47 protein-coding genes and 6 pseudogenes (2 of these 53 running past the window's edge) are annotated in these 57671 nt (G+C 45.2%); 26 read left to right on the top strand and 27 right to left on the bottom strand.

Features of this window, described 5'->3' with window-relative positions; translation table 11 throughout:
• From fahA to GYK50_RS07100, 3 genes are all read right to left on the bottom strand, one after another.
• Positions 1-1112 carry the 5' portion of a fumarylacetoacetase gene (fahA, locus tag GYK50_RS07110; protein WP_071001499.1) on the bottom strand. Its footprint begins 178 nt before the window's first position, so the window shows 1112 of its 1290 coding nt (coding positions 1-1112); the start codon lies at positions 1110-1112; the stop codon falls past the left edge of the window.
• A 200-nt stretch (positions 1113-1312) separates the two neighbouring features.
• Positions 1313-2509, bottom strand: coding sequence for an amino acid aminotransferase (locus GYK50_RS07105; RefSeq protein ID WP_071001500.1), 1197 nt, complete (start codon positions 2507-2509; stop codon positions 1313-1315).
• A 157-nt stretch (positions 2510-2666) separates the two neighbouring features.
• On the bottom strand, positions 2667-3614 hold the full coding sequence (locus tag GYK50_RS07100; protein ID WP_071003594.1) for a LysR family transcriptional regulator: 948 nt from the start codon (positions 3612-3614) through the stop codon (positions 2667-2669).
• A 161-nt stretch (positions 3615-3775) separates the two neighbouring features.
• Here GYK50_RS07100 and hppD point away from each other — a divergent pair, with 161 nt between their 5' ends.
• The 4 genes from hppD to GYK50_RS07080 all read left to right on the top strand — a co-directional run bounded on the left by hppD (position 3776) and on the right by GYK50_RS07080 (position 7940).
• Entirely contained in the window at positions 3776-4891 is a 1116-nt protein-coding gene (gene hppD / locus GYK50_RS07095) for a 4-hydroxyphenylpyruvate dioxygenase (protein WP_071001501.1), read from the top strand.
• Positions 4892-5032: 141 nt separating this feature from the next.
• Complete coding sequence (phhA, locus tag GYK50_RS07090; protein ID WP_083328803.1) at positions 5033-5974, top strand: phenylalanine 4-monooxygenase; 942 nt, start codon at positions 5033-5035, stop codon at positions 5972-5974.
• A gap of 115 nt (positions 5975-6089) precedes the next feature.
• Positions 6090-6431, top strand: coding sequence for a 4a-hydroxytetrahydrobiopterin dehydratase (locus GYK50_RS07085; RefSeq protein WP_058024261.1), 342 nt, complete (start codon positions 6090-6092; stop codon positions 6429-6431).
• A gap of 102 nt (positions 6432-6533) precedes the next feature.
• Positions 6534-7940 (top strand): Na+/H+ antiporter NhaC family protein, encoded by a 1407-nt coding sequence (locus tag GYK50_RS07080; RefSeq protein WP_071001502.1) that lies wholly within the window; start codon positions 6534-6536, stop codon positions 7938-7940.
• Between the two features lie 75 nt (positions 7941-8015).
• Here the strand turns inward: GYK50_RS07080 and GYK50_RS07075 are convergent, their stop codons facing one another.
• The 4 genes from GYK50_RS07075 to GYK50_RS07060 form a co-directional block, all read right to left on the bottom strand.
• Positions 8016-8762, bottom strand: a complete 747-nt coding sequence (locus tag GYK50_RS07075) for a siderophore-interacting protein (RefSeq protein WP_071001503.1) — start codon at positions 8760-8762, stop codon at positions 8016-8018.
• Positions 8763-8946: 184 nt separating this feature from the next.
• Positions 8947-11205, bottom strand: a complete 2259-nt coding sequence (locus tag GYK50_RS07070) for a TonB-dependent siderophore receptor (protein WP_212563574.1) — start codon at positions 11203-11205, stop codon at positions 8947-8949.
• A gap of 124 nt (positions 11206-11329) precedes the next feature.
• The gene (locus tag GYK50_RS07065; RefSeq protein WP_212563573.1) at positions 11330-13117 is read right to left on the bottom strand and encodes a cyclic peptide export ABC transporter; all 1788 of its coding nucleotides are present in this window, start codon (positions 13115-13117) and stop codon (positions 11330-11332) included.
• A gap of 211 nt (positions 13118-13328) precedes the next feature.
• Positions 13329-15644 (bottom strand): TonB-dependent receptor, encoded by a 2316-nt coding sequence (locus tag GYK50_RS07060; RefSeq protein ID WP_212563572.1) that lies wholly within the window; start codon positions 15642-15644, stop codon positions 13329-13331.
• A 374-nt stretch (positions 15645-16018) separates the two neighbouring features.
• Here GYK50_RS07060 and GYK50_RS07055 point away from each other — a divergent pair, with 374 nt between their 5' ends.
• The 4 genes from GYK50_RS07055 to GYK50_RS07040 all read left to right on the top strand — a co-directional run bounded on the left by GYK50_RS07055 (position 16019) and on the right by GYK50_RS07040 (position 19651).
• Entirely contained in the window at positions 16019-16621 is a 603-nt protein-coding gene (locus GYK50_RS07055; protein ID WP_212563571.1) for a cytochrome b/b6 domain-containing protein, read from the top strand.
• A 36-nt stretch (positions 16622-16657) separates the two neighbouring features.
• The gene (locus tag GYK50_RS07050) at positions 16658-17329 is read left to right on the top strand and encodes a response regulator (RefSeq protein WP_071001505.1); all 672 of its coding nucleotides are present in this window, start codon (positions 16658-16660) and stop codon (positions 17327-17329) included.
• Positions 17330-17389: 60 nt separating this feature from the next.
• Entirely contained in the window at positions 17390-18874 is a 1485-nt protein-coding gene (locus tag GYK50_RS07045; protein WP_071001506.1) for an ATP-binding protein, read from the top strand.
• Positions 18875-18952: 78 nt separating this feature from the next.
• Positions 18953-19651, top strand: coding sequence for a VIT1/CCC1 transporter family protein (locus tag GYK50_RS07040; RefSeq protein WP_071001507.1), 699 nt, complete (start codon positions 18953-18955; stop codon positions 19649-19651).
• 38 nt (positions 19652-19689) lie between these two features.
• On the opposite strand, the gene GYK50_RS07035 is transcribed toward GYK50_RS07040, so the two are convergent.
• The 4 genes from GYK50_RS07035 to GYK50_RS07020 form a co-directional block, all read right to left on the bottom strand.
• On the bottom strand, positions 19690-20541 hold the full coding sequence (locus tag GYK50_RS07035; RefSeq protein WP_071001508.1) for an SDR family oxidoreductase: 852 nt from the start codon (positions 20539-20541) through the stop codon (positions 19690-19692).
• Between the two features lie 77 nt (positions 20542-20618).
• On the bottom strand, positions 20619-21602 hold the full coding sequence (locus tag GYK50_RS07030) for a TauD/TfdA family dioxygenase (protein ID WP_284719343.1): 984 nt from the start codon (positions 21600-21602) through the stop codon (positions 20619-20621).
• Positions 21603-21641: 39 nt separating this feature from the next.
• Positions 21642-23267 carry an AMP-binding protein gene (locus GYK50_RS07025; protein WP_212563570.1) on the bottom strand — a complete coding sequence of 542 codons (1626 nt, stop codon included), beginning with the start codon at positions 23265-23267 and terminating at the stop codon, positions 21642-21644.
• A 55-nt stretch (positions 23268-23322) separates the two neighbouring features.
• Entirely contained in the window at positions 23323-24174 is an 852-nt protein-coding gene (locus GYK50_RS07020; RefSeq protein WP_083328807.1) for a thermostable hemolysin, read from the bottom strand.
• 581 nt (positions 24175-24755) lie between these two features.
• Here GYK50_RS07020 and GYK50_RS07015 point away from each other — a divergent pair.
• On the top strand, positions 24756-25403 hold the full coding sequence (locus tag GYK50_RS07015; RefSeq protein WP_201606695.1) for a glutathione S-transferase: 648 nt from the start codon (positions 24756-24758) through the stop codon (positions 25401-25403).
• A 115-nt stretch (positions 25404-25518) separates the two neighbouring features.
• Here GYK50_RS07015 and GYK50_RS07010 read toward each other — a convergent pair.
• The 5 genes and pseudogenes from GYK50_RS07010 to GYK50_RS06990 all read right to left on the bottom strand — a co-directional run.
• Positions 25519-25713: pseudogene (locus tag GYK50_RS07010) on the bottom strand (integrase core domain-containing protein); the annotation flags it as partial.
• 162 nt (positions 25714-25875) lie between these two features.
• On the bottom strand, positions 25876-26970 hold the full coding sequence (locus GYK50_RS07005; RefSeq protein WP_212563568.1) for an NADH:flavin oxidoreductase/NADH oxidase: 1095 nt from the start codon (positions 26968-26970) through the stop codon (positions 25876-25878).
• A 139-nt stretch (positions 26971-27109) separates the two neighbouring features.
• Positions 27110-27955 carry an IclR family transcriptional regulator gene (locus GYK50_RS07000; RefSeq protein WP_071001513.1) on the bottom strand — a complete coding sequence of 282 codons (846 nt, stop codon included), beginning with the start codon at positions 27953-27955 and terminating at the stop codon, positions 27110-27112.
• A 281-nt stretch (positions 27956-28236) separates the two neighbouring features.
• The gene (locus tag GYK50_RS06995; protein ID WP_071001514.1) at positions 28237-29505 is read right to left on the bottom strand and encodes an MFS transporter; all 1269 of its coding nucleotides are present in this window, start codon (positions 29503-29505) and stop codon (positions 28237-28239) included.
• Between the two features lie 115 nt (positions 29506-29620).
• Positions 29621-30775 (bottom strand): acyl-CoA dehydrogenase family protein, encoded by a 1155-nt coding sequence (locus tag GYK50_RS06990; protein WP_058025401.1) that lies wholly within the window; start codon positions 30773-30775, stop codon positions 29621-29623.
• A gap of 366 nt (positions 30776-31141) precedes the next feature.
• Here GYK50_RS06990 and GYK50_RS06985 point away from each other — a divergent pair, with 366 nt between their 5' ends.
• The 6 genes from GYK50_RS06985 to GYK50_RS06960 all read left to right on the top strand — a co-directional run bounded on the left by GYK50_RS06985 (position 31142) and on the right by GYK50_RS06960 (position 38427).
• Positions 31142-31918: an enoyl-CoA hydratase gene (locus GYK50_RS06985; RefSeq protein ID WP_212563567.1), complete on the top strand. Its 777-nt coding sequence runs from the start codon at positions 31142-31144 to the stop codon at positions 31916-31918.
• A gap of 70 nt (positions 31919-31988) precedes the next feature.
• Entirely contained in the window at positions 31989-33569 is a 1581-nt protein-coding gene (locus tag GYK50_RS06980) for a 3-hydroxyacyl-CoA dehydrogenase (RefSeq protein ID WP_212563566.1), read from the top strand.
• Between the two features lie 66 nt (positions 33570-33635).
• Complete coding sequence (locus GYK50_RS06975) at positions 33636-34838, top strand: 3-oxoadipyl-CoA thiolase (protein WP_212563565.1); 1203 nt, start codon at positions 33636-33638, stop codon at positions 34836-34838.
• Positions 34839-34899: 61 nt separating this feature from the next.
• On the top strand, positions 34900-36588 hold the full coding sequence (locus tag GYK50_RS06970) for a fatty acid--CoA ligase (RefSeq protein WP_212563564.1): 1689 nt from the start codon (positions 34900-34902) through the stop codon (positions 36586-36588).
• 165 nt (positions 36589-36753) lie between these two features.
• Positions 36754-37233: an acyl-CoA thioesterase gene (locus GYK50_RS06965; protein ID WP_071001519.1), complete on the top strand. Its 480-nt coding sequence runs from the start codon at positions 36754-36756 to the stop codon at positions 37231-37233.
• A 198-nt stretch (positions 37234-37431) separates the two neighbouring features.
• Positions 37432-38427: a hypothetical protein gene (locus tag GYK50_RS06960; RefSeq protein WP_227517170.1), complete on the top strand. Its 996-nt coding sequence runs from the start codon at positions 37432-37434 to the stop codon at positions 38425-38427.
• Positions 38428-38572: 145 nt separating this feature from the next.
• Here the strand turns inward: GYK50_RS06960 and GYK50_RS06955 are convergent, their stop codons facing one another.
• Positions 38573-39487 carry a LysR family transcriptional regulator gene (locus GYK50_RS06955; RefSeq protein ID WP_212563563.1) on the bottom strand — a complete coding sequence of 305 codons (915 nt, stop codon included), beginning with the start codon at positions 39485-39487 and terminating at the stop codon, positions 38573-38575.
• 190 nt (positions 39488-39677) lie between these two features.
• On the opposite strand from GYK50_RS06955, the pseudogene GYK50_RS06950 reads away from it, so the two are divergent.
• A pseudogene (locus GYK50_RS06950) lies at positions 39678-40274 on the top strand (IS1595 family transposase).
• Between the two features lie 813 nt (positions 40275-41087).
• Here GYK50_RS06950 and GYK50_RS06945 read toward each other — a convergent pair.
• On the bottom strand, positions 41088-42083 hold the full coding sequence (locus GYK50_RS06945) for a phosphatase PAP2 family protein (protein ID WP_071001521.1): 996 nt from the start codon (positions 42081-42083) through the stop codon (positions 41088-41090).
• A 386-nt stretch (positions 42084-42469) separates the two neighbouring features.
• On the opposite strand from GYK50_RS06945, the gene GYK50_RS06940 reads away from it, so the two are divergent.
• The 5 genes and pseudogenes from GYK50_RS06940 (at position 42470) to GYK50_RS06920 (ending at position 47101) form a co-directional block, all read left to right on the top strand.
• Complete coding sequence (locus tag GYK50_RS06940) at positions 42470-42922, top strand: DoxX family protein (protein ID WP_071001522.1); 453 nt, start codon at positions 42470-42472, stop codon at positions 42920-42922.
• 136 nt (positions 42923-43058) lie between these two features.
• Positions 43059-43883 carry a DODA-type extradiol aromatic ring-opening family dioxygenase gene (locus GYK50_RS06935; protein WP_071001523.1) on the top strand — a complete coding sequence of 275 codons (825 nt, stop codon included), beginning with the start codon at positions 43059-43061 and terminating at the stop codon, positions 43881-43883.
• Between the two features lie 323 nt (positions 43884-44206).
• Positions 44207-45334: a M14 family metallopeptidase gene (locus GYK50_RS06930; protein ID WP_071001524.1), complete on the top strand. Its 1128-nt coding sequence runs from the start codon at positions 44207-44209 to the stop codon at positions 45332-45334.
• A gap of 286 nt (positions 45335-45620) precedes the next feature.
• On the top strand, positions 45621-46475 hold the full coding sequence (locus tag GYK50_RS06925; protein WP_156770949.1) for an SDR family NAD(P)-dependent oxidoreductase: 855 nt from the start codon (positions 45621-45623) through the stop codon (positions 46473-46475).
• A gap of 45 nt (positions 46476-46520) precedes the next feature.
• A pseudogene (locus tag GYK50_RS06920) lies at positions 46521-47101 on the top strand (IS1595 family transposase).
• 478 nt (positions 47102-47579) lie between these two features.
• Here GYK50_RS06920 and GYK50_RS06915 read toward each other — a convergent pair.
• From GYK50_RS06915 to pqqA, 6 genes are all read right to left on the bottom strand, one after another.
• Entirely contained in the window at positions 47580-48641 is a 1062-nt protein-coding gene (locus tag GYK50_RS06915; protein WP_420070444.1) for a dipeptidase, read from the bottom strand.
• A complete protein-coding gene (pqqE, locus tag GYK50_RS06910) occupies positions 48638-49789 on the bottom strand; it encodes a pyrroloquinoline quinone biosynthesis protein PqqE (protein ID WP_212563562.1) in 1152 nt (383 codons plus the stop codon). The genes GYK50_RS06915 and pqqE overlap by 4 nt, the downstream gene beginning before the upstream one ends.
• Positions 49786-50082 carry a pyrroloquinoline quinone biosynthesis peptide chaperone PqqD gene (pqqD, locus tag GYK50_RS06905; protein WP_058025981.1) on the bottom strand — a complete coding sequence of 99 codons (297 nt, stop codon included), beginning with the start codon at positions 50080-50082 and terminating at the stop codon, positions 49786-49788. The genes pqqE and pqqD overlap by 4 nt, the downstream gene beginning before the upstream one ends.
• Positions 50079-50846 (bottom strand): pyrroloquinoline-quinone synthase PqqC, encoded by a 768-nt coding sequence (pqqC, locus tag GYK50_RS06900; protein ID WP_420070443.1) that lies wholly within the window; start codon positions 50844-50846, stop codon positions 50079-50081. Before pqqC ends, pqqD begins: the two co-directional genes overlap by 4 nt.
• A gap of 21 nt (positions 50847-50867) precedes the next feature.
• Positions 50868-51779, bottom strand: a complete 912-nt coding sequence (gene pqqB / locus GYK50_RS06895; protein ID WP_071001528.1) for a pyrroloquinoline quinone biosynthesis protein PqqB — start codon at positions 51777-51779, stop codon at positions 50868-50870.
• 79 nt (positions 51780-51858) lie between these two features.
• Entirely contained in the window at positions 51859-51933 is a 75-nt protein-coding gene (gene pqqA, locus GYK50_RS06890) for a pyrroloquinoline quinone precursor peptide PqqA (RefSeq protein ID WP_075107140.1), read from the bottom strand.
• Between the two features lie 246 nt (positions 51934-52179).
• On the opposite strand from pqqA, the pseudogene GYK50_RS06885 reads away from it, so the two are divergent.
• Positions 52180-52809, top strand: a pseudogene (locus GYK50_RS06885) (IS3 family transposase); the annotation flags it as partial.
• Between the two features lie 39 nt (positions 52810-52848).
• Here the strand turns inward: GYK50_RS06885 and GYK50_RS06880 are convergent.
• The 3 genes and pseudogenes from GYK50_RS06880 to GYK50_RS06870 all read right to left on the bottom strand — a co-directional run.
• Positions 52849-53037 (bottom strand): annotated as a pseudogene (locus GYK50_RS06880) (IS3 family transposase); the annotation flags it as partial.
• A gap of 155 nt (positions 53038-53192) precedes the next feature.
• Positions 53193-54662: an ATP-binding protein gene (locus tag GYK50_RS06875; protein WP_212563561.1), complete on the bottom strand. Its 1470-nt coding sequence runs from the start codon at positions 54660-54662 to the stop codon at positions 53193-53195.
• 1 nt (position 54663) lies between these two features.
• Positions 54664-55386 (bottom strand): heavy metal response regulator transcription factor, encoded by a 723-nt coding sequence (locus tag GYK50_RS06870; protein WP_071001530.1) that lies wholly within the window; start codon positions 55384-55386, stop codon positions 54664-54666.
• Positions 55387-55575: 189 nt separating this feature from the next.
• Here GYK50_RS06870 and GYK50_RS06865 point away from each other — a divergent pair, with 189 nt between their 5' ends.
• The 4 genes and pseudogenes from GYK50_RS06865 to GYK50_RS06850 all read left to right on the top strand — a co-directional run.
• Positions 55576-55854: a hypothetical protein gene (locus tag GYK50_RS06865; RefSeq protein WP_071001531.1), complete on the top strand. Its 279-nt coding sequence runs from the start codon at positions 55576-55578 to the stop codon at positions 55852-55854.
• Positions 55855-55940: 86 nt separating this feature from the next.
• Complete coding sequence (locus GYK50_RS06860; RefSeq protein WP_071001532.1) at positions 55941-56534, top strand: c-type cytochrome; 594 nt, start codon at positions 55941-55943, stop codon at positions 56532-56534.
• 135 nt (positions 56535-56669) lie between these two features.
• Positions 56670-57311, top strand: a pseudogene (locus tag GYK50_RS06855) (DUF411 domain-containing protein).
• Between the two features lie 117 nt (positions 57312-57428).
• A protein-coding gene (locus GYK50_RS06850; RefSeq protein WP_071001534.1) for a copper resistance system multicopper oxidase crosses the window boundary here: on the top strand, positions 57429-57671 show its 5' portion. The gene runs 1458 nt beyond the window's last position; the window shows 243 of its 1701 coding nt (coding positions 1-243); it begins with the start codon at positions 57429-57431; the stop codon falls past the right edge of the window.

Below are 57671 nucleotides of genomic sequence, written 5' to 3'. Positions count from 1 at the left end.
TCTAGCATCGAGCCATAAGAATCAGGCGTTGGCCCTGAGATTGTGCCCGAGCCCATCATGTCACCGACTTCAACTTTGCAGCCAGTGATGGTGTGATGCGTCAATTGCTGCGCCATTGACCAATACATGTATTTAAAATTGGTCTCGCAAATAACCGTAGCCGTTTTTGCATTTTCAGGCAGTAGCTCGACCGACAGATTGATATCAAAGCTGCTCTCTTTGTCTTTTTCATTGAGATAAGCCAGTGGTTCAGGCTCTTGAATTGGGCAAGCGGTGCTAAATGGTGCCAATGCATCCATCGTGACTATCCACGGAGAAACTTGCGAGGCGAACGTCTTGGCATTAAATGGGCCTAAAGGGACATATTCCCACTTTTGGATATCTCGAGCCGACCAGTCGTTGAGCAGTACCATACCAAAGATATGATCAGCGGCATCGTCTACGGCGATTGGTTGACCGATATGGTTGCCTTTACCAACGACAAACGCCGTTTCGAGCTCAAAATCTAGGCGCTGACAGGCGGAGAAAACAGGACGCTCATCAGGGTTAGGCTTTAGCTGTCCTGAGGGACGTACGATATCAGTTCCACTAGCGATGACGGTGCTGGCGCGTCCGTTATAACCGACAGGCATTTCCGTCCAGTTGGGTAGCAGGGCATTGTTTGGATCGCGGAACATCGTACCGACATTGGTCGCGTGTTCTTTCGATGAATAAAAATCGGTAAAGCCCGGTACTTGAACAGGTAGATGCATGGTAACGTCTGCTTGCTTGAACAGCGCCTTTTTTTGCAGATCGGCATTGTCACGTAAGTCGCTGTTGTCACTAGACAGTAGCGACTGAATGGTCGTGCGCGCCTGCGTCCAGTTGTCTCGACCAGAATCAATAAAAGCGTTTAGCGTCGACTGATCAAAATAAGGCCCGCCATTTAGGCTCAGTAATCCTTCTGACTCTAGCACAGACAAGTCTAGTACCTGATCGCCAATGGCAACGCCTGCACGGCGCGCACTATCTTTAGTGTCGCTAAAAATACCATACGGCAGATTGTGGATGGAGAAGTCAGAGTCCGCTTTGATGTCGATAAAAGAGGTGAGAGTACTGTCAATCGTTGACATGATTTGCTCCTTGCTAAAAGTATTATTTAATTACGTTATAGTTAATTATTTACTTATAATGTAATTTATTGATATGTTGATTGCAAGTTTTTTTGTGCCATGTCTTTTGCTTACTGATTGATAAGACAAATCCTAAGCACAAAAAAAGGCCAAGCAATCGCTCAGCCTTTTTTATTTTTTAGTCTATATGTCTGATTAATTTAGTCTTTTAAAACGTCTGCCATCGCATTGGCGACATAGTCGATGTTGCTGGTATTTAGACCTGCGACACACATACGAGAGTTGGATACCATGTAAATACCAAACTCACTTTGTAGGCGCTCGACCTGCTCAGGCGTCAATCCAGTAAAGCTAAACATACCGTTTTGACGCGTGATGTAGTCAAAGTTACGGTTGGGAATTTTGGCTTCTAGTACCGATTTTAGCTTTAGGCGCATGGCTTTGATACGATCACGCATCGCATAAACCTCGCCAACCCACTGCTCATGTAGGGCGTCATCGTTCATGACGATATCAACCACATGACCACCATGTGATGGCGGGCTTGAATAGATACGGCGTACCATCGCATTTAGCTGACCGAAGACGCGCTCAGCTTCGTCTGCGGTAGGGCATACGACCGACAGACCGCCAACGCGCTCGCCATATAGCGATAAATTTTTAGAGAATGAGTTGCTGACAAATAAAGGCAAGCCCATCTCAACGGCTTTACGAATGGCGTAAGCATCGCTGTCCATGTCCTCGCCAAATCCTTGATAAGCGATATCCATGAATGGAATCAATTCATGCGCTTTGATGACGTTGAGCACGGTATCCCATTGTGCTTGGGTCAAATCCATACCTGTTGGATTGTGGCAACAAGGATGTAGCAAGATGACATCGTGTTTGTTCAATGTTTCAAAAAACGCAATCATCTCATCAAATTTGATGCTGCTATTGGCTTTGTCGTAGTACGGGTATTTACCCACTTCAACGTCAGAGCCTTCAAAGATAGCGATATGATTGCCCCATGTTGGATCGCTCACATAGCACTTGGACTGTGGGAACCATTGGTGAATAAATTCAGCACCGACTTTCAGGGCGCCAGAACCGCCGATAGTGGCGGTGGTCGCAACCAAACCGTCTTTTAAGATTTGTGCGCCTTTGCCAAACAATAACTCCTGACAGCCTTTGCGGTGTCCAGGCAAGCCTGCCATTGGTAGATAGGGGCGCGGGGCAATAGGATCAGCAATACGCGCTTCGGCAGTTTTGACACAGTCGAGTACAGGCAGTACGCCACTTTCATCGTAATAAATACCAATGCCTAAATTAACTTTATTGGGATTATTGTCCGCTGAGTATTTTTCCATCAGCCCTAAGATTGGATCGCCAGCGTAATAATCGATACGTTCAAACATGCCATTTCCTTATAAGAATATAAACCAAGCAGCCGAAAATCATAGAGCAAATTGCTGATGAACTCAACACGCGAGTGCGTTATCTTGCGCAATTAATAAAATAAATCACCAAATATCTTGTCTCTTTATCTGGCAGATGAGTTTGTGGCGTGATGCATCACTTAATCGACAGTGTTTCAGGCTGATGTAAGTCGTGATAATGGGTGGCAAAGTAAGTCTGCAAAAACTGCTTAAAGGCGATGGTTGCAGGAGACAGCGCCCGTGAGGCACGCTGATAGATAAAGAACTGGCGCATTTTTATAGGCTGCGTCAATGGGCGCATTTGCAAGCCATTGGCGCTGACCCAATCAATGACCTCAGGCATATAGGGAAGGCATAAGGTAATGCCGAACCCTTGGCGGGTCATCTCAAGCGCGGTGGACATAAAGTTGACTTTGTAGCGCGCTTGCTGAATCTGAGCGGCGATAGCGTCATCCAGCTCGACTGTCACCTGCTCAAGAAACGGGCCTTGTAGAGTGATAAGTGGAATATCAAGCAACTCCTGCCAAGTGATTTCGTCTTTTTGCGCCAGTGCATAATCGTTTGGCATAACCACGCAAAACGGCAGCTTGTATAACAGATCAGCACCGATATCATCTTCAGTTTCTATAAAACCAAGTTCAGTACCAACCCCCAAATCGACCTCGATGTCTTGAACATGCTTGAGCAAATTTTCTGCTGAGCAATCCAATAGCGACACCCCGATATTTGGATATTCCTTAGCAAATTGCGCGATGACGGCGGGCAGGGAGGATGCTGCAAACTGCGACACCGCTAATCGCACTTGACCTTGCGCCAAGCTGGTCAAGCTACTTGCTTCATTTTCGAACAGCTGCATCTCATTCAAGATACGCCGCGCTTGTGGCAGCAGATGGCGTCCGACAGCGGATAGCGACAACTGGCGGGTAGTACGGTCAAACAACACGATGCCAAGGCCAGTCTCCAGCTCTTTGATCAGTCCGCTAACAGCAGATTGGGTCAGATACATCTGTTCGCTGGCACGAGTGAAGCTGCCGTTGTCAGCGACTTTGATAAAAGCGGTCAGTTGACGAATGCTGATATTCATAAGTAAACCTGATAAATAAATCATAAAAAACAATTAGTCTTATAAATAAAGCTAATCTAATATAAATACAACGTCAACAATAAAGATTGATTATCAATCGTTTTATCGCATTTTATTACTAATCGACTTTTTACCACCAATTGACATTAAGGATGATTGCAATGGCAGATTTATTTGACAACCCAATGGGACTAAACGGGTTTGACTTCGTCGAGTTTGCTTCTCCGCAGCCTGATGCGGTCGATGCATTGTTTAAACAGCTTGGGTTTGCACATATCGCCAATCATAGATCAAAAGATGTGGCGCTATATCGCCAAGGTGACATCAACCTAATCTTAAACCGTGAGCCAAAGAGCCCAGCCAGTTACTTCGTCGAAGAGCATGGCGCTGGTGCTTGCAGTATGGGTTTTCGGGTAAAAGATGCCAAAAAAGCCTACGAGCGTGCGGTGGAGATGGGTGCGCAGCCAGTAGAGGTGCCAACAGGCGTGATGGAGCTGAGACTGCCAGCAATTAAAGGGATCGGCGGCTCACTGATCTATTTGATTGACCGTTATAAAGACGGTGAATCTATCTATGATGTTGACTTTGAGTTTTTTGCAGACATCGATAGAAACCCTGTCGGATATGGTTTCAAAGTCATCGATCACCTCACGCACAACGTCTATCGCGGCCGCATGGCGTACTGGGCAAAATTCTATGAGCGTATCTTTAATTTCCGCGAGATTCGCTATTTTGATATCAAAGGCGAGTACACGGGGCTGACCAGTAAGGCCATGACTGCCCCTGATGGCAAAATCCGTATTCCGCTCAACGAAGAAGCCAAGCAGGGCGGTGGTCAGATCGAAGAGTACTTAATGCACTTCAATGGCGAGGGGATTCAGCACATTGCGCTCGCCAGTGATGATCTGTTTGCCAGTATCGATATGCTAAAAGCCGCCGGTATTCCGCTTATGACTGCACCAAATGCAGCCTACTACGAGATGCTGAGCGAGCGCTTACCAAACCATGGTGAAAACGTTGCTGACTTGCAAACGCGCGGTATCTTGTTAGATGGTACGACAGAGGGCGGCGCACCGCGTCTGCTACTACAGATTTTCTCTGAAACCATCTTGGGTAGCCCAGTGTTTTTTGAATTTATCCAGCGTAAAGGGGATTATGCAGACGGTTTTGGTGAAGGTAACTTTAAAGCCTTGTTTGAATCCATAGAGCGCGACCAAGTGCGTCGTGGCACGGTCGGTCAGCAAGAGACCAATCAATCAGAAACAGAAACGCCGTAGATCACACTACATTTAAAAAAAATTTAAAAAACAAACGGACAAGGCAAAAGGATTTTGGCTTGTCCTGCATGAGTGACTGATATTAGCCACTGACTAATCAGTATGAGTGCAAATATTCACTGCGATAAAAGGAACACAGGCATGGAACGCCTCTCACAGATAGATTCTCCTAATACAGCCATCGGTGCCAATAGTTCTGTAGCCAAGCAGCAAGGCGGTGATGCATCTGCTCATCATAATGCGACCGATAAAAAGCAGCCCTATATCTCACATCAGTCAGATAGCCATGGTCATATTCATTATAGTGATGATGAAAATGCAATGTGGCAGGCGTTGCTTACGCGTCAAGCTGAGCAAATCCCTAACCGCGCTTGTCCTGCCTATCTAGAAGGTTTGACGAAGCTAAACTTGCCAACGACGCATATCCCGCAGTTGCATGATATCGATGAGGTATTGCAAGCGACCACCGGTTGGCAAACCGCAGCGGTGCCTGCATTAATCAGCTTTGGCAAATTCTTCAAACTATTAGCCAATAAATCCTTTCCTGTGGCAACGTTTATTCGCCGATTTGAGGATATGGACTATATCGAAGAGCCTGATATTTTTCACGAAATCGTTGGACACTGCCCGCTATTGACTCATCCAGCCTTTGCCGCATTTAATGAGACGTATGGCAAGCTGGGTCTGAGTGCAACGAAAGAGGAAAGATGGTTTTTGGCACGGCTCTATTGGTTTACCATTGAGTTTGGCTTGGTCGGTAGTCAGCCTAAAGACCGTAGAATCTACGGCGGCGGTATATTAAGCTCGCCTTCTGAAACCATCTATGCTCTTGATCAGACATCGTATGCCCAGCCAGAAACCCAAATACAACCCAAGCCTACACAGCAGCCTGAACACCGCGCATTTGATTTGCTTGATGTGTTGCGTACGCCTTATCGTATCGATCAAATACAGCCGATTTACTATGTGATTGACGAATTAGATACGCTATTTGATATCGTTGATAGCGACATCATGGGGACGGTCAAGCAGGCGATGTCACTTGGGTTATTTGAGCCGACCTATCCAGAAAAATCCCATTAAAATTTTATAAACATCCGCTCTACTACATAAGGACATAGCAGTGGAGTGGCGTCAACAAACCTCAGTATCACAAATCAGCATCACAAAACAATAAACTCGATAAAAGGACATTATCATGACAGTATTATCACAAAGCAGTTGCGAAGCTTGCCGTATTGGCGCACCAAAAGTCGACGAGGCCGAGGCACGCGAGCTATTGACACAAATTCCTGATTGGTCATTGATTGAGGTGGAGGGTATTCAGCAGTTGCAGCGTCAGTACAAATTTAAAAACTTCGTCGCAGCGATGGATTTTGCCAATCAATTGGCAGACATTGCTGAAGCAGAAGGGCATCATCCCGGCATATTGGTAGAGTGGGGCAAAGCGACCGTCACATGGTGGTCACATAGTATCAAAGGGTTGCATCGTAATGACTTCGTCATGGCGGCTAAAACCGATGCGTTACTTGATAAGTAACGCATCAGTCATTCGGTTATTCACTAGCAAACCAGTTCTCTAACTCTTCCAAACTCAAACCCAATCTAATGCCAGCTTGAGCTGGCATTTTAAGGATGTGTCATGCCACCAAAACCGCTCACCCAGATCAGCGCCAAGCTTGCCTTTATTATCTCAGCCATCGTCATCGCCATCATGGGTATTACCATGATTGGCTTTGGTTGGGTGCCGCACCTGTCTCTTATCCTTGCCATTTGTGTATTGCTGGCTATCGGTATGTATAAAGGACTCAGCTTTAACGACATGCAAGCACAAATGGCCTCAGGCGTCATGCGCGGTATCGGCGCCATCTATCTATTCTTCTTTATTGGCCTCATGGTCGCCGCCCTCATGATGTCAGGGGCCATACCCACCTTGATGTACTTTGGTTTTCAGCTCATCTCTCCTGAGTATTACTATATCTCCGCCTTTATCCTCACCTCTATTATCGGTATCGCCCTGGGCAGTAGCTTGACCACTGCAGCTACCTTGGGTGTAGCCTTTATCGGCATGAGTAATGCCTTTGATGCCAATGTGGCGATAGCGGCTGGGGCGGTGGTATCAGGTGCGTTCTTTGGTGATAAGATGTCGCCCTTGTCGGATACCTGTACCATTGCGTCCTCTGTGGTCGGTATTGATCTGTTTGAGCACATTCGCAATATGATGTATACGACAGTACCTGCGTGGATACTGACAGTAATTTTGTTCTGGATATTCTCAGGTCAGACCGTCAGTGCTGATCTGAGTCAAGTGACCATACTACAAGGACAGCTGATTGACAGTGGCTTGGTGCATGGGTATTCGGTACAGCCCTTTGTGATATTGGTTGGATTGGCATTGTTTCGGGTCAATGCGATTTATACGATTATCTGTACGATTGCCGCGGCGCTGATCATTACTTATATGCACAGCTCACCCAGCTTTGGTCAATTAGGTGGTTATCTGTTTGCCGGCTATGCCCCTGCTGAGTCGTTAGAGCTGGGTGAGGTGGGTGGTATGCTGTCGCGCGGCGGTGTACAGAGTATGTTCTTTACCCAAGCGATTGTGATATTGGCATTAAGCTTAGGTGGTTTGCTGACGGCACTAGGGATTCTACCTGCACTACTGTCTGGTATTAAAGATACACTGACGACATCAGGACGGGCGATCTTTGCGGCGGCCATGTCGGCGCTCAGTATCAATGTGCTGATCGGGGAGCAGTATTTGAGTATTTTATTATCCGGTACGGCATTTCGGTCAACGTTTGAGCGTCTGCACTTACATCCGAAGAATTTGTCTCGGACGATTGAGGATGCAGGGACGGTGATTAATCCGCTGGTGCCATGGAGTGTGTGCGGGGTGTTTATCAGTCAGGCGTTAGGGGTGCCAGTGCTGGATTACTTGCCCTATGCGTTTTTCTGTTATTTGTCATTGCTATTAACATTGCTGTTTGGCTTTACGGGGCTGACGATTAGCCGAGTGGATAAAGAAGCAAAAGTCGTCGAAGCATAATAGGTGATGATTTATAAAAAAACGCGGCTTATATAAGCCGCGTCTTTTGCATTTAAATATTCATTAAATAAGCTTTTATAGATCTGCCGTTAGGGCATCCCGACTTTTCACCACTTTATGCTGATCCTCTGTGCTATCGACTTTCCAATAACTAGACACATATAGATGCGTCTTTGGTACGTCGCGCTCAACTTTGAAGTATTGGCGCAATACTCGCATACTATGAAACTCGCAAGCCGCCCAAACCGCGGGCTGTCCCTCAAGCCAAGTCAGTGATTTGACGCAGTCAAGTAACGGGCTGCTGTCTGCATTTGGATGAGGGTTGACCACCCATTGAATCTCGACGTTATCTGGTTTTTTGAGTGTTTGCTGGTCTGCTGTAGTCGTCACTTCAAGCACGGCATAGCCGCGAGAATCGGCAGGCAATTGTGCCAAATTGACCGTGATCGCTGGCAATGCTGTCATATCACCGACCAATAAAAACCAATCGGCGTCATTGTTGATGAGTTTTTTTGGGCCAGGGCCGCCCACCAATATTTGATCGCCAGCTTTAGTGTTGCGTGCCCATATCGACGCAGGGCCTTCAGCCTCATGTAATGCAAAATCAACGTCTATCTCATCATCACGCTGAGCGATGATGGTATAGGTACGCATCAATGGCTTGATGTCGTCGCCTTGAGGAAATATCAGTTTGATATAAGCGCTTTCTTGATCTGTCGGGAAGTCTATTAAACCTGCACCGCCAAGAGTAATGCGGCACATATTTGGGGTGAGGTATTTGCTACCGATCACATCGAGTAATCTAGGGGTAGGTTTTGCCATTTGCTATGTCCTTCTTTTTTAGCATGTAACGATAGTGCGCAAAGCATGGTTTGTTATCATCTGATAGCTTGTAAGGCTAGCATATTACTTTGATGATCGACTGTCTTAAAAATGTATGGGTAAAAATGATTGTAGAAAGTGGATGATTTTATTAGGGCGTGTTGCTAAGTTCAAAAAATCAGGTTTAAAAACTGGCTTTTAGGCTGACCGACATTTCACGCTCAGGCCCCATCCAGCAATTGTTAATATCATAACAAGCACCGACATAGGTTTTGTCAAAAAGGTTGTTGATACTCGCACCCACAGTCAGCATGGGATTGATCCGATAACTACCGCCGACATCGACTAACGTCACACTTGGTAGCTCATCTGAATTTTGTTTGTCTAACTGCATCCCACCTTCATAGCGAACACCTGCATTCAAAGTTAGCTTGTCTGTAGCGTAATAGTCTGCCCACAGCGTCGCTTTATGCTTAGCAATTTGCGCCGGCATATTACCTACAGTCTCAGGATTAACTTCTTCTTCCGTGATCTCAGCATCGGTATAGCTGTAGCTTGCTGCGAGATCTACCCAATCATTGAGCATACGACTGGCTGAAACTTCAAAGCCTTTTGACTCAATTTCACCAGTTTGTGTTTGATTTGTATAGTTGACGTAATCTGACACCAAGACATTTTTTTGCGCAATATCAAATACCGCAAACGTTCCTTTAGTCGCACGGTCCGGAGACAGATATTTGATACCAGCTTCTAATTGATCGGCCGTGGTTGGTTCAAATGGTTCATTGGTAATAAAGTTGCTACCAACCACAGGCTGAAACGACTGTGAGTAGCTCAAAAACGGTGATAGACCATTATCAAAGTTATAAATAGCAGCAAGACGTCCACTGGTTTCTGACGCGTCATTGTTGATCATTTTTTCACTAGGGGTTTTACCTTTCGATGTATCGGTTCGATCAAGGGTACTTTTGAATTTATCATGTCGTAAGCCTGCCACCACTGTCCAGTCTTGCCACGTCATTTCATCTTGCACATAGAGTCCAAGCTGGCTTTGTTCGATATCATCGTATCGACTAAAGGTATCTAAGGGTAGAATATCGGTGCTGATTTGTGAAAAATCTGGATTCGATAAGTCAAGGTTTGGTGTACCATCTGCGAAAGCGTCATAATAAGTTGCCGTGCTGTCTGTCTCTTGATACTCAACACCAAACAATAGATTATGTGAGGTATTGGCCGTATCAAACTTATAGGCCAGTTGGTTGTCTGTGGTCCAGTTTTTCATGCGCTCATCAGTGGTATACGCCACGCGGTTTAAGATCTTATCGCTACCCTCTACAAATCCTTCATCATTATACATATTGCGCTGCTGAGCTTCGGCATCGGTATAGCGCGTGATATGTTTAAACGTTAACTTATCATTGATATCCCAGTTTATCGTAATGCCTGGCATCAGTACTTCTTTACTAAAATGATTCCATTGATCTCCTGCATAAGCATCACTACCCAATTTGCCGTAGCTTGCCTTGTAGACAGTGCCGACAGCAGGTAATGGGGTAGAGGGCACCATTTCTGGATCGTCTTGATAAAACAGATTGGCAAGTATTGAGACATCATCAGTTGCTTGCCATTCAAGCGATGGATTAATCAACAATCGCTCTTCTTCAGTGGTTTGCATTTGACCGTCTTTTTGGCGTTTTAGCGCGACTAAGCGATAGTTCAAGGTGTCTGTAATAGGACCTGTGCTATCGACGGCCACTTCTTTTAGGTTTTGATTACCAAGTCGCAGCTGTACTTCATTTTCTTGCGTGCTTTTAGGGGTCTTGGCGATTTGGTTCACCATACCGCCAGGTGCTGCATAACCATATAATGAAGATGCCGAACCTTTCACCACCTCGACCGCTTCAGTCGCATAGATATCTACTTGTGGCATGAGGTTCCAAGCGCCATCGTAGGGCAGTCTGAGTCCATCATAAAAGTTTGAGTAGGTTTTAAATCCGCGAATGTTGTACTCATCAAAGATAGAGACTGTACCGCGGCTCTCAGAGCTCACGCCTGGCTCATAACGCAAAGCAGCGTTGACGCTATCCGCTTGGCGCTTTTGTAACAGCTCCTGATCGATGCGGGTATAGCTCATGGGCGCATCTTCAGGGTCTAAGGCGGTCTTGGTACCGGTGCTGCGATAGCCATCTGAATAAACGGTAATTGTATCCAAGGTAGCTGATGGTGCTGCCGTCGTATCATTACCCACTTTATTAGTATCAAGAGAATTTTCTACGCTTGTCTCAATCACGTTATTTTCAATATTGTCGACCGTATTGTTTCCGATACTAGTTGGGCTGTTCTCAGCATAGACTGAATGACTTAGACTCATTGCCAAGCCCAGTTGGACGGCTAAAGTTAAACGTTTTTGGCGAATGGATTTGGACGTTGAGACAAAGCGCATTATATTTCCTTGTGAGTTGTGATTAGATGTCGAAAACAAAAGAAAATAAATAATAACATTAATGATAATAATTATCATTAATGTTTGAAAATAAATCTTCTCTCAAATGATGTGAAATTCGTTCTTACGCCAACATAGCAATGGCATCTTTACTCGCCCGCTGTCGCTCTTCAGCATTTAATTCAATGAGGCGGCCTTCTTTCATCAACAGCAATCGATCTGCATGCTCAAAGTAACCATCATCGTGACTAATAATAAACAGCGTTTTACCGAGTGCTTTTAACTCAGGGATTAGGGTTTGATAGAACACGCGGCGAAACGCAGGATCTTGGTCAGCGGCCCATTCATCAAGTAGCAAGATGTCTTTTTGTTCAGCGACAGCAATAAGCATGGCCAAGCGTTTGCGTTGTCCCTGCGAGAGCTTGTCGGTAGACAGCTGGTTGTCAGCCACACTTATTTTATCTTGCAAGTCCAATTTATGCAGCCACGCATTGACCAGTGCTTCGTCTGGCTGCCGTCCTTGTCTGCCAATCAATTGCTTAAAAATATGCTGATCGCTAAAAATGGCAGAATACAGCTGTCTATAATCGGCATTATTCTGTGAATCAACGGGCTGTTTGTCGATGGTTACCGCACCTGTGGTAGGGGTGAAAATGCCTGTAATAATCTTGGCAAGTGTCGATTTGCCGCTACCATTCGCCCCGATCAGAAACACCACATCGCCTCGTTGTAGCGTTAGATTAACGTCTTTTAAAATATTACCAGAGTGATCGCTGTCTTTAGTTATTAATGCCTGAGCATCAGTATCATTGCTATTACTGACACTGCTATTATTGGCATTATCATTGGCATTCGAAACACTGTTATTGGAAACACTGTTATTGGAAACATTGTAGCGATAGTTAACATCAGTTAGCGAGATGGTTTGCCAGTGTTGGCTGGTGTTGTCCGTTCTAAATAAAGGTTGGTACTCAGCCAGTTCTAGCGACTGTATTTTGTCTAGGGCGACTTGAGCCGTCTGTAGTGTTGGATATGCACCGACGGCGTGAAGCAGCGGCGACTGCATAAATAGAATCGTTAAAGAAAAAGTGGTGGCGATGCCCATCGAGATGCCGAGATAATTTGATATGGCAAATATCACCCCAATCGATGCAAACATCATAATATTTGACCAGTTCACCGCTGATAAATGAAAAGTATCAGACTTGGTGACAGTCTTTTCATAGGATTTAGCATGGGCCAAAAAATCATCTGTATACAGTTTTTCTGCTCGGTGTTGGTTAAGTGACAGCTCTTTACGACCTTCTATAATCGATTGATAATCCTGATATAAGACGTCATTAATCTCTCTCAACTTTGTCAAATGTGTATAGACATGCTTGACCAATAGGTTGCTTATCCAAATCGTCATCGCAATCCAAAACATGACAATCAGTAGTAATGGTAGCGACAGCCAGCCCAGATATAACCCCACACCAACAGAGAGGATAACGCCTTGCACCAACTCCGGCATCCGAACAAAGGCGACGGTAATAGACTGAATATCTGTGGATAGACTGGCAAGTAACCGCGCACTACCCAAATGATCTATCTGAGGAACGGTGGTATCGATGATTTGTTTGACCAGCTTGGTTCTGAGCTCATAGACAAACTTGTGTCCCAAACAGGTGAGTGCATATTGCGATACAAAGGTAGTCACCAGCAACAGCAGCACGAGCAGAGCAAACTGCCCTAAGCTCGACCACGATAAAGTACTGAACACAGGCTGACTGATAAAGGTTTGGTTGATATAAGCAATGATACCCACACTGACGGCAGCATTGATTAAGTTGAGTAAAATGACTTTTAGAAAGGGCAGACGATACTGTGCCCAAATCATATGATGTAGAGAAACGCTGGCACGAGAGGACATAGTGACTCAGTAATAGTATGGATGTTTGATGGCATAAAAGGGAATAGGTCACACCTAATCCCTTTTACTGAAGTTCGTTAGATAAGTACGTTTTATAGTCAATTCTCTATAAAAGAATTACAGCGTTAACCTCGCTTCAAGTATCACATATACATCTGCACTGGGCTGCCTTGTACTACTTTTAAATTGAATCAACTATAGCTGATATATGTTAAAAATTGAATGTGGCTGACACTTTTAAGGCCGTTGGCTCACCTGCATTTAGATAGCCTGAATCTGCATAACCGCCTACTGACTGCCAATAATCTTCACCCGTAACATTGGTTACCACACCTTTTAGAGTAACGTCTTGTCCTGCTAGCATAGTGCGATAGCGTGCACCAAGGTCTAAGGTCGTATAACCATCAACCTTTAAGGTATTGGCATTATCCGAATAACGAGAGCCTGTGTGGATAATATCGCCCGTTAATGTCAATCCTTCAACTGCGGCTAAATCATATTCTAGGTTGACATTGCTCTGCAAGGTAGGCACACCAATCACTCGATTGCCATCTAATGCACTATCACCGGTGTCTTTTTGTTTGGCACTTAAATAACTGACGCCCGCATTGAGGCGCATGTTTTCGCTAGGGCTACCAAAGACAGTCAACTCCACACCTTGATGGCGGTTTTCTCCAGCCGCAGTAAACGTATTTGAGTTGTTGATATAAGCACGTGGTTCATCAGTTCGGAAGACAGCGAGACTACTGCCAATCATGCCATTGTCGTATTTCACACCCAGTTCAGTTTGCTCACTCACGTACGGATCTAGATTTTGACCACCATTAGTGACAGCGTCATTATCGTTAGTTAGAGGCGCTCTTTTACCTGGTGCTAGACTTTCGATATAATTACCGTACACAGACCAGTCCATATTCGGTTGATAGACAATACCGATACTTGGGGTCCACTCACTCTTATCGTAATGAGCCGTTTCTGCCTGCGTGTTGAAATCATAGCTGGTGGTTTTTATATTTTGATGACGCACGCCTAAAGTGGTTTTTAGCTTATCGTCGAACAGTGATATGGTGTCTGCTAGCGCAAAGCTTTGGAGTTGCTTTTCGTTGGTTAATTTTGGATCGTCTAAGTTGCCGCCAAAACCTGCCTTATTCGACCAGGTATTATCTCGATACTTAGTGGGACTATATAAGTTAGTAGGGCGTGCGCTATCAAAAGCATAAGCGCCTTTTTCTTCTTGATCGTATATATCAGCTGCTAACACCCAATCATGACCAATTTTACCCGTTTGCCATTTACCACGTAGACCGAGCTCGGCGCTTTGGACTTTATCTTCTCGAATATTATCAAATCGAGAGGTAGTGCTACTGCCATCATTATTAGTTACTGTGAGGTCTGATAAAGAATTGTCTTCATCACCACGTCGTATGCCGTAAGCACCATAAGCGGTAATATTGTCATTAAAGTCATATTCTCCTCGAATCGTACCAAAGACATCCTTTTCATCTGAGTAGGTCCAAGGCTGCGCCCAATTTTTTGAGCCGTCTGGCGCATTTGGTACACTAGACACCCCACCAAGATTGACACTAGGACGAGTCTCTGACAGCTTATTGTCTTGCCAGCCTAAATCTGCTGATAGGCGATACTGATCCCCTCTATAGTCCAAACCAAGGGCAGCCAGACCCAAGGTCGACGACTCATCATCGATAGCACTGTCACCATCTTGATAAGCAGCATTAAAACGAACACCAATAGCATCATCGCTACCAAAGCGATCACTGACATCTACCGCGATCTTACCTTGGTCACCTTGACCATAACCAAGCGTCACTTCACGTAGCGGGTCATTGCCAGCACGTTTTGGTAATAGGTTAATCGTACCACCAGCATTGCCGCCACTAGGTGCGGCACCATTTAGCATGGCAGAAGCGCCGCGCTGGACTTCAACACGCTCAAATAATTCGGTGGCGATATACTGTCGGGGCAAAATACCGTATAAGCCATTAAACATCGTATCATCTGATGTGGTGATGAAACCGCGCATAAAGTAGGCTTCTTGAAAGTTACCAAAACCCCTTGCCACGCGAACAGTAGGATCCTTTTTGAGTAGATCGCCTACACTTTGGGCTTGCTGATTGGTGATATATTCATTGGTGTATGAGGTGGTAGAGAACGGCGTATCCATGATGTCTTGGTTACCCAAGATTCCGACGCGGCTACCGGTCGCAACTTGGCCACCTTCATAAGCATCTGGCAATCCATCCGCTGAAGCATCAGCGCTACTAGTGACGACGATAGTATCAAGTACCACATTAGGAGTGGTTTGAGCATCTACATCATCTGCCTGTGCCCATGCCGATTGACTCGTTGTTAATACGATGACAAAAGTAGATAGACAGGTTGAGCATAGGGTCTTTAAAGAGAGGGGTTTAGTCGATACCAATCTCGAAGGTATAGATACTAATCGTAGAGAAGAACCAGATGCATTCGAAAGATTAAATAACGCAGCAGATAAGCGAGACAGTTGCATGAATATTTCCAGCATGTAATTTAAATCGTTATTATATTGATAATAATTTTCATTATCAATATTATTGCGGAACTAATGCTAAATATATTTTCAGGTTAAAATTCTAAATGTATTATTTATATTGCCAATAGTGGTCTTGCCTGCTCAATTTCTTGTTTTGAAATGTACTTTTAATTATCTATGAATGTCAGGTAGATTATTCACTACTTTAAAGTTCGAATTCTTAGTTTCCTAAGCTCCTCTTAAGGTTTGTTTGTTGTAATAGCGGTAGAGCAGACGATGTGATGGCGAGTCTACTAGCGGTATCTCGCCTAGATTCGATGTTTAGCAATCACGTCGTCAAAAACAAACGAACCATTAAAGGAGTGACGGTCATGACCCAACATAGCACAAGCAATCCGGCGCACGAGCCTGATATGTCTTTATCAAATACTCCTAAAACTCGACAAGTACGAGTTTGGGATATGTGGGTCAGAGTGACTCACTGGGCCGTCGCGGCTGGTATCACTGCCAATTTGCTGTTTACCGAAGAAGGCAGTGAGCTACATCAATATGTCGGTTATATCGTGGTGGGGCTAGTGGTTGTCCGTCTACTTTGGGGATTTGTGGGCACGCGTTATGCACGTTTCAGTGACTTTTTCCCCACGCCGTCTCGTATCAAACGCCACCTATCTGATTTGAGTATTCGCCACACAGACGAGCAGCATTTGGGTCATAATCCATTAGCTGCCCTGATGATGTTTGCGTTATGGGCGGTGATTATCGGCTTGGGTATTAGTGGCTATCTGATGGAAGCCAACATTTTTGCCAGTAAAGATGTCCTTGAAGAAGTTCATGAGATACTGGCCAATAGTTTATACTTACTGGTGCCGGTGCATATTATCTCTGCGATTGCCATGAGCTATTGGGAGCGGCAAAACCTGATCAAGTCGATGATAACGGGTTATAAAACGGTGACGCCGCGTCGCTCACAATAAAAAAGACAATAAAGTACATAACGTAATAGGACAATCATGGCACGCATACTATTAATAGAAGACGATAGCAATATCGCTGAAGGTCTCGTTGTTGGACTCAAAAGTCATGGTATGATGGTCGATTGGTTTAGTGATGCCAAGCAAGGTGAGATGGCACTGCAAGAGGGTATGTTTGACGCGGTGCTACTTGATTTGACCTTGCCAAGAGGGGATGGCATGACGGTGCTACAAAATTGGCGCTACAAACAGCTAGATACGCCGGTATTGATCATTACGGCTCGTGACGCGATTGCCAACCGCGTGGCTGGACTCAATGCGGGCGCCGATGATTATCTGGTCAAGCCATTTGCACTAGATGAAGTGGTTGCCCGCCTGCAGGCGTTGATACGGCGCAGTCAAGGACGTAGCCAGCCTGAGATTCGTTATGGTGACGTCGCTTATTGGCCGCACAATCACCGAGTCTCTTATCAAGGCCAAGTCGTTGAGCTCACCATCAAAGAAGTGGCGATACTCGAGCAAATGCTGACCCATCCCAAACAGATTCACAGCCGCGCAAGCTTAGAGGACAAGCTCTACGGCTGGCAACAGGATATTGAGAGCAATGCCATTGAAGTACATATCCATCATTTACGCAAAAAGCTGGGCAATGACTTTATTTTAACCAAACGTGGCATCGGCTACTATCTCAATCCAGCCCATAATCATTAATATGTTTATATTCAATTTGGCTTTCAATATACAAACCATATATGAGCAACCTATGAGCTTATGAAAAGTATCCAGCAGCGACTGTTCATCTCCTTACTCATTGGTCTGCCTTTGCTGTGGCTTATCACATCGAGCTTTATTGCTTGGCGGTTGTGGCACGAAATCAATGAGATGAATGACACACAAATCACCCAAGTGGTTCGTTACTTGATGGGCATATCCGCCAATGACGATGAGCAAAGTGACCGCGACAATAATAACGAGACAGAGCACAATGGAAAACCCGTCGCCAAAATATATAATTTAAAAAGTAAGGCGCTGTCAGGTGATCTGGGTGATGCAGAAGACGATTACATGGGTTTTGCTATTTGGGATAAAGAGGGGAATCTCTTAGCGGCTGACGAGAACGGACAGTCGTTTTCTTTTTTGCCCAATCAGCGCGGTTTTGTAGAAGAGGACAACGCTATTTATCAGCGTCTAAACCCTTTTAGTAAACGCTGGCGGTTGTTTTATGCGCATGATGACTATCGTAGCGATGATATGGGTGAGGAGCGTGTGATTGCCATTGGTCAAAGCCTTGCCTCTCGCCGAGAAATGATTGTTGAAGCGATGTCTGTGCAAGTACTGCCGATGTTAATTGGGCTGCTTTCCTTAATGATCTTGACTATCGGATTGATACGACACGGACTGATGCCATTAAGTCAGATTAGTTCTGAGGTAGAACAGCGCAAGCCGCAAGACGATCGTCCGATTACAGCGGACGTCCCACAAGAGATTCAGCCTTTAGTGACCGCGTTAAACGTGTTGTTTGTGAAAGTGGCAGACACTCTAGCACGGGAGCAGCGCTTTACCGCTGATGCCTCTCATGAGCTGCGTAGCCCACTGGCTGCGCTCAAACTACAAGCCGATCTTTTGCAGCAGCAGCTATTACAGCTGTCTGGTATAGAAAACGACAGTCAACTGTTTTATCACACGCAAAAAATCAGCGATGGTATTGAGCGCGCCACCCATTTGGTCGATCAGTTATTGGTGTTAGCCAAAATAGAGCCGCAACAGCAGTTGCCTTTTGAGCAATTAGAACGTCCAGACTGGCTGATGCTCACCGATACTGTGCTGAGCGACGTCAACCGCTTAGCGCGTGAAAAACACATCCAATTAAAACGTACCGTACACTGTGACAATTCTGCCGATATTTTACCCATTCTTATTAATCCAGTGTTGTTTAAACTATTAATCCGTAACCTATTAGACAATGCCATTCGTTATTGCCCAGAGGGCTGCCAGATTGAACTGCAGTTGGATACTGATAGTATCAAAGTGGTGGATAATGGCTTGGGCGTCGACCCAGAGCAGCTAGCGCGGCTAAGCGAGCGCTTCTATCGTCCAGCCGGTCAAACCCAAATAGGTAGTGGGCTGGGGCTATCAATTGCCAATCGAATTGCCGATCTGCACAATCTTACCTTAGCATTTGCCAACCGCCCTCAACCAGAAACAGGCTTTATCGTAACGGTCAGCAGTAAGAACGCACTCTCAAAACCGTTATAAGACATAAAGCATACTGTATTAGTCTGTATCAGTTACACTAGGGCATACCCATTCGCGTTTCTACCTTTTGAGGATTTTATGCATCATTCTATTCATGACGAAGCACATTTGAGCAATCGCAATCATTGGTTGAGGGCAGCAGTGCTGGGGGCGAACGATGGGTTGATTTCGACCGCCAGTCTATTGGTTGGGGTGGCTGCTGCCAGTACAAGCAGTCAGACATTGCTGCTGACAGGTATGGCGGCGCTGACCGCAGGTGCATTATCAATGGCGGCTGGCGAGTATATCTCGGTCTCATCACAGGCGGATACCGAAAAGGCGGATCTCGATAAAGAGCGACATGAGCTGAGGCACAATGCTGAGCGTGAGCTGCTTGAGCTCACCAAAATTTATGAGGCGCGTGGACTTGAGCATGATTTGGCGCATCAAGTGGCCGTGAGCTTGACTGAGCACAATGCGTTAGAAGCCCATGCCCGTGATGAGATTGGCCTGACGGATATTAGTGAAGCAAAGCCCATTCATGCCTCAGTGGCTTCAGGACTATCATTTATAGCGGGGGCGATACTACCCATTATTGGGATATTACTGTTACCAGCGGAAACACTGGTTTGGTCATTGTCATCTTTGACAATATTGGGTTTGATGCTACTTGGGATCATCTCTGCTCGTCTAGGCGGTGCACCTGTGATCCCTGCGACTACCAGAATCGTGGTTTGGGGCGTGCTTGCCATGGTGGCAACCTCGTTAATTGGTCGCTTATTTGGTGTGGCAATTTAAAGGCAAACTCACTCACTCCACGATTGCCTAACTGATTATCATGATTTTCTAGCATACTGTTTGATGGTGGGCAGGTCTTTGACAATGGCGTTGCCAACGATGTTGGGAAACAATCGATTGAGCCATGCAAAAAACCGTTCGGGAAACCCCAAATGCTGATGCGCTTGTTTGGTTGATATAAAGTGAATCAGTGCCTTTGCGACGGTCTCAGGCGAGTCCATTTTTACTTTCAATGCCTCATTCATGGCGACGACTGCGTCTTTATTCATGGTGGTTTTGGTGGCTCTGGGCGCAAAATAGCGAAACCTCACTGAGGTGTCGGCATACTCGCGGCCTAACGCTTCACTTGCACCGCGTAAGGCAAACTTGCTCGCGCCATAAGCACTAAAACCTGGGTAGCCAATACTTCCAAAGGTTGAGCCAATGCTGATAATTTGGCTCGGGCTAGGCTGCGCTATCAAGATAGGTAGCAGTCTTTTTATAAGCTGTAGTGGATACGCCACATTGACGAGCATTATCTGTTCAATCGTGTCATCATTTTGATCCGTGAGCAAAGCAAAATCATTGATACCTGCGTTGAGTATGACCGTATCAATGACGTTTCTATGGCCTTGTGTCATTTCCCCCAGTCCCTCTACCAGTAGCGATTGCGATGTCTGCGAGCTTAAATCACACGTATGAGACACAAGTGGGATATCAGGATAGTCTTTGGTCAACTCATCTACCAAATGAGTCAAGGTCTGGTTGTTACGCCCGACCAAAATGACAGGCTGATTATTGGCACATAATTGCCGTGCGATCTCCTGCCCGATACCACCCGTGGCACCGATTAGTATGGTGTAATTGAGCGTAGCTTGTACTAGGTCTGATTGGCCATTAGCTGGTGTCATGATGTCGCATCCTTGTTGAACATTGATTGTTAGAGCACGGACTATTGAAGCACGGATTGTGGTGAGATGTGCTGTTGCTAATCGTTTGAGTGATTCATGCCATGCCTAATGCCAAGCCCCATCGCAATATACAGCTTACGCTCTGTTAAAGGCACATCAATTTGTCGACGACCATGCATGATGCGTTTGTTGTCGAGTATCACCACATCGCCATTTTGCCACGCAATGTCTTGAGTGTATTTTTCACAAAGCTGAGTCAGCTCATCTAGGAGCGCATCATCAACGTGTTGACCGTTTGCTAGGGTGAACTCAGGTTTTTCATAGTTAAATGAGGGCCCAAGTAAAGTATTTGCAAAGGCCAGTTGACCGCTTACGTTGTCTTCTCGAATTGCAGGTATCTGTAATACGTACCGAACGCCGCCGTCTGTCTGAGGTTCTACGTGATGCGTTAACGTCTTGCTCGTCGTCGCCGTGATAAATGTCTCTAAATCATCCAAGCTTATTTGATCGGCGTCTGCTCTGCCGGTCGCAGTCGCCACATAATTTTGCCAAATGGCCTGAGGTAAATAGCGACTGATACGCATCGGCTGACTAAAGGTGGCTTTTAGCTCAGGTGATAGCGCTTGATACACTGCATGCCCATCACATATCGTTGTTTGTGAGCCTTTTTTGGCGCTCAATTCACTAAAAAAAGCAATGACGTCAGGCGGCATCGGCGTATTGCCATTTTCGATATGTAGTCCAATAGCATGCGTGCCTGCATCCACTTTTTGCGCTTCAGAAGTGATGTTTTGGCGGGCGGGATCGTAGGTCAAGGTTTGACAAAGTTGACTCATCAATTGGCTAAACGTCTCTACATCGTAGTGATAGCCTCGAAGTAACGTCCAACCATGGGTTTGCAACTCCATTAAAATATCAGCGGTTTTAGGCAAGGATACGCTAGCAGACGCGTGGGAGGTTGGTGCCTTAAAAGTGTCAAGTTCGATAACGTCGCTTTTTATCAAGTTGCTTTGTATCAGGTCGTTTTCTATCAAATCATTTGGCATCAGAGTGGTTTGCATAATATGGTCCTATTGTTGTACTGCTGGTAAAAGCGTCCGTTATAAGCCGAGTGCCGATTGATAAGCGGTAAAAATGTGCGCGCGTCGCAGTTTGCCGTTATCAGTCAATAATTCATTGTCCGTACTAAAAGGGTGCTCGGCGAGATGCCACTGTTGGATACGCGCATAGTCGGGCAAGGTTTGGTTAACGACATCTATCGCTTGCGCAATCGCAGATTGTGGATCATTGCTCGTTGCGACCATGTTGGGGTTGGCGACTATCACCGCAGACAAATGCGGCTCATTATCTCCGAGTACCGCGACCTGATAAATAATGGGCTGCGTTGAGAGCTGCGCTTCTACCCATTCAGGCGAGATATTACGGCCAAAACTACTGATGAGCACGTTTTTGCGTCGACCCGTGATGTATAAATAGCCGTCGTCATCTAAATGACCGATATCCCCTGTGGCAATGATGCCATTGTCATCCTTACTATTGTCATGGTTTAAGTAGCCTTGCATCGCATTGCCCTTTACCATTACTTCGCCACTATCTGCGATGCTGACCGAGGCGTGAGGCATAGGTTTGCCCACACTGCCTTCGCGCTTTGCTTTTGGCGTATTGAGACTGACTACCGAGCCGCATTCAGATAGGCCATAGCCTTCATAAACAGGCAAGCTTAAGGCACTGGCGTCTTGTAGTAATTGAGGGGAGACTTTGCCGCCGCCGACTGCCATAAACTTTAATGATGGCACAGCAGCATTGGCGCTGGATTTGGTTGCTCCTTTGTCTGCCATGTGCTCGCAAATGGCTTTTAGCAGTTGCGGTAATAAAATAACGCTGGCGATGTCGTATGTTTGTACCGTTGTCATCAAGCGCTTGGCATCAAATGCTTGATTGGATAACAAACCAAATTGATCAATACGCCCCGTCACTAAGGTGCGCCCCATATATAGACTCACGTAGACGCCTGCCACGTTTTCTAATAAAGTGGCAAAAGGCAACACGCTTAAATGACTAAAATTGCTTGTGGCATTGCTCACTTTTGGCGCGTGAGTAGCATCATCTGTCAAGGTATCAGCGAGCGCACCCGATAACGACTCGACAATACGCATCAATGTCTCTTGACCCAAACACACGCCTTTTGGCATGCCCGTACTGCCTGAGGTGTAAGTCACTTTGCAAAAATCGCTGGCAGTAGAGGAATTTTGAGCGGTGAAGGTATGGTCAGTGATGGTGCCAGCAAGTTGATAAAAACCACCTGTGATATGAGTCGCCTGCTCAGACTTGATGGTTTTTGTCTCTGGTGTATCAGCAATTATCCAATTATCCGTATTGTCTATGGTTGGCAGTTGTAAACCAGCGCCAACGTATACCATCTCTATCTGCGCATCTTGTAGTAAGTGCGCAATTTGCGCGGCACTAAAAAATAAGGGGATGGGCACAACAACCGCGCCGACGGTACTCAATGCCAAATCGAGTATGATCCAATCTATATCGTTATGCGCATATAAGGCGACACGCTTGCCTTGCCATGTTTCTAATGTTTGATGAAGCGCTGATAATGTACGTTGCAGCTGACCATAAGTTAGGCTGGTCGTATTATGGTTAGCTATCGTTTGTATCGCTACCTGCTTGGGAGTTTGGCGGGCATGCTGACATATCACGGTATAAATGGGGGTCATGTTATTCTCACTGTCTTGTGGTGGTGCAGTGTTATTGGTTGTTAATGCATGCGTATTAAACGGCTATCTTATTTAGCGTCAAACGCGTGGTAGCATTCATCTCTAACGTTTCGGTATAGCGATAATGTGGGGCGCATATCCGCTTAGCATCGGCCACATTGATAGCGACGACCAAGGGATTGTGCTGATAGTAATGGCCCCATGAGGATACTTGCTCAGGGTCTTCTAGCGCTTCTGCCGTGGCCTTGGCAATGACATGACTGCGAATGCCCATATGTGCCAATATATGCCGTACCGCATCGGTGCCAGTACACACGACCCAGTCTGCTTTGGTTTGGTATTCATGAGTCGTAGAATTCAGGGTGGGGGTGGATAAATAAAACACCAAAAATGCTATCATAAGCCGCGCGCTACCCGCACAACCTGATGCCAAATTGCCAATCTCAAAAATGCGCTGGCGACTGACTGGCTCGCCTGCCACTCTGCTGATCTCATGTTGTATCGGCGTGTTCAGATACTGCTCTAAAAATATCTTATCTTCACAGATAGGCTTTAGACCGATAGCAACGCTCGTCCCTTTAAATGCAGGTAACGCATTATCATCAGTGGATAACCAATCGCCATAGGATGACATATCGGCAAAACCTGAAAACAAAATGGGCATAAAGTAGCTTAATCGGGCGTGATGGATATACGCATATATGCGTTTGATAAATGCCTGGGCATCTTGGTTTTGGGCATAGGAAGCAGGCGATGTCGCTATTGGCATTTGTGTACTGGCACGAATATAGAGGGAGGAGGGTATGCCTTGCACTTCCAATATTGACATTGGCTTAACCGCTTCAATATAAAAGGTCGTATTTAGAACATTCTGTAAGGTATGAGTGCTATCAATAGATAATGACATCAGCTGTCTCCAAATGGTTAAAAGCTTTTAGCACGATTAACATCATGAAAGCATCATAAAGGAGCAACCTTAACTGAACCTTAAGATAGTATCGTCTTTAACAGGCGATATAGTTAGTTAGCAGTCGATATAGTTAGAAACGAGTATTTAGCCCAGTATTTAACCTCCATTCATGTGCAGTAATTACGGACATGATTCGCCCTAAAGCCGTAAACCGACTCAACTGCTGACTTATCATCCTCAAAAACTGCATGTATCAGTCCTTATACTATAGAAAATAGTCCAGTATAAATTCAAAAAAATGATATTTACAATAGGTGTCAGCGGTTTTTAGCCAACAATAAGTTGCCATTATAATAACTTTGACTGTGATTATATTTTGAGTTTTTTGGTGTTTATTTATCAGTCAAACAAGAATTTAGGTGCTGCAAACGCCATCAACATCGAGAGTGAAATCGGTGTGATCTCATCGCGCCTAATAATATTTACCTACTCCCTAATAAAATCCATATCAGTGTGTTTGAGCCTACTGGTTCTTATTGATATGCTATTTGGTTTTTATTCAATTGTGGAAGACAACTATGACTTTACCGCGCCATCGATTGTATTCTTTTCGCCGCTGTCCCTACGCCATGCGTGCCCGTCTCGGTCTTTTATTTGCCGAGCAGTCTGTAGCGCTGTGGGAGGTTACGCTGAAGAATAAACCCGAGCAAATGCTAGCGATTAGCCCAAAAGGGACAGTACCCGTTTTACAGTTGGCGGATGGGACCGTCATTGAAGAAAGTGACGAGATTATGATGTGGGCACTTGCGCAGAATGACCCACACGGCTTACTTGATAAAAATACATTACCGCAAGCAAATGCCTTGATTGTACAAAATGACAATGAGTTTAAATATTGGCTAGATCGATACAAATATGCAGATCGGTATCCTGAGATGACGCAGAGCGAGTATCGACAGCGGGGCGAGGTGTTTTTGCAGGTATTGGAGACGCTATTGACAAAAAATGTCTATCTATTAGGAGACAGTGTGACCACAGCGGATATTGGTATCATGCCGTTTGTTCGTCAATTTGCGCATGTTGATCGTGAGGTGTTTTATGGTTTGCCATACCCTAAATTGCAGCAGTGGTTACAAGATTGGCTTGCGCATCCGTTATTTTTGCAAGTCATGACTAAGTTTGAACCATGGCAAGAAGGCGATGAGGTGGTGATTTTTCCTTGTTAATATCTGGTATTTGAAGTTATTTATATGATCACATGAGTGGTGAGTGGTAGGTAAAGTATAGATTTGAAAGAACGTAGGAGAATACACATTGTATACTTGTAGTGGTCAAATATTTTTAGACAGTACTTAAGAGGTTTTTGTTGAAATAAAGTCTCTTTTTCTCGCTCGGTGTTAAATACTCATTAAAGCTGTGTGGTCTTACACTTTGATAATAGCCCCAAATATAATCATTTACTGCCTGCCGAGCCTCATCAATATTGTCATAGCCGTTTTTTGGCATCCACTCTGTCTTAAAGCTTCTAAAGAACCTCACCTGTTTTTCAAGCTCTTGTATACGCCGTAATTCAGGCGTTAGGTCTTTGCCTTCTGATGGCATGACACCTTAACTACTTTAGTTTGAATTAAAGTGAGTGAATGCATAGACTGAAGCAAGTAATGTTATCTTCAGTCTATGTTCGTAGTTCGATTACACTTATTCTATCGGAGACGGCTTACCGTGCGGGCTTGAGCGCAGATATTGTTTGGGCGCTTTGACGGTTGCGCCAAGCTCGGCCGCCGCGTGCCACGGCCAGTGCGGGTCATAGAGGATGCCGCGTGCCAAGGCAACTGCGTCCGCTTGCTGCTCGGTGATGATGCTTTCTGCCTGCTCGGCCTCGGTGATTAGGCCCACGGCAATGACGGGTATATTGACCGCTTCTTTTATGGCTGCGGCAAAAGGCACTTGATAGCTCGCCTTTACAGGGATTTGCTGCTCTGGGCTCAGTCCTGCGGTGCTCACATGGATATAATCACAGCCTAATGCTTCTAAGGCTTTAGCCAGCTCGATCGTTTGGGTAAGGTCCCAGCCGCCTTCGACCCAATCGGTTGCAGAAACCCGCACGCCCACTGGCTTGTCACTTGAAAACTCAGCCCGAACCGCTGTAAACACGTCAAGTAACAAGCGCATTCTGTTTTCAAGACTACCGCCGTATTGATCATCACGCTTGTTAGAAAGCGGCGATAAGAACTGATGTAATAGATAGCCGTGCGCCCCATGCAGCTCAATCAGGTCAAGGCCTAGCGTATCTGCGCGTTTTGCCGCATCGACAAAATCGCTGATGAGTGTATCAATGTCATTTTGATCCATGGCTGTGGGTACAGTAGAGTTTTCGTCATACGCAAGCGCTGATGGTGCCACCGTTTGCCAGCCATTTACCTCATCAGGGGCAATCGAGCCGTCGCCGTCCCATGGTTTTTTGGTTGACGCTTTACGCCCAGCATGGGCCAACTGGATGCCTATCGGCATTGGGCTGTACTGTCTGACAGCAGTGAGCGTTTTATCCAGTGCCGCTTGTGTCCTGTCATCCCATAATCCCAAATCAGCATAGCTGATACGCCCTTGCGGATTGACCGCCGTCGCTTCTAAAATAAGTAGCCCTGCACCGCTCAAACTCATCTGACCGATATGCATCGTATGCCAATCACTTGCCGCGCCGTCATTGGCAGAGTACTGGCACATGGGGGCGATGATAATACGGTTATCTAGGGTGAGTTGCCCAAGTGTCAAAGGCGAAAAAAGCTGGCTCATGGTAAATCCTTAAAAAAACGCGCCTCGCTTAAAGGCATGGAAAATAACAGGAAAAATCGATATAAATGGTTTATATAATTAGCGCTTGAATACATGATGGGGATGAATGGTTGTTTTTATAGGTTACATTTAAGTGAGGCTAGCTGATATATAGATTACTCTCAATCATGTTTTTCATATGTAGCAGGCGAGGGGCGATGTCTTCTTCTAGCTTGGTGCGACTCAGGATAAAACTTGGCGCACCGCAGTTAAAAGTGAGCAAACCTTCCGTCGGGTGCATCAGCGCAATGGCAACCGCATTGACATCCTTTTGCCATTCACTGATAGAAAAACAATAGCCGTAATCTTCATAATCTTGAAAGGCTTTGTCCAGCCCTCGTCTGATCTTTAGCCAATCATCCTTGTACTTATTGCGAATCGCATTTAGGATAAATTCTTGCTCAGCAGGCGGCATGCTGGCGAGGCAAGCTCGTCCCATTGAGCTTAAATGAATGGGGAGGTATGAGCCGATATTGCGCTGCATGGTCGTGCTACCAGCGCCCTGTACCACATTGAGATAGACCATCATCAACCGATCGCGCGTCGCCATAGCCACCGCACTATTGGCATAATCTGCAAGCTCTTCCATATAAGGGGTCGCGAGGTTATTGATAGAGATGTTGGTCATCATGGTATAGCCAAACCCAAGCACGCCGGTTGAGAGCTGATACTTACTGCTTGTAGTAGACTGTTTGAGATAGCCTAATTTGACCAAGGTATAGGTGAGGCGAGTGATGGTACCCTTAGGAATCCCTGTCAGTTGACTCAGCTCTTGATTGCCCAGATAAGGTCGCTTCGGGGTAAAACAGCGCAGTAGCTCAAGACCACGAGCCAACGCGGTGACAAACTGTCTGTCGTTTTTGCCCTGCATCTCTGCAATGGGTTCTAGAAGCTCCATATGCATCTCATTATTAGGGTCGTCATTGGCAAGGGTGTCGTTCGTCATAGGCGGTCTATTATCCCCAATTCAGTCCATACAAGCATAGTAAAATTATCACTACCTAGCGTCACCGTGAGCCAGTATTGCTCTATAGAACAAGTATTTAGCAAATACTCATTATAGGCTTTATCACTGACTCACGGTCACATACCAAAGGCAGTTTATCTTGTTCATTATACTATATTACCGTACATTTATATTCTCAGCATAGCATGATATGGGGAGATTGTTTCGCTATGCGGTATGAACGGTCGTAATATAGGGAGTCAACGGCATTATAAAAGATTTTATGAGGCCTCTTGTGGATCATACTGCTTTTCTTTGATAAACAAAGTTGGGATCAGACCACATAAGAAGTAAGCACCTGCCATCAGCAGCAGACCTGCACCGATGGAGTTATGCATGGCCATATAGCCAATAGCGACAGGGGCAATCACAGAACCAAGTCGTCCGATATTAAAGGCGCCGCCAATGGCTGTCCCTCGAATAGCTGTTGGGAAGCTCTCGGTCAGATAAGTAGCATTGATGGCATAAGGAATCCCATATAAGAAGCCAAAAGTAATCATTAACCAGCCAATGTTCTCCGGGGTGTGCGTGTATACCAAAATAGGGATAAACAGTGCAGTACCCATGGTACCAAAGGCAAAGACGATCTTGCGGCCGATTTTATCCGCCATAAATCCTGCCACTACTTTGGCAAACATCATGGTCAAGTAAGTGCCCGCCATATATAGCGCCATCTCTTTAAACTTAATTCCAAGCTCGGTCTCTAAATAAGACGGCAACCAGTTGCTTACCCCAAAATAGCCAAACAGTAACAACCCTGAGCTCATCGACCACAATATAAACATAATGCGATGCTTGGGGTTTTCAAAGATAGCCTTGTAAGGGTTTTCCGCTTTTTTGGTTGTATCTTTTTCGCCGCTTAATTTGCGCGCACGCGCCTCTTTCCAGGATTGTGGCTCAGGTACTAAGAAGTACATGGAGATGGCTAGCAGCAGTGGCAAAAACGTCAATAGATATAAAGTGCGCCAGCCATAGCTAGGGATGATCCATGCTGAAACGCTGGTAATCACCAAAGATCCGAGCGTAAACCCTGTCATGAGTGCGGCAAGTACCGTGGTTCGATGCTTCGTCGGCACCATCTCAGACATCAACGTGTTGGTGGCGATATATAAGCTGCCAAGCCCTAAGCAAGCAATAAATCGTAGTGCCACAAACTGCTCATAGCTCTGCACAAGCCCACTAAAACCAGATAGGATAGAAAACATCCCAGTCGCCAGAACGATCACGCGTACCCGTCCAAAGCGGTCACAGGCCCAGCCGCCAAAAACCCCGCCAATAGCCATGCCAAACAATGACCAGCTGCCCAGCGCGCCAGCTTGTACATTGGTCAATCCAAATTCTTGCTTGAGACTAGAGAGGGTAAAAGCAAGAATACCGATGTCAGCGCCATCACATAGCAATACCAAAAAACAAAAAACAAAGGCCAGCTTCCAAGGCTGTTTTTGGACCGCGCTTGCGCTTGGGTCTGACGTTATAGCGACACTTTTCACAATGTATATCCTTATCGTTGTGAGAATCAAAGTCTGAGTTATAAAGAGAAGGGAACGGCATCAGCATCCTAGCAAATACCGCCTTGTGTTTTGGTGAGCACGCCTGCGAGATAGATTACTCGCTGGCTTCTTTGATCATATTGCGGGCAATGATGACTTGCTGAATTTGGGTCGTACCTTCATACAGACGATAGAGACGCACATCACGATAAAAACGCTCAATACCATAATCTGCGATATAGCCTGCGCCGCCATGGATTTGTACGGCTCTATCCGCCACGCGGCCACACATCTCGGTGGCAAACATTTTGGCGCATGAGGATTCGGTCACGACATCTTTGCCCTCATCACGTAGACGCGCCGCATCTAGTACCATGGATTTGGCGGCATAAATCTCTGCTTTTGAGTCAGCGAGCATGCCTTGAATGAGCTGAAAACTGGCAATAGGCTGCCCAAATTGCTTACGCTCGACGGCATAATGTAATGCATCATTTAGCATGCGAGTGGCGGCGCCAGTACTGGCGGCTGCAATGTGCAATCGTCCTTTATCAAGAACTTTCATCGCGGTTTTGAAGCCCACACCTTCGACACCGCCGATGAGCGCATCGGCTGGCACGACGCAGTTATCAAAGATCACATCACAGGTATGCGCGCCTTTTTGGCCCATTTTTTTGTCAATTTTGCCCAAAGTAATACCCGGTGTGTCGCTCTCCACAATAAATGCCGAAATGCCGCCAGCGCGTTTGTTTTGTGGGTCAGTACGTGCCATGACAGTGAAGATGCCCGCTTGCGGGGCGTTGGTGATATAGCGTTTGGTACCGTTGATGATATAAGTATCACCATCTCTAACAGCGGTTGTCTTTAATGAGGCCGCATCTGAGCCTGAGTCAGGCTCGGTCAAGCAAAATGAACCAATGATCTCTCCACTGGCAAGGCGAGGTAGATATTTCTGCTTTTGCGCTTCTGTCCCATCAATCACAAGACCAGAGGAGCCAATACCATTATTGGTGCCAATCAGTGATCGAAAGGCAGGAGAGGTACGTCCCAGCTCAAATGCCAAGGTCACTTCTTCTTCCATCGTGACACCAAGACCACCGTACTCTTCAGGAATGGTCAGCCCAAATAGCCCAAGCTCGCGCATCTGCTCGATGATCTCTTCTGGTAGGCGATCGTTTTCTGCCACCCAGTGCTCCAGAGGAACGAGTTGGTCATTAACGAAGTTGCGGATGGTATGAGTGATATGGTCGAGGGTTTCTTTATCTCTAATCATATGAGTCTTCCTTGTTGGATAAATGCCTGTTTGATTGATGACTGATAGTCATAATGGTTTTTAACCTGATAGTCATAACGGCTTTTTGACGATGTTAGTCATGTGACGTCCTTGGATAATTAGCATAATCGATGAATAAGTAAATTACAATAGTTTTGGTTTAAAAAACCGCATTGCGGTATTTTTATTATAAATATGATAATTATTCTCTATAATTTTTCTCATTTAACCAATTTTTTCCCTTCACAAACCAAAATAAACAGTATATATTGATATTAAATACCGCATAGCGATATTTTTATTTCAAAATAATCGTTTTAATATGTATTTGTACTTTATATCAGAATGAGGTTTAAGGAGTGGATCATGGAAGAGCAACTCATTATTTGTGAAAAACCAAAAGAGGGCGTGAGTGTCATCACGCTCAATCGCCCCAAAGTGCGCAATGCACTAAACAGTGAGCTACGCCAACAAATGGCAGATTTGTTCATTCAGTTAAATGATGATCCACAAACCAAGGCGATCGTGCTGACGGGTGGTGACAAGGTGTTTGCCGCTGGTGCCGACATCAATGATTTTTTGACGATCAGTACGGCTGATATGTATTTGCGTCGTAGCGAGCGCTATTGGGATGCCATCACTCATTGCCGCAAGCCCATCATCGCGGCTGTCAATGGCTATGCGCTTGGCGGCGGCTGTGAGCTGGCCATGCATGCTGACATCATCATCGCTGGCAAATCTGCCAAATTTGGGCAGCCCGAGATCAAAATAGGACTCATGCCAGGAGCAGGAGGCACGCAGCGTTTGTTTCGTGCCCTTGGCAAACACAAGGCCATGAAGATGGTACTGACTGGCGATATGATCAGTGCTGATGAGGCGGACACAATGGGGCTGGTCTCTGAAGTCGTCGACGATGAGGCTACCATCACTCGCGCCATCGAGATTGCCGAGCAGCTATCAAACTATTCTCCTATTGCCTTAGCGCAAATCAAGGAGGTGGCAACGCTGGGTGCTGATATGCCTTTAGAAGGCGCGTTAGCACTGGAGCGTAAAGCCTTTCAGATTCTGTTTGATACGCATGACCAAAAAGAAGGCGCCAAAGCTTTTTTGGAAAAGCGCTCAGCCGACTATAAAGGCTATTAAGGGGCAGATGCCGCTTATCTCTTTTGTCCACGCCGACCAACTCCTATCGCAAACTATGTAGAGAATCATTATGACCGTGAATACACTTGCCATTGTTGGCACTGGTATTATGGGTATGGGTATTGCCCAAATTGCTGCCCAAGCTGATATCCAAGTTCTTTTATATGACGCCAAAGCAGGCGCAGCTGAGCAAGGGCGACACTCCTTGCAAGCCATGCTCGAAAAGCTCACCGCTAAAGGCAAATTCAGCGATGATGAGCTACAAGCTATGCTAAACCGTTTAACCGTCGTCCAAGAGTTAAGCCAAATCGCGACCGCTGAGATCGTGGTTGAAGCCATTATCGAAAATCTAGACATCAAAAAACAGCTTTTTGCCCAGTTAGAAGAGGTCGTCACCGCCGATACTATTTTGGCGACCAATACTTCCTCATTATCAGTTACCGCCATCGCTGCTGACTGCGATCATCCAGAGCGCGTGGCAGGGTTTCACTTTTTTAACCCCGTACCACTGATGAAAATTGTAGAAATCATTCCGGGCCTTTCTACTCAGCAATCAGTTATTGATGCGCTCACTGATTTGGCCAAGCGGATGGGTCATCTGGGTGTGGTCGCAAAAGACACACCGGGTTTCATCGTCAACCATGGTGGCAGAGCCTATGGCACCGAAGCGTTAAAAATACTGGGTGAGGGCGTCGCAAGTTTTGAGCAAATCGACCGTATTTTACGTGAGGGCGCCGGCTTTCGCATGGGGCCGTTTGAGCTGTTAGATCTGACGGGCATTGATGTGTCACACCCCGTGATGGAGTCAATTTACGACCAGTTTTATCATGAAGCGCGCTATCGCCCGCATCCATTAACCCGTCAAATGCTGGTAGGCAAAAAGCTCGGCCGTAAAGTTGGCGGCGGTTTTTATCAATACGAAAAAGGTCAAAAGATTTCTGTAGATAGCGCTCAAAATCAATCGTCCGAAGTGCTTGTATCTGATGCCACTATTAGCTCAGTTTGGATTGGCGCTGATTTGGCAGAAGATAAAACGCAGCTAATTGATTACTTAAATGCTCATGACGTCACTATCGATGACAACGACACACCACACCCTGATAGTTTGGTGCTACTCGCCATCTATGGCGAAGATACGACCAATGCCGCGATTCGTTATCAGGTTGATCCCAAGCAAGCCGTTGCCATTGATATGCTTACCGAGCTTACAAAGCATCGTACGTTGATGCCAAGCATCGTCACGCAAGAACGATTCGTGGCGCAAGCTTATGCATTATTTGGCAGTAGCACGGGTAATAAAGGCTCAGATAGTCGTGAAGCAGATGCGCAGGAGGCGGGTAGTGCCACGCTGATTGCCGAAAGTACAGGTTTTGTGGCACAGCGGGTGGTCGCCATGGTAATCAATCTCGGCTGTGATATCGCCATGCAAAAAATTGCCACGCCAGAGGATATCGATAATGCCGTCAAGCTTGGGCTGGGGTATCCGTATGGTCCGATCTCTTGGGGCGATCATCTTGGTGCCTCGCGTGTGCTGCTCATTTTAGAGCGTATTTACGCGCTCACAGGCGACCCACGCTATCGCCCAAGCCCTTGGTTACAGCGCCGCGCCAAGCTGGCTGTGTCATTGTTCACTCAGCAGGCCATTTATTAGCACAAACAACAAAATATCGTTATAAAACTATTTATTCAAAGTGAAAAAATACAACAAGGACACGTTATGTTAGATGCCTATATTTATGATGGATTAAGAAGCCCTTTTGGTCGCTATGTCGGTGCATTGGCAACGGTGCGTCCTGATGATCTGGTTGCCACCGTGATAAAAGCGCTGGTCGAAAAACATCAATTGCCGAGCGATGTGTTTGATGAAGTGCTGCTAGGCAGTGCCAACCAAGCGGGTGAGGATTCTCGCAATATCGCGCGCAATGCCGCTCTGTTAGCAGGATTGGATGTCACCACGCCGGGTCAGACCGTCAACCGCTTATGTGCGTCAGGTCTGTCTACCGTGGTCGATGCTGCGCACAGTATTACGTGTCATGAAGGGGATATTATTTTGGCGGGTGGGGTCGAGTCGATGACGCGTGCGCCTTTTGTCTTTGCCAAGACAGAAAAGCCGTTTAGCCGTGACTTTAAAGTATTTGATACGACCATCGGTAGCCGTTTTCCTAACCCAAAGATTATTGAGCAGTTCGGTAGCGATACCATGCCGCAGACGGGTGACAATGTTGCTCATAAATATGGCATCACGCGCGAGGAAGCCGATAAGTTTGCCGCCGCATCGCAATCCAAATATCAAGCTGCCAAGCAAGCAGGATTCTTTGACGATGAGATAACGCCTATCACCGTCCCACAAGGTAAAAAGTTGCCCGAAAAAGTCGTTACCGATGATGAGCATCCTCGTGCCAGCTCCGATATTGCAGCGCTACAAAAGCTTAAACCTTTAAATGAAAATGGCATAGTTACGGCAGGTAATGCCTCCGGTATCAATGATGGTGCTGCTGCGCTTATCATCGGCTCAAAACAAGCAGAAGAGAAGCTAGGCTTTAAGCCCATTGCCAAAATCTTATCATCAGGTGCGATGGGGGTTGAGCCTAACATCATGGGCGTGGGTCCTGTTGAAGCGATTAAGCTGGCATTAAAGCGTGCAAATTTAACGCTAGATGACATGTCTGTCATTGAGATTAATGAAGCTTTTGCCTCACAGGTACTGGGTTGTCTAAAAGGGTTGGATATTGATTTTGATGATAAGCGCGTCAATCCTAATGGCGGCGCCATCGCGGTCGGGCATCCGCTGGGCGCATCTGGTGCACGAATCGCTTTGAGTACCGCTCGAGAATTACAACGTACGGGCGGCAAATATGCAGTGGTTAGCCTATGCATTGGCATCGGGCAAGGGCTTGCCATGGTGATAGAGCGCGTCTGATATTAAAAGCACGCGCCACATTACTGATTATCAAGAACAGTTTATTATCAAGGATGACACTATGACTACCATACTCAATCAACATGACAACTACCATCAGGCCGAAGAAGCGTATGGGTTTCCGTTAATTATTAAGCAGCTACTCAACCGTGCCAAAATCGCTTCCACCAACCAAACCATTAGCTATGCGGACAAAGTGACTTATACTTATGCTGAGTTTTTTAAGCGTATCAATCGCTTGGCCAATGTCTTAAAAAACATGGGTTTGCAGGCAGGTGATGTGGTCGCGGTCATGGATTGGGACAGTCATCGTTACCTTGAGGCATACTTTGCCGTGCCGATGTCGGGCATGATTTTACAAACGGTCAATGTGCGCTTATCTGAAGATAAAGTGCTGTACACCGTCAACCATGCTGCACCCAAAGCACTGCTGTTAAATGCTGAATTTGCGCCGATGATCAAAGATTATCGTGACGATGCACCGTCTATTGAGCATGTCATCTGGGCAGACGATGCAGAGGATGACAATGCAAGTAGTGAGAAAGCTGAGCTGCCTGACTATGTTGACGGTGAATATGAGGCGCTATTAGCAGCTGCTAGTGACGAGTTTGACTTCCCAGATTTTGATGAAAACACCATCGCGACCACCTTTTATACCAGTGGGACGACAGGCGATCCAAAAGGAGTTTTCTTTACCCATCGCCAGATCGTACTACAGACGATGGCAAGCACTTTGGCATCAGCGCTCAATGCCGAAGGTCAAGGCGCGCGCTACGACGATGTCTATATGCCAATGACGCCTTTATTCCATGTTCATGCGTGGTGCTGGCCATATGGCGCAACAATGATAGGGCTAAACCAAGTATATCCGGGGCGCTATCTAGCTCCAAAGCTTGTCGATTTGATTGAGCAGCATAAAGTCACGCTATCGCATGGCGTCCCCGCCATATTGCAGATGCTCCTCAAAGAAATGGCCGCGCGCGGTCGTAAGTTTGAGAATCTCAAACTACTGCTAGGGGGCTCAAAGCTCAATGAGGGCTTAGCTAAAGCCGCTATCGAGTGCGGTATTGAGTTTATGTCAGGGTTTGGGATGTCAGAGTCCTGCCCTGTGCTGTCTCGAGCGGTATTCGATGACAAAACCGAGTCAATGACCCTAGAGGACAATCTCAATTATCGCTGTCTGTCAGGCTCGCCCATCATGCTGGTATCGATGGAAATTTGGGACGAAAATGGTCAACCCCAACCGATGGATGGTGAGTCGACAGGCGAGCTTGTGATACGAGCGCCGTGGCTAACGCAAAGCTACTTTAAAAATCCCGATGCAGGCAATGCGTTATGGAAAGGCGGCTGGATGCATACGCAAGACATTGCCTGCATAAGCGCCGATGGTACGCTGAGCATCACCGATAGACTAAAAGACGTTATCAAGTCTGGTGGCGAATGGGTGTCCTCGCTTGAGGTTGAGACGATTCTATCCTTTCACCCAAGCGTTGCTGATATCGCGGTAATTGGTGTCCCAGATACGCGCTGGGGCGAGCGCCCTCTTGCATTGGTCGTGCTAAAACCAGACTATGCCGATACAACGTCGACAGATATTTTGGCACTGGGTCATCAAGCGGTTGAGAGAGGTCATTTGCCAAAATATGGCGTCCCAAGTGAAGTGAGGTTCTTATCCGAGATGCCAAAAACCAGCGTCGGTAAACTCGATAAAAAACGCATGCGCTCGATGTATTCAGAAAACCTCATCTAGCCAAATAGACCTGTCACCATCACAGCGAGTTTACTAACAGAAAAGACGTATATAAACCCTAGTATCTGCATAAATGCTAGGGATGGAGGAGGTGTGTGTCATGAGTACCCTGAGTCACACGCATCATCTATATAACAAAACCTACCTAATAAAAAGAGACAAGCTATGGAAGCGGTTCCTACATTTCCAGAAATACAAGAAGCTGTCACCAGTGATGACAGTCATCCATTACACGACTTTACGGTGATCTACCCTCAACAAGTGGAATGGGGTGATATGGATACCTTTGGTCATGTCAACAATGTGGTCTATTACGAATACTCTCAAAATGCTCGTATTTACTACAACAGGCGGCTTGGTTTATTTAATGAAAAAACGTTTTCGGTGATGGCGGCCTCGTCATGTCGATACCTTACTCCAGTTGCTTATCCTGATACGTTGTGGATCGGCGTCAAGGTCAAAAAAATCGGCAACTCAAGTCTGGTGCACGAATACACCTATTATAGTACCGCACTAAAAAAAGTCGTTGCAATCGGTGAGTCGGTTTTGGTCTATCTCGATAAATTGAGCGGACAAAAAAAGCCAATCGATGAGACGCAAAAAGAAGCCATTGCAGCATTAGAGAGTATCGACCAAGAAGCATAACACCCAATAGAACATCAATTCGTTACTGACTCTTTGATGAGACAGCAGGTAATAGGTAGGAGGCAATTTATAAAAAACGCATTCATGGTTATGAAGTAAAGAGCGCGTAATCGCCATTGGCATTGATAAGGATATCAACATATAACAGGGAAGAGAGGAATGATGCTTTATACAAAAAGGCTATCTATAGGATTGGCTATGGTAGCAACCTGCGCATCTGCGCAAGCGATCGATATTGTGACAACGGGCGATACAACATTGAGTATCGGGGGTTATATCAAAGCAGAAGGGGCATTTAATTCGCCTGATGAGGGAGATTCAGAATTTAAAGGAAACTTACGCCAGTCACGTATTAATATGAAGACGACCAAGTCTGTGGAGGATAAAAAGCTCACAGGTTTTATTGAAGGCGATTTTTATGGGGATTATGCCAAGGGCGGATCCAACCTGCGCTTGCGCCATGCTTATGTGCAAGTGGATGATCTGACAGTGGGTAAAACGTGGAACGGTCAATTTTTGGCCGTTGCACCCCTCTCCACCGAGCAGCTTGATTTTTGGGGAACAGGTATCGGCACAGCCTCCGGTGGCGGCTCATACATTCGTCCAGATTTGACGGTGCATTACACTTACAAGGGGCTGCGTTTTACCGCTCAAGACCCCGTGTATGACGATGCCAGCCTGCCTGACATGGTGGTCAGCTACAAAGATAAGATAGCCAATCTCGACTATAATGTCGCTGTCACGGCGCGTGAGGCTGAGAACGGAGAGGACTCGGATGTGGGCGTCGGCGTGTCTTTAGCAGGCAAGCTGGCTTTGGGAGAGCATTCGCTCCATGGTAGTGTGTTCAATGGTAAAGGCATGGGTGCTTATTCTGCCATATGTGTGGGCGGGCCGCTTATTATGAATGGCGGTGCCGATTGTGACGCTGAAGATGGCAAACTGATCTCTCAGACAGGTTATAGTGTTGGTTATAAGCATCAGTTCTCTCAAAAACTGCGTGGCAACTTGCGTTATGGTGAGGTCAATGTCGATGACGCGGCAAATACCTCTGCCAATGTCAAAAGCGCCAACCTTATCTATGAGTATCTGCCAGATTTAGACTTGGGGATTGAGTGGCGAGAGCAAAGTGCGACGACCTTTCCATGGATGCCAGCAGGTCAGCAAATTGAAATAATGGCCAAATACGAGTTTTGAGAGTGATGAATTGAGAGGGGTGCTATTTTTAATGATATTTATAATATAGCTCACGATAGACTTGTCATGCTACCAAGCGCATTAAACAACACCCTAGACATTTATCAATGCATGGGGTGTTTTGGTGAGGGTCGCTAATAGTTATCTACAAGTGTTGTATCGATTCATCCCAATAGGGCGGTGAACCGTAATACCCTTCGATAAAATCGATAAAACATCTGATTTTGTGCGGCAACAGCTTTCGATGGGCGTACACCGCATACAACCCCAATGTCTCGGGTTCATAATCAGGTAACACCATCATAAGCTTCCCTTTACTCAGTGCTTCGCTTGCAATAAACGTGGGCTGTAATGCTATTCCAGCGCCAGCCACTGCCGCATTGACAAGCAAATCTCCGTTATTACTGCTCAGCTCTGGGCTTAGCTGATTGGTCGCATCTAGCCACTGATAAATATCTTCTTTGCCGTATTTTTCCATATAACTGTAATGCAAATACCGATGGTTTTCTAGGTCTTCAGGTTTGCTGGGCACGCCATATTTCTCTAGATAGGCAGGGGAAGCACACAAGATGACGCGGACAGGCGCAACTTGCTTAGCAATCAGTGACGAGCTTTTGAGCTGACCGATGCGCAGCGCCACATCAAATCCTTCTTCAACGATATCTACTTTGCGGTCGTTGAGCTGCAAATCGACATTGACCGAAGGATAACGTGTCTGAAAATCCGTCACCAATTTTGCCATATGTTTGAGGGCAAAGGACACAGGCGCGCTTATTCTCAATGTGCCTTTTGGGTTCTGCTGAAACCCACCTAATTTGGACTCCATATCATCGATACTGAGTAACACTTGCTGTGCATGCTCGAAATAGTGAGTACCTGCCTCCGTCAGACTGACTTTACGGGTCGTGCGGTTCAGTAAGCGTATATCCAGTCGCTCTTCTAGCTTTGACACATATTTGCTCACCAACTGCGGCGACAGTTGCATGGCTGTAGCGGCATTGCTAAAACTGCCCTCAATCACCACTGATACAAACGCCCGCATCGCATCAATTCTATCCATTATTCAGGTTTTCCTTCCAGCGGTTATCAATATTCTCTCGTCAGTCATCTTACGCTGTTGCTTCACCGATAGTAAAGTCGTGCGTTCTATTGACCTTGGATAGCAGCGTTGATTTTTCATCTAAAATGTTTCTATTTAATATAAATGATAATGGGGCTGTAGTAGATAAGCACTATGCTAGACTACTTTTATGAAGATAACCCGTTGTAAACTAAGTAAAAAAGTACAGCGAAGGCTGTTAGGGTTTTTCACAGCTGAAGTGACTGCTAGAACAGCCGCAGATTTGCTTGATATTCAGCCTAATACTGCTTCACTTTTTTATCATAAAATAAGACTTGTGATAGATGACCATCTCTCATTAGAAGCTGATGAGCTTTTTGATGGTGAGGTCGAATTAGATGAAAGTTACTTTGGCGGTGTACACAAAGGTAAAAGAGGTCGCGGGGTCGTAGCAGACACCAAGCAGACCACGCTAATGCCTGCCATTAAGCGTAACATCAAGCCTGACAGCTTTGTTTATACGGATAGCTATCGAAGTTACAATGCACTGGATGTGAGCGAGTTTAAACATTTCAGAGTCAATCACTCTATAGAGTTTATTTGCGGTAAAAACAATCACATCAATGGCATTGAGAACTTTTGGAATCAGTCTAAATGAACACTCAGAAAGTATAATGGAATCGATAAGAAGCACTTCCATTTATTTTTAAAAGAGTGTGAGTTTAGATTCAACTATGGTTCACCATCTAATCAGCTGAAAACCTTGAGAAAATGGTGTGATATTTAATCCTTGAAGAAATTCAATCTGCAATCGTCTTTGCTTATACTGCTTTAGAAGCACTTGCTAATCTTAGTATTCCTCATGGGCACATTTACCAAGCTAAGAAAAACTCAAAAGGTATTATAGAGTCATACGATAAAGTAGCCATTAAGCGGTGGCTTAGTTTAAAAACTAAGATTAAATACATTCTTCCTGAGTTGTACGAAACTAAGGCTGTAGAAAAGCAAAAATGGTGGGGACATTTTGTTACTCTTGAAGAGTACAGAAATGAGATAATCCACCAGAAATCTATCGATGCAACTGAGTTTTATAAAGCATATTTCAAAGACTCTATTTTTAATATTATCAACTGCATATAGTCGAACCACTATTAAAGTGTTACAGCGTTAGACTCGTTTAGCCTACTACTGTAGTACCTGCACTCGTCTGCCTTGTACCACTTTTAATATTGATTGACTATAGAGCCCGTAATATCATTTTTCTACGTAGCTCATCAGGCTAATGGTAAAACTAATGAAGTGTGGCCTTGGTTAAAAGACCATATTGATATTCCATCGGTAGAGTTTCAGCAAAATCAATTTGAAGTTACTGGGAGTGTTCATCAAGGCTTCAACTAATCGTTATAATAAGCCATTAAAATATACAAAAAATGGCTGTTTTTTTAACTTTTTATTTCAGGAGCTATTTGATTTTCTTAATGATCCGTGGGTATAACTCTGATCATTGCCTAACTTATTTCATGATGACATCAAAGAGTACATTTAGCCAGTTATAAGCGCTGAGCGTTTTATACCTTCCAAGCCAATTTAGTTTCCACCACTACCCAAGCAGTGGAAACTGATACATATTGGCATAAATCAGTGTGGCCACAAACACCATGATGACGCCCAGCCATACCAGTGAGATTTGTCCTTTTGACCATGACATGTGCCAATTAATCTTACCCCTTGCGGTCAGCCACTCCGTCACACTGATCGCAATGATCAGCCACAGCGACCCCACCAAAAACCCGCCTAGCACATCGCTCAGATAGTGCTCGTTTAACACGATTCTACTCAGTCCAATCAGCACACACAGCAAAACAGCCAGTGAGAGCAGCCGGACTTGACGAACAAAGCGACTGCTAAAACGAATCGCCATATAACCCAAAAACCCATAGAGCGCGATGCTGACCGTCGCATGACCACTTGGGAATGAGTAGGTATGCTCATGCAACAAAATATCGACAGGGCGTGCGCGTTGAAACACCATTTTATTCACAAAGGTAAAGGCTGTGCTGCCGATGGTCGAGACCAGTAGTCCTATAATGACGTAAGGCCGGCGCACCACCATACACAAAATGGCAGTCAGTACGACAATCAGGCAAGTGACGGGCGTAGAGCCCAAACTGGTGATCAACACAAAGATATCTATGATGCCAGACTCGCGCAGTACGCTCATATGCTGCGATACAAACAAATCAGTGGTCACGATAGAGTCGGCCTCCACCACATCCTCAACCAAACCTGCAAACACTGCCAAAATATATACATTGAGCAGCGTTAAAACCGTGAGTATCAGACCAGAAAAATGACCGCGGGCAAAGCGCTTGGCGATAAAGCCAAACAATACAGGGTATTTGTCCTGTAAACGTGTGATCAAGGGTAGGCGGGCGATATGTCCACGCAGCCACAGCTCACCGCGTGAGATCAGACTGAGCGCGGGCTTGCCATAATGAATCAATACATATTGTAGCACCCACAAGAAAACAACGATGCACAATAGCGCCATCGCCAAACTGAATAACTGCTGGTTTTCTTGTATAAATGCGATCATGAACAGAGAAGCCTTTGTGTCGTGCGTCATAAAAATGGGACAGATGGAGGTGGCTTGGCAACGCGCCAAATAATAAATGCCGAATATCAAATACCAGATACTAAATCAGAAGCGGCTGCTACTGTAGCAGACCTATTGATGATTGCTGTCTGCTTTTGTTTAAGGTGTGTCAATGCAGAAAAACCCCATTGATGAGATGACTGACCAGACTCTTTTCTTCAGACCCTTACTATGTTTGATAGTCTTGGTGTCCAACCAATTAACAACACTACGTTGATAATTATTCAATATAACTTGGCTTACTCTTCCATAACGATGATAGTAAAGTATGTTTATACCAATATCTAAACACTTTATCTTACTATTACGTTATGGAGTACTCATCAATGCAATCCTCATTATTCAATAGAGTTTTAACATCGAAAGCTGGCACAGCTGCCTTAATCCTTCGTGTACCTGTGGGCCTAATTTTGATGGCACATGGCGCGCAAAAGCTATTTGGCTGGTTTGGCGGCAATGGGCTGGCAGGTACGGCAGGCTGGTTGAGCAGTATGGGTATGGAGCCCGGCTACCTGATGGCTATCTTAGCAGGCGGTGCTGAGTTTTTTGGTGGTCTTGCGTTAGTATTAGGATTATTAACGAGACCTGCAGCATTGATCGCCGCTTTTACGATGTTAGTTGCTATTTTTTCTGTCCATATCGGTAGTGGCTTATTCATTGCCAATGGCGGCTACGAATATGCATTGACCTTGATGGTGGCGCTGCTGGCACTGGTGGTACAAGGTGGCGGTGCGATAAGTATGGATAAGGTATTATCAAAAAATCTAGGGCGAGCTTAAGCGGATTGTGTAATAGTTACCTTTAATGGCTATCAGTAACACTAAAAAAGTGTCACCTTCAAGATCGTCATGACTCACGTTAACCGCTTTATATCAACCAATAAAACCATCTTATAAAAGTGACAAGGAGAAAGTGATGAGCATATACACATCTAACGAGGCAGTAAGCCTGCCTGTATTCTTTATACCGCATGGCGCAGGACCTTGTTTTTTTATGGATTGGCAACCTGCGGATACATGGGACGGTATGGCAAGTTTTTTAGCGAGCATTACCACTCGATTACCTGAGCGACCAAAAGCTATCTTGATCATTAGCGGCCATTGGCAGACGCCTGAATTTCGTATCACCTCTGGCGCAAAACCTGATCTGATTTACGATTATTATGGCTTTCCTGAGCATACTTATGATTTGGCTTACCCGGCATCAGGTGCGCCCGCGTTGTCTGAGCGAGTCAGTAATCTGCTGACAGCGGCAGGCATTCCAAATGAGCAAGATGCGGCGCGTGGATTTGATCACGGCGTCTTTATACCGTTAAAGGTAATGTTCCCTGAGGCAGATATTCCCGTGGTACAGATGTCACTACGTAATGATCTCGACCCAGAAGCGCATCTGGCAGCAGGTCAAGCCCTGCAATCATTACGCCAAGAAGGGGTGTTGATCATCGGTAGCGGTATGAGTTTTCATAATATGCGCGGCTATGGTGATGCAAACTTCACCGCACCGTCTGAAGTTTTTGACGACTGGCTGACCGATACTGTCGCAGCGGATTGGGAGACGCGATGGTCAGCACTGGCTAACTGGTCAAAAGCCCCTTATGCAACAGCCTCACATCCATTAGGCGCAGAGGAGCATTTGCTACCGCTGATGGTGGCAGCAGGTGCAGCAGGCAATGATAAAGGGGATAAAATTTACTCTGAGCAAGTGCTAAAAACGCAGCTATCTGCTTTTCAGTTTGGATAAAGTCCAAGTAGAGAGCGCCATTCAGCTGATCACTTGAAAAAGAGGGCGTGATGACCAATAAAATAATACGCTACTGTATAGTGAAACCATTATAAAAATGGTATAGCAAGATTAAACGCTATTTTTCGCAGCCTCTGGAGACGCAGTCACAGCAAGCAAGAAAAGTAGCGTTTAATCGAGCGCGTTTCCTATGCTGTATCAATTTTATTGAGGTTCTACTGTATTAGATTGGCCCATATCTAGCATAAAACAGACTATCATATGTCTTTATGCCTCAATTGAGCTTATCAAATCCACTCATCACAACCCATCAAGGAGCGATCATGCGTATCACTGCCAATTTTGACGCAGGTAATATTGACGTACTTAATATAGAAGATAAAAATAATATTCAGCTCGCCATTCGTCCAGACGTTGGCGAAGAATTTTTTCAATGGTTTAACTTCCGTCTCTCTGGCGAGGTTGGAGGGAAGTACGTTCTCAATATTATGAATGCAGGTGAGGCTTCCTATCTCGAAGGGTGGGAGAATTATCAAGCAGTCGCTTCCTACGATCGTCAGCATTGGTTTCGTTTGCCTACTTCTTACCAAGATGGCAAATTAACCATCGTGGCAGAGCTGGCGTGCGAGACCATTCAAATTGCTTATTTTGCCCCTTATAGCTATGAGCGTCATCAAGATTTATTAGCCGCTGTACAGACACATCCGCTAGTGACGCTAGAGCATTTGGGTGACACGCTGGATAAGCGTGATTTGACTTTGGTCAAAATTGGTGATGGCGATACTAATAAACGCAATATTTGGATCACTGCGCGTCAGCATCCGGGTGAAACGATGGCGGAATGGCTGGTCGAAGGTTTGCTCTATAGCTTGTTAGACAGCGACAATGCCAATAGCAGGCTGTTATTAGATAAAGCCAATTTCTATATTGTGCCCAATATGAATCCTGATGGCAGTGTACGCGGGCATCTACGTACGAACGCCGCAGGTACGAATCTAAACCGTGAGTGGGCAAGTCCAAGCTTGGACAAAAGCCCTGAAGTGTTTTATGTGATTAAGAAGATGGAAGAGACGGGCGTTGATCTGTTTTATGATGTGCATGGCGATGAAGCATTGCCGTATGCATTCCTTGCGGGCTCTCAAGGCACGCCGAGTTATAATGAGCGCCTCGCACATCTACGTGATCGGTTTTCAGACGCATTGAAATTAGCCAATGCCGATTTTCAGACCGAGGTCGGCTATGAGATTGATGCGCCAGGTGAGGCGAACATGACGCTTGCAACCCATTGGGTCGCTGAGCGTTTTGATTGTCTTGCCAATACGTTAGAGATGCCATTTAAAGACAACGATAATCTACCTGATACAGAGATGGGCTGGTCACCAGAGCGTTCTATTCAGTTAGGGGAAGCATCGCTTATCGCTATGCTAGCCGTCGTTGACGATTTACGTTAATTGACGCTAACTGAAGATTTAGATAGACAGTCGTTGTTCAAACGCTAGTAAGTACTCACTTACTAGCGTTTTTTATTTATCAGATATTTATGTGTATAGTTATGATTTTCCTATAGTAAACAATTATATAAAGCGTTCGCCACTTTTAAAATAATACTGAAAAATGATCAATAGTGGCTGTATGAAGTACAACACTTTCATAACAATGGATACCATGACGGCGGATAAAATGTAGCGTGTACCTAATAATATAACCATAAGTTAAATAATCAGGATGGTTGCAATCATGAGTAAAACTAAAACAATTTTAATTACCGGTAGCACAGATGGCATTGGTAAGTTGGCTGCTTTAAAGCTAGCAGAGGCTGGGCATCAAGTGTACCTGCATGGCCGCGATGCTGACAAACTTGCCAGCGTCATTGCAGAAGTTCAAGCAGTGGCAACAGGCGACGCGGTAGATCATATTGATGGATTTGTCGCTGATTTCTCTGACTTAACGGCTGTACTCAAGATGGCCACAGACGTCAATAAAAAGCTACCAAAGCTGGATGTATTGATAAACAACGCAGGGATTTATACCACGGCATCAGCGATGACTAAAGATGGTTTGGACGTACGCTTTGTGGTCAATTACCTAGCGCCTTATGAGCTGACCAATGCTTTATTACCTTTACTCAAGCAATCTAGTAAAGCGCGTATTGTGAATCTGAGCTCGGCTGCTCAAGCACCAATATCATATAAGGCATTTGTAGGACAAGAGCGTCTCGATGACAAAGCTGCCTATGCGCAAAGTAAGCTGGCGCTCACGATGTGGAGTATGGATTTGGCAGACAGAGTCGCTAGCGATGGTATCAATGTGATCGCTGTTAACCCAGGCTCACTGCTGAACACCAAGATGGTTGATGAAGCCTACGGTCATCACTGGTCATCAGCAGATAAAGGCGCAAATATCTTAACGGCATTGGCGGTCTCGGACGAGTTCGCGGACGACACGGGTAAATACTTTGACAACGATATCAAAGATGGTACACATGGCGATGCTAGGGGCGAATTTGGTCAACCGCATGCCGATGCGTTAGACAAAGAAGCCATTGCAGAGCTAGAAAGCCAAACACAGCAGGTGTTACAGTCGTTATATTAAAAATAGGGGCTGTCCTAGATAAGTAAAATTATTTAGGATAGTACTATGAGAAAGAGTAAACTAAGTTGGTATAAACAAAACAGACTCATCGAGCTATTTGTTGCCGGTTCTACCGCGAGAACAGCAGCAAGCCTAATTGGTGTTAATAAAACCACAGCCAGTTATTACTTTCATAGGCTACGAGTGCTTATTTACGAGAATAGTCAAGACCCTGGTCTATTTGAAGGCGAAATCGAAGTAGATGAATCATACTTTGGTGGCACTCGTAAAGGCAAGCGAGGGCGAGGTGCTGGTAGCAAAGTGCCCGTGTTTGGCCTATTAAAGCGTAAGTGAAGCCTGATAGCATTGTTTATACTGACTCATTTAAAAGCTATAACGCATTAGATGTCAGTGAGTTTACTCATTATCTCATCAACCACTCCAAAACCTTTGTTAATGACAAGAATCATATTAATGGTATAGAGAACTTCTGGAACCAAGCTAAACGGCATCTACGCAAGTTTAACGGGGTTCCAAAAGAGCATTTTCACCTCTATTTAAAGGAATGTGAGTGGCGTTTTAATCACAGTGACCCAAAGTCGCAATTACTACAATTAAAACAATGGATTAAACAGGGTTTGAACTAGTTATCTAGGACAGCCCCTTACATTTTATTTAGTACAGGCGAAGGTGAAGGGGGATATCTGTACAATATAGAAGATGACAGTGTATGGGATTTTCAGATGGGACAGCTACAGCAACTAGCGGACGGTACATTACCGCATTGGGATAGCTTCTATGAGTTTATGGAGTGGTACTTGACCGATGAAAATGAGGCTTAACGCTCGATGATTTTTATCATAGAGCCTAAGGTAATCAGTTAGGCTTTATATTTTTAATAGTAAATAGTATGAAAAAGCACCTTGGGAGTCAGGAAAAATTCATACCCGTTATAGTCAACCAATATTAAAAGTGGTACAAGGCAGACGAGTGCAAGTACTACAGTAGTAGGCTAAACGAGTCTAACGCTGTAACACTTTAATAGTGGTTCGACTATATCCAACTCTTAGAGCAATACGCATCGATATAGATATTTTATTTCGTGGTATCCAAAGATATAAACCATCACTCCCATATCTCATCCAACACCCTAAACCAATTCTTTGACGTGATCTTTTCAATAAGCGCATCAGAGAAGTGACGTTGTTGCATCCGCTCAATCAGCTTAGAGATTTGACTGATATCAGACAATTCATCAGGTAATAGACAACCATCGAAATCAGAGCCAAAGCCAACGTGATCTTCGCCCAAATGGTCAATCAGATAAGCAAGATGATCGACGATCACATCAAGTGAGGTATGCGTATCTCGCTGCCCATCCGCACGTAGAAACGCCACGTCGAAGTTCACCCCAACCAGACCACCATTTTGTTTAATGGCAGCCAGTTGTCGATCAGTCAGGTTTCTTGCTTGCGCGCATAAGGCGTGCGCATTGGAATGCGTTGCGACAATCGGCTGATCGGCAATCTCTAACGTATCCCAAAACGCCCGCTCATTCATATGCGACACATCAATCAGCATATGCTTATCACGGCACGCTAAAATAAGGTCTTTACCTGCCTCGGTGAGTCCAGAGCCTGTGTCTGGCGAATGCGGAAAAGACGCATTTAAGCCATCACCGAACAGGCTTTTTCTATTCCACAGTGGGCCAATACTTCTGAGTCCTGATTCATAAAACACATCCAGCAAGTCAGGCTCAATAGCTAAAAACTCAGCGCCTTCAAGATGCAAAACGATGGCCAGTTGCTGGTTCTGCTGACAGGCTTTTATTTGTGCAACAGACGTACAGATCTGAATCTGACCGTCTGATCGCGCCTGCAATTGCTGGGCAAGTTCTAGTTGCGCACAGCAAATATCAACGATTTCTTGCGCGGTGAAGTCTGAGTTTGACGGGTTGGATAACTTATCAGGATGGTTGTTTTTTACATAAGCGTAGGGCGGTAAGAAAATAGAAAACAAGCCGCCCATCCATCTTGCTCGTCGGCAACGCTTTAAATCTAAATGTCCCGGTAGTGTGCCATAAATAAAATCATGCACAGGGTCAGCCGCTGAGCTGAGCCAAAGGCGGGTTAATAAATCATTGTGTCCATCAAAGACTATAGGCTGGGTCATGGTCGCTTTATTCATTCTGTCACCGTCTGCGTTGGGATGCGCGCCTCTTTGCTGAGTAGCTTAGAGTTTTTGGGGTTCCTAAAGCGTAAGTCTTCAAAGGCGACGGGCGTTTCACTATTGATGCGCGCCTCTTCAATTAAATAATGATAAGGTGATTTGCCGCACACAGGATCGGCGTTTTTGGCATCGCCCGTCAGCATAAACGCTTGGCAACGGCAGCCGCCATAATCGCGTTCTTTATCGGGGCAGCTTTGGCACATGTCAGGCATCCATTCATCACCGCGATACTGATTAAAGCTCGCCGAGTCATACCAGATGTCTTTTAGCGGTGTTTGCTTGACGTTCGGAAATGCTATCGGCAGCTGTCTTGCCGCATGACAGGGAAGCGCGGTGCCATCGGGCGCGACGGTCAAGAAAATCTTGCCCCAACCATCCATACACGCTTTTGGGCGCTCTTCGTAATAATCAGGGACGACAAAAATCAATTTGCACTTAATGCCCAGCTCGGCGATTTTTTTGCGGTATTCGTTGGTAATGCGTTCGGCGCGCACGACTTGTTCTTTAGTCGGTAGTAGGCCTTCGATATTTGCAAACGCCCAACCATAAAACTGGCAGATAGCCAATTCAACCGTATCCGCTTCCAGCTCTAAACACAGATCAATAATCTGGTCAATCTGATCAATGTTTTGCCGATGAATCACAAAGTTAAGCACCATCGGATAGTCGTATTGTTTGACCAGACGTGACATCTCATACTTTTGCTCAAAAGCATGTTTGGAGCCTGCCAATGCATTGTTCACCGATGGATCACTGGCCTGGAAGCTGATCTGAATATGCTGTAGGCCTGCTTCTTTTAGACTGGCAATGCGTGCTTCAGTCAGTCCCATACCTGAGGTGATGAGATTGGTATAGAAGCCTTTTTGATGCGCATAAGCGACCAGCTCTTCTAGGTCTTGACGCACCAGTGGTTCACCGCCAGAAAACCCCAGCTGCACCGCTCCCATTTGCCGCGCTTGATCAAACACATCAAACCATTCCTGTGTCGTCAGCTCGTCTTTATACTGAGCATAGTCAATGGGGTTTGAGCAATACGGGCATTGTAAGGGGCAGCGATAGGTCAACTCAGCGAGTAACCATAGCGGTAGTCCGACGGGTGCAGTCATACTAAATCAATCCAATGTTCACGCTGGGCGACCAGCATATATTCGATAATGTCTTGCTCGATTTCAGGCACGTCGCCAAACATGGCTTGCACCTTTTGGATAATATCAGCAACCGATGCGGTGCCATCGATATGTTGTCCAATGATACTGGCGCTGTCATTGAGTTTTATCATCCCTTCAGGGTAGAGTAGGACATACGCGTCTTGCGCTGGCTCAAACTGAAAGCGATAGCCATGACGCCATGTGGGAACCAGAGATTGATCCAGCTCAGGTAAACTCGCGGGTATACTCATTTGAACAATCCTTTATGCCAGACATGGTCAGTAGTGACGCTTTGATAAGGCGCTTGGTCATGCACATAGGCGAGGCTCAAGGCATCCAATATCGTCCATAAAATATCGAGTTTAAATTGTAATATCTCAAGCATGCGTTCTTGCTGCTCTGCCGTTTTGAATGAGTCAAGCGTGATGGTCAGGCCATGCTCAACATCACGGCGGGCTTGACTGAGGCGCGAGCGAAAATAGGTATAGCCTTCTTCTTTAATCCAAGGATAGTGCTTGGGCCAAGACTCTAAACGCGACTGGTGAATCTGCGGGGCAAACAGCTCGGTCAATGAGCTACTAGCGGCCTCACGCCATGAGGTACGGCGGGCAAAGTTCACATAAGCATCAACAGCAAAACGCACACCGGGTAATACCAATTCTTCCGAAATCACCTGCTCACGCGTCAGTCCAACCGCTTCCGCCAGACCGAGCCACGCTTCGCGCCCGCCCCCATCAGGATAAACGCCATCTTGATCAATCATGCGCTGGATCCACTCTTGACGCACGCGCTGATCGGGACAGTTCGCCATAATCGCCGCATCTTTTAGCGGGATATTGATTTGATAATAAAACCGATTGGCGACCCACGCTTGGATTTGCTGCTGCGTGGCGCGCCCTTCGTGCATCATGATATGAAAAGGATGGTGGATATGATAATACTGACCTTTTGCCATAATCGCTTGTTCAAACGCTTCTGGACTTAAGGCGATATTGTCTTCTGTTATTGTTGTCATAGGATTGCCTTACCGTGTGTCTTACAGTTCTATCTGCATGCCATCGAACGCCACTTCAACGCCGTGCTGTTTTAAGGTCGCCGCTTGCTCTGATTGCTCGTTTAATATCGGGTTGGTGTTATTAATATGAATGAGCACTTTGCGAGCATTGTCGAGCTGATCGAGATAATGCAGTGAGCCATCGTCACCACTGATGTGCAAATGCCCCATGTCTTGGCCTGTTTTGATGCCAACGCCGCGTTCTTGCATCTCGTTGTCTGTCCATAGTGTACCGTCAATCATCACGCAATCAGACGCTTTCATGATTTGCATCACGTCGTCATCAATTTTGCCCAAGCCTGGCGCGTAGAACAGCTGCTTTTGTGTTTTTAAATCTTTCACAATCAGCGCGATATTATCGCCATCATGAGGGTCATTGCGATGCGGCGAATACGGCGGCGCTGAGCTTCTAATCACCAAAGGTGTCAGTTCTAAATTGCTATAGCCGTCAATTTGAAAGCTTTGCTTTGGGTCGATTTGATTGTACTGTAGGCCGCCATTCCAGTGCTTTAGCATGTTGAACAGCGGAAATCCTGTGCTGAGATCGTCATGCACCATGTCCGTACACCAAACAGAGATGGGGCAGCCTTCACGTAGGGTCAACAATCCCGTGGTGTGGTCAAGCTGACTGTCCATCAATACCACATCGGTGATGCCTGTGTCTCGTAATTGACGCGCTGGCTGAGCCGCTTTAAAGTCATATAGCTGCTGGCGAATGTCTGGTGAAGCGTTAAACAAAATCCAGTCAACACCATTTTCTGATATGGCGATCGAGGACTGGGTACGGGTCTTTGCTTCGATGGTGCCTTGACGTACGCCGTGGCAGTTTTCGCAGTTACAGTTCCACTGCGGAAAACCGCCGCCCGCTGCTGAGCCTAAAACGTGAATATACATAGCGCAATATTTCCAAATGTCAAAAAAAGTAAAAGCCCTAATCATCTAGGGCTTTTAATGTATTCAGGTCTATGAGTTTTTAGCGTGCTTCAAAATACATAGTGATTTCGAAACCAATACGGATGTCTTGAAAAGCGGGTTTAGTCCACTGCATGGGATTGCTCCAAAAAGTTATTATAGGACCATCGTTGAGATGAATGAAAGTAATTATCAATGGTATTATAAGCCGACCCTGAATGTCAATTTGTTAGATGTTAACTTTCAAACTCAACACACTCTAATATTTAGACTAAAAGCGATACGTCACTCTACCGACTACATTTAAAGGCTCGCCATACGTTAATCCAAAAAAATTTTCGCCAGCAAGATATTTTTGATTGAATAAATTGTTGACGTTAAGCTGTGCTTCTTATATCTAAGAAATGTACTCGGACTGCCTTATAACCATAAACGTGTTTATCGCATCTACCGTGAGCTTGAATTAAACCTTAGAATAAAGCCTAAACGCCGTATTAAGCGAGACAAACCGCAAAAGCTTGCTGTGCCCACTTGCATCAATCAAAGCTGGAGCATGGACTTTATGCACGATGCCTTAACTGATGGTCGTGCTATTAGACTCTTTAACGTCATTGATGATCATAACCGTGAAGCATTAACCATAGAGGTTGATTTCTCACTAACGGCTCAAAGAGTAATACGCAGTTTAAACCAGCTTATAGAGTACCGAGGTAAGCCTAATCAAATCAGGTGTGATAATGGCCCTGAATATATCAGCAATGATTTAAAGGATTGGGCAACTAAGCAAGGTATCGTTATCGAATACATTGAGCCTGGCAATCCTCAGCAAAACGCTTATGTTGAACGATTTAATAAGACAGTGCGTTATGATTGACTGAATCAAGAACTGTTTGATAGTTTAGATCAAGTGCGGCACCAGGCTGAAGCTTGGCTGTATCACTATAATAACGAAAGACCCAATATGGGTAATGGTGGCTTTACGCCGATTCAAAAACTTAATATGGCAGCTTAGTTCTACTTATTTGGTGTTTTAAATTTGGGGGTATTTCCCTTGAATATTTGCAGGAATGGTTTTATCAATGTGCTTTTTATGCCATGATCGTAGGGTCTCAGGCGTGCAACCTATCTTTGGCGCTATGGCTTTGATGGCTGACCAGGTGGATGGGTAGTCGTCTTTAGCTTCAATTAGCATACGGACGGCGCCCTCTTTCATTTCAGGGGTATAGTTTCGTGTTTTCATTGTCGTATTTTCTTGGAGCGTTGAGTCTCCGACAATCCCGGGGCGGTTCAATATTCAAGTCCTCACTAGGGTACTGTTATTACTATCTTAACATTCTATTAATTCATCGATCTTTAAAGTTCATAAAATCCAAGCGTCATAGAAGATAGTCAATACTAGACCATCAATAACTCTACAGTGACCTCAAAATAATACTCATCTTTGATAGCAATATTTACTTTGCCTTTATGGGCATGGGCGATAGCCCGAACAATAGACAATCCTAGTCCTGTCCCTAAATGTTGACTGCTTGTCTTATCATGACGATAGAATCGTTCAAACAGCTTTTCAGCTTCACTCTGCTCTAGTGGTTTGTCTAAGCGATTAGTTAGGACGATTTTTAACAATCGTTGTTTTGCGGCTAGAGCCTCTTCTTTTGAACCATCAAGGCCGATGCCTGAGGTAATGATGGTAGCTGATACTGTGATAGTACTGGCACTCGCAGCGTAATAGATGGCATTTGACAGCAGATTAGCAAATAATCGCTGAAGCAAACCTTCATCACCTACTACTGTCACAAATTCACCCGATTTTTCAAAAGTGATCTCACGATCCTCGGCCAGCATTTCATAGTAGTCAACGAGCTTAGTCATTAAGCGCTCAGTATTTACATTACCAATTTGCGACTCACTTAAGCCTTTTTGAGTTTTTGCCAGCAGCAACATATTATTAATCATAGCCGATAGCTGCTCTAACGTGTCATGTTGATGATGTAGCTGCTCAATGTATTCATTGCCATCTCTTGGCTTATTCAACATGACTTGCGTTTGCGTACTAAGCGTCGCTATTGGGGTACGGAGTTCATGGGCAATATTATCTGAAAACCGAGACAAAGATTCAAAGTTACTCTCAAGTTTGACCATCATCGAATTATAAGATTGTGCTAGTGATCGTAGCTCTAAAGGCATATCACTGACGGTTATTCTTTCATCCAGTCTTTCAGGGTTAATTCTTTTCATTTTTTGTACGATAGTGGCTAAAGGTGCAAACCCCCAGTACACACTGAATGCAGCTACTGACACCAGTAGTAAGGTGATCGCGAATAAAATCATACTAAGCTGACGATTAAAGTGCATGAGATAGTGGTGATGGACATCGATGGGGAGGGCAATAAGTGCCAACAACTCTTGGTGTTCGATGATGATGGCTCTGTAATTTCTATTTTTTATCTCAACCGTGAATTGTTGATCACGATAGACTTGCCACAATTGTGGCAAGCTGAAATCTGAAGGTAGGTCGTTGGCAAAGCTGGTTGGATCGCTAGATAATAGCGCACCGTTTTTATTTGCGATGACAGTCTTTAAGTCATAATCACGCTGAGAAGAATGTAGATGATTGGTGCCAGTTAATGACTGAGATTTTGAAGCTGCTGCTGACTTTGTCTGAGCATCAACATTATTGATGCTTCTGCGCAGGTTAAAAGCTGCATGCGTGAGAATCTCAGAGTCCATTTGTTCAAAGTGCCCACTAACAGAACGTTGCACCCACGCATAAATAATCACTTGAGAGATAATCACGAATACAGTGAGTAGAAAAACGGTGCGCCACAGTAGAGGCAATCGTCGATTATCTAATCGATGTTTCATATTAAATAGTGCCAGTGTCGTCAGATTGATTGCTATCAAGCGCTGTATCGATAGCCTCTAGCCGGTAGCCCATACCGCGTACAGTATGAATAAGTTTTATATCATGGTCGTCATCTATTTTTATGCGAAGGCGTCTTATCGCCACATCAATGACGTTCGTATCATTATCAAAGTTCATATCCCATACTTGAGAAGCAATAACTGAGCGTGGTAGGACTTCACCTTGGCGTTCTAATAGAAACTGTAATAAAGCGAACTCTTTCGCTGTTAGTCTAATTGCCTTATTTCCTCTATATACCGTACGCTTGGCAATATCCATCTTGAGGTCTGCTATTTGCATAGTTGTACTTTGGTAGTCGATTTGATTGGCACGTCTTAATAGACTTTTTATTCTCACTATTAGTTCTGCAAAAGCAAAAGGTTTGGTCAGATAATCATCGCCGCCAATTTCAATTCCTTTTACCTTATCGCTCAAGTCATCTTTTGCGGTTAAGAACAATACGGGTGTATGCTTACCTGCTGCTCGGTAGTTACGTACCAGCTCAAAGCCGCTAACGTCTGGTAGCATGACATCCATCAATATCACGCTAAACTCTTCTGTCATCAATGCGTGATAGCCATCTAAGCCTGTGAGCTGATGATCTACAATAAACCCAGCTTCGGTTAAGCCTTTTTTTATATACTCACCAAGTTTTAGCTCATCTTCTATTAGCAATATTTTCATAGTAGCTTCTCTTACTCCTGTCCAGCTTATTTAACATAGTAAAGCATAATGCTTTTTAGATATCTAAATTTCCAAGATGACAGAATTGTAATGTTGTCGTCATGTCTCTGTCAGAATCGCTACAGTATGCTCTAAGGCAACTTAATATTCTGAAGTCCTACTGACTTCATAGCCAATCAAGGATGAGTTATGTCACTTTTTAAATCAATGCCACTGTCTCAATCAATCGTAGCAGCTGCTGTAGCCTTGGTCGTTTCAACCTCTGCACTGGCACACGATCCAAAAATGCATGCCGAAAAAGACCAAATGAATTGCGAAAAAATAGCAAAGCACATGCAAATGATGAAGGAAATGGATCATAGCAAAATGGATATGAACGATCCGGCCATGAAAGCTATGATGACCAATATGAGCAAAATGAAGCAGATGTACCAAAAACATTGTATCCCTAGCAAAAATGATTCTTAAAGATGTTTATAGCGTGTTGATGTTGTTGGACAAGGTGGTCGAGCAATAAGCGGATATGAATAAAAATGGATTTTTAGGACAGACCTATGAAGTTTTTACTAGGAATACTTTTTACCGTCTGTATCATCATGATAGGTATTTTTATTGTAATAACTAGCGGCGTGATAAATATCGGTGCTGATCAAGCCCATAGCCCCTTAGTCTATAACTTTTTAGAGACAGCACGTAGTCGTTCAATTGAACATGCCAGTAAAGATATTTTGGTGCCAGACTTACAAAAGGCAGAAATGATCAGTTCAGGTGGCGCAGATTACAAAGAGATGTGTGCTGGTTGTCACTTGTCGCCGGGAGTCGCGGGTACAGACCTGAGTAAAGGACTGTATCCACAACCACCAAATTTTACTGACGCAGATGTCGTTAAACGATACCAAAGTGAAGACGGTGCCAAAAAAGGTTTTTGGGCAATAAAACACGGCATTATGGCATCAGGTATGCCCGCATGGGGTGCTTCTCATGATGATGATAGGATGTGGGCAATGATGGCTTTTATCAGATCGCTACCGGATTTGAACAAAAACCAGTACACGATGTTAACGACTCGGCTAGATGATGAAACGCTAAATATGTCGTTTGATAGTGATATGGGCATGTCAGGTAATGAGTCTGATATGCAGCATTGAGTATTCGTGAGTATACAGTGCTGCATAGTGCTGTTCTTATGATTTAAGTTTTAAAATTTATCGGTATAACTTGGTCAATATTACGGCTTCAATGCTTATAGATTGATCGCTAGATAGGCGCTTAGGAGTGATTTTATGAGAGGCTATATCAATAGATATATAAATACAAATAGTCTTATATCAAGTCATATACTTACAAAAATGGCTGTTTTACCATTATCATTAACGATAGCTGCTTGCAGTCAGCCTAATATTGCAGCTGAATCAAAGCCTGCAAATGAATCAGCCAGTGCTACGCAAAGTACATCATAGGTGAAGCTAGAAAGCAAAACAGCACCCGCTAACGTTCATTCAAACACTCAATCAGCGGTTTTGCACAATGTTTCAGCCACTGTTTATAAAGATGCCAATTGTGGTTGTTGCAAAGAGTGGGTTAGTCATGCTGAAGGCTATGGCTTAAATGCAACTGCTCAAAATGTTGAAGATGTATCGTTATTTAAAGACCGTTATAGCGTACCCCAGCAAATGCGCTCATGCCATACCACCGTCACTACTGATGGCTACGTTTTCGAAGGTCATGTGCCTGCTAAGTATATGGCGCAGTTCCTAAAAAACCCGCCAAGTGATGCGATCGGACTTGCTGTACCGAGCATGCCAGTCGGTAGCCCAGGTATGGAATACCAAGATAAATTTATGCCCTATAAAGTGATGCAGCTTAACAAAGATGGCTCAACAGCTATTTATGCAACTATTGACACACCGCAGCAGCAAATCTAGCTTGGTTATCGTTTAAATAGCTTATAAAGCTCTATTAATAAGCGGCCAAAGGCATAGACTTCGCTGATAAATATAGACTCAACTCTCACTTTATGGATATAAATCAGGTGAATAATTATGAATAAAACTATGCTTAACCGCAGGCGTTTTTTGACAGGATCTTCTACCTTGTTAGGGGCATCCATGTTGTCCACACTGCCGTCTATTGCCAATAGTGCGCTCGGTAAAGGTCAACAAAACGTCGCCGTCAATAGTGACAAAGCCGACCATATCGTACCCATCTTAACCGGTAATGAGTTTGACCTTTATGTCAGTAAAAAGCCGATTACCGTCAATGGCAAGTCGAGTATAGCGACACTG

The sequence above is a fragment of the Psychrobacter pacificensis genome, assembly GCF_018336615.1.
Lineage (GTDB): Bacteria > Pseudomonadota > Gammaproteobacteria > Pseudomonadales > Moraxellaceae > Psychrobacter > Psychrobacter pacificensis.
This window is presented reverse-complemented; position numbering and strand designations above follow the sequence as displayed.

What these genes read in the sequence shown, in the direction of transcription:
- GYK50_RS07080 (WP_071001502.1), top strand. Translation starts at nt 6,534, where the DNA reads ATGCCACCAAAACCGCTCACCCAGATCAGCGCCAAGCTTGCCTTTATT.
- hppD (WP_071001501.1), top strand. Translation starts at nt 3,776, where the DNA reads ATGGCAGATTTATTTGACAACCCAATGGGACTAAACGGGTTTGACTTC.
- GYK50_RS06970 (WP_212563564.1), top strand. Translation starts at nt 34,900, where the DNA reads ATGACTACCATACTCAATCAACATGACAACTACCATCAGGCCGAAGAA.
- GYK50_RS07075 (WP_071001503.1), bottom strand. Translation starts at nt 8,762, where the DNA reads ATGGCAAAACCTACCCCTAGATTACTCGATGTGATCGGTAGCAAATAC.
- GYK50_RS06985 (WP_212563567.1), top strand. Translation starts at nt 31,142, where the DNA reads ATGGAAGAGCAACTCATTATTTGTGAAAAACCAAAAGAGGGCGTGAGT.
- GYK50_RS07105 (WP_071001500.1), bottom strand. Translation starts at nt 2,509, where the DNA reads ATGTTTGAACGTATCGATTATTACGCTGGCGATCCAATCTTAGGGCTG.
- GYK50_RS06860 (WP_071001532.1), top strand. Translation starts at nt 55,941, where the DNA reads ATGAAGTTTTTACTAGGAATACTTTTTACCGTCTGTATCATCATGATA.
- GYK50_RS07030 (WP_284719343.1), bottom strand. Translation starts at nt 21,602, where the DNA reads ATGCAAACCACTCTGATGCCAAATGATTTGATAGAAAACGACCTGATA.
- GYK50_RS07070 (WP_212563574.1), bottom strand. Translation starts at nt 11,205, where the DNA reads ATGCGCTTTGTCTCAACGTCCAAATCCATTCGCCAAAAACGTTTAACT.
- GYK50_RS07050 (WP_071001505.1), top strand. Translation starts at nt 16,658, where the DNA reads ATGGCACGCATACTATTAATAGAAGACGATAGCAATATCGCTGAAGGT.
- GYK50_RS07100 (WP_071003594.1), bottom strand. Translation starts at nt 3,614, where the DNA reads ATGAATATCAGCATTCGTCAACTGACCGCTTTTATCAAAGTCGCTGAC.
- GYK50_RS06945 (WP_071001521.1), bottom strand. Translation starts at nt 42,083, where the DNA reads ATGATCGCATTTATACAAGAAAACCAGCAGTTATTCAGTTTGGCGATG.
- GYK50_RS06865 (WP_071001531.1), top strand. Translation starts at nt 55,576, where the DNA reads ATGTCACTTTTTAAATCAATGCCACTGTCTCAATCAATCGTAGCAGCT.
- GYK50_RS06940 (WP_071001522.1), top strand. Translation starts at nt 42,470, where the DNA reads ATGCAATCCTCATTATTCAATAGAGTTTTAACATCGAAAGCTGGCACA.
- GYK50_RS07060 (WP_212563572.1), bottom strand. Translation starts at nt 15,644, where the DNA reads ATGCAACTGTCTCGCTTATCTGCTGCGTTATTTAATCTTTCGAATGCA.
- GYK50_RS06870 (WP_071001530.1), bottom strand. Translation starts at nt 55,386, where the DNA reads ATGAAAATATTGCTAATAGAAGATGAGCTAAAACTTGGTGAGTATATA.
- GYK50_RS07040 (WP_071001507.1), top strand. Translation starts at nt 18,953, where the DNA reads ATGCATCATTCTATTCATGACGAAGCACATTTGAGCAATCGCAATCAT.
- GYK50_RS06980 (WP_212563566.1), top strand. Translation starts at nt 31,989, where the DNA reads ATGACCGTGAATACACTTGCCATTGTTGGCACTGGTATTATGGGTATG.
- GYK50_RS07025 (WP_212563570.1), bottom strand. Translation starts at nt 23,267, where the DNA reads ATGACCCCCATTTATACCGTGATATGTCAGCATGCCCGCCAAACTCCC.
- GYK50_RS06915 (WP_420070444.1), bottom strand. Translation starts at nt 48,641, where the DNA reads ATGAATAAAGCGACCATGACCCAGCCTATAGTCTTTGATGGACACAAT.
- pqqD (WP_058025981.1), bottom strand. Translation starts at nt 50,082, where the DNA reads ATGAGTATACCCGCGAGTTTACCTGAGCTGGATCAATCTCTGGTTCCC.
- GYK50_RS06990 (WP_058025401.1), bottom strand. Translation starts at nt 30,775, where the DNA reads ATGATTAGAGATAAAGAAACCCTCGACCATATCACTCATACCATCCGC.
- GYK50_RS06925 (WP_156770949.1), top strand. Translation starts at nt 45,621, where the DNA reads ATGAGTAAAACTAAAACAATTTTAATTACCGGTAGCACAGATGGCATT.
- GYK50_RS06955 (WP_212563563.1), bottom strand. Translation starts at nt 39,487, where the DNA reads ATGGATAGAATTGATGCGATGCGGGCGTTTGTATCAGTGGTGATTGAG.
- GYK50_RS07055 (WP_212563571.1), top strand. Translation starts at nt 16,019, where the DNA reads ATGACCCAACATAGCACAAGCAATCCGGCGCACGAGCCTGATATGTCT.
- GYK50_RS06975 (WP_212563565.1), top strand. Translation starts at nt 33,636, where the DNA reads ATGTTAGATGCCTATATTTATGATGGATTAAGAAGCCCTTTTGGTCGC.
- GYK50_RS07045 (WP_071001506.1), top strand. Translation starts at nt 17,390, where the DNA reads ATGAAAAGTATCCAGCAGCGACTGTTCATCTCCTTACTCATTGGTCTG.
- GYK50_RS07065 (WP_212563573.1), bottom strand. Translation starts at nt 13,117, where the DNA reads ATGTCCTCTCGTGCCAGCGTTTCTCTACATCATATGATTTGGGCACAG.
- GYK50_RS06930 (WP_071001524.1), top strand. Translation starts at nt 44,207, where the DNA reads ATGCGTATCACTGCCAATTTTGACGCAGGTAATATTGACGTACTTAAT.
- GYK50_RS07015 (WP_201606695.1), top strand. Translation starts at nt 24,756, where the DNA reads ATGACTTTACCGCGCCATCGATTGTATTCTTTTCGCCGCTGTCCCTAC.
- GYK50_RS06875 (WP_212563561.1), bottom strand. Translation starts at nt 54,662, where the DNA reads ATGAAACATCGATTAGATAATCGACGATTGCCTCTACTGTGGCGCACC.
- GYK50_RS07000 (WP_071001513.1), bottom strand. Translation starts at nt 27,955, where the DNA reads ATGACGAACGACACCCTTGCCAATGACGACCCTAATAATGAGATGCAT.
- pqqE (WP_212563562.1), bottom strand. Translation starts at nt 49,789, where the DNA reads ATGACTGCACCCGTCGGACTACCGCTATGGTTACTCGCTGAGTTGACC.
- GYK50_RS07035 (WP_071001508.1), bottom strand. Translation starts at nt 20,541, where the DNA reads ATGACACCAGCTAATGGCCAATCAGACCTAGTACAAGCTACGCTCAAT.
- pqqC (WP_420070443.1), bottom strand. Translation starts at nt 50,846, where the DNA reads ATGACAACAATAACAGAAGACAATATCGCCTTAAGTCCAGAAGCGTTT.
- GYK50_RS06960 (WP_227517170.1), top strand. Translation starts at nt 37,432, where the DNA reads ATGGTAGCAACCTGCGCATCTGCGCAAGCGATCGATATTGTGACAACG.
- GYK50_RS06935 (WP_071001523.1), top strand. Translation starts at nt 43,059, where the DNA reads ATGAGCATATACACATCTAACGAGGCAGTAAGCCTGCCTGTATTCTTT.
- pqqB (WP_071001528.1), bottom strand. Translation starts at nt 51,779, where the DNA reads ATGTATATTCACGTTTTAGGCTCAGCAGCGGGCGGCGGTTTTCCGCAG.
- GYK50_RS07020 (WP_083328807.1), bottom strand. Translation starts at nt 24,174, where the DNA reads ATGTCATTATCTATTGATAGCACTCATACCTTACAGAATGTTCTAAAT.
- GYK50_RS07085 (WP_058024261.1), top strand. Translation starts at nt 6,090, where the DNA reads ATGACAGTATTATCACAAAGCAGTTGCGAAGCTTGCCGTATTGGCGCA.
- GYK50_RS07005 (WP_212563568.1), bottom strand. Translation starts at nt 26,970, where the DNA reads ATGAGCCAGCTTTTTTCGCCTTTGACACTTGGGCAACTCACCCTAGAT.
- GYK50_RS06965 (WP_071001519.1), top strand. Translation starts at nt 36,754, where the DNA reads ATGGAAGCGGTTCCTACATTTCCAGAAATACAAGAAGCTGTCACCAGT.
- phhA (WP_083328803.1), top strand. Translation starts at nt 5,033, where the DNA reads ATGGAACGCCTCTCACAGATAGATTCTCCTAATACAGCCATCGGTGCC.